This is a genomic window from Pantoea sp. 22096, from assembly GCF_052045955.1.
Classification (GTDB): Bacteria; Pseudomonadota; Gammaproteobacteria; order Enterobacterales; family Enterobacteriaceae; genus Pantoea; species Pantoea alfalfae.
In genome coordinates this window covers 801328-858000 of record NZ_JBQEPW010000001.1, presented here as the reverse complement: position 1 = coordinate 858000, position 56673 = coordinate 801328, and the positions used below count along the sequence as shown (strand labels likewise).

Here is a 56673-nt window from a genome sequence, read left to right as displayed (position 1 = left end):
CGCCAAAGCGCGATTCCTGCCCGACAAAGAGCGAAGGATCGCTCATCACCCGCAACAGATCCTGCTGTGGCTGAGGTGAGCTGCCCTGCAGTGTGTCAGGAATGGAGACACAACCGGTTAACGCCAGCACACAGGTCAGCAGCAGACCTGAAAGCCCTTTACCACACATTGACGACATAGACGTTCTCCCGTTAGGTAAAGCGTTAGACTGGATGCATAACAATAAGTTGCGTGTATTTTACCGGCCAGGTAATTTTTTCCAGGCGACTTCATTACGCAGATACGTCGGCTCCGCCGTCTCCGGCAGCAACGTATTCCCCTGCGCCAGCGCAAGCATCGCCAGTGGCAGCATATCCTGTGCGGCAGGCAAAGTAACGTCGCTGGTGTTCAGGGTCAGATCGTGTCCCTGCTGCAGGGCAGGATAGGCCTGCCAGCCGGTGCCGGCGGTCATCCAGTCGCCAGAGAGCGCCTGCATCCGGGTGAGTGCTGCCTCAGGGGACAGCACGCATTCGCTGGCTTCACCCTGCCAGACACCCTGCTCATCACGCTGATATTCGGCCCAGTAAACCTCGCCCATTCGCGCATCGATAGCGGTTAACACCCGGGTTGCACCGTGCAGACGCCAGGCCCCTTCCGCCAGCGTCGCCAGCGTGGAAACGGCGATCATCGGCAGTGATGCGCCCAGTGCCAGGCCCTGAGCAATACCAATACCGATCCGCACGCCGGTAAAACTGCCAGGACCCCGGCCAAAGGCGAGCGCGTCCAGTTCGGTCAGTTCCAATTGCTGCGCCAGCAGCAGTTCCTCGACCAGCGGCAGAATACGCTGCGTATGATCGCGCGGAGCAATCTCGAATCGGGCATCAATCTGTTGCTGATTCAGCAAGGCGGCTGAACAGGCTTCTGTCGCCGTATCCAGCGCTAAAATTCGGGCTGACATGACTACCTCAGAAGAAAGAAAACGGCGCGCATCTTAGCATAAAATTACGCGTCTGGTTCGGGTTGCTGGCGGATAAAGGCGATGGCCTGAGCAATGTCGCGGGTGCGCGGCGTCGGCGGCAGGCTGTTAAGAAACAGTGCGCCATAAGGCCGTGAGACCAGACGCTGATCGCAAATGACCAGCACACCACGATCGTCCGTATCACGGATCAGACGGCCTACACCCTGCTTCAGGGTAATCACCGCATCCGGCAACTGCACATCCGCAAAGGGATCGCCGCCGCGAATCCGGCAATCTTCCATTCGGGCTTTTAGCAGCGGATCTTCCGGTGAGGTGAACGGTAGTTTGTCGATGATCACCAGGGACAGCGCATCACCCCGCACATCCACGCCTTCCCAGAAGCTGCTGGTCGCCACCAGCAGAGCATTACCCTTCTCGATAAACTGCTTCAGTAACTGACCTTTGCTGGTTTCACCCTGCACCAGCACCGGCAGTGTCATCGAGGCGCGAAACTCTGCGGCCAGCTCTCGCATCATCAGATGCGAAGTACAGAGGAAGAAACAGCGGCCTTTATTCGCATCGATCAACGGTTTCATCATTGCGGCCAGCTGGCGCGCGCCACCGGGACGGTTAGGTTCCGGGAGATTGCGTGGTACACAGAGCAAAGCCTGCTTCGCAAAGTCAAACGGACTGTTCAGGATCAGGCTCTTTGCCGCATTGACACCCAGCCGTTCGGCAAAGTGGGCCATTTTCTCATCTACCGCCAGGGTGGCCGAGGTGAAAATCCATGCGGCCTTGCGGTTATCCATCACCTCACGGAAGCGTTCCGCTACCGAGAGCGGCGTGAGCGCCAGGATAAAGTGGCGGGAAGTGCATTCATACCAGTAGCTGTAGCCCGGCTCGTTAATCGCCCGTAACCGTTTTAACCGGGTACGGTAGAGCGCGGCTCGCTCGAAGGCGGCATCCAGCAGGGCTGAACGGCCCAGTGAGAGTTTGATAACGTCGTAACAGAGCTCAAGCGCATCATCCAGCAGCGTAAACATCCGCAGGATGTTGTTATCGCTCAGCAGTTCACGCAGGTTACCGCGATAGCCGGGATCGCCTAATGACAGGCGAAAATCCTGCGCGCACTGCGCCAGGCGGTCAGCGGATTTCTGCAGCTGCTGAGCATCACGCACCTCGGTGCGGTAGGCGGTAATAATATCTTTGGCGAGATCGAGTAACTGACGGCTGGAAAGCTGTTGACCAAAATACTGACTGGCGATGTCAGGCAACTGATGGGCTTCGTCGAAGATCATCACATCCGCTTCGGGAATAAGTTCGCCGAAGCCGCCCTCTTTTACCACCAGGTCGGCAAGAAAGAGATGGTGGTTAACGACGACCACATCGGCGTCCATGGCGCGCTTACGCGCTTTGACCACGAAGCACTCTTTATAGCGCGGGCAGTCGGTGCCGAGGCAGTTATCGTTGGTGCTGGTCACCAGCGGCCAGACCGGACTGTCTTCGGTGACGCCCGCACAGCTGCTGATGTCACCATCTTCCGTCTGTGATGACCAGCTGCGCAGCGTCACCAGGTCAGTCAGCCCCTGCGCGGTGAGATCGCCGCCCGCCATCGACTGCTGTTCCATACGTTCCAGACAGAGATAGTTGGAGCGCCCTTTCAGTAAGGCGGTTTTACCTTTGAACTTCAGCGCCTTGATCATCGTGGGCAGATCGCGGGCATAGAGCTGATCCTGCAGCGCTTTGGATCCAGTGGAGACAATCACTTTTTTACCAGCCCGTAAAGCGGGTGCCAGGTAAGCATAGGTTTTACCGGTACCGGTACCGGCCTCGACCACCAGTTCACCCTGCTGTTTTACGGCTTCAGATACCGCCTGCGCCATCTCACGCTGTGCTTCACGCGGCTTAAAGCCTGCGATCGCCAGCGCCAGCGCGCCATCCACTGCAAAATCGTCTGCCACATACCCTCACTAAGAACGGCAAAAACACTGTAATTATGTCAGTATTGGATTAACAAAGCAAAATCGAAAAATATCAAAAACTTATAATTCTCATGCCGATACCAACACCCTCTTATATCAGCCCGATTTACAGCTGACAGGCACAGAAAAGGCGGCCCGAAGCCGCCTGAAAAAAACCTGTCGCGTTGCCGATATGCCTGATGACATATCAGTCAATTGCACAGGCAGAAGAAGCGCTAAAAACCGTTATTACTGAACAATCATCCGGCCATTCAGATGCTGCAGCGGACGGTTATTGGTGGTTTTCAGGGCCTGCTTAAAGGCGTCGAGCTGCGCCTGAGAGAGCGTAACCGGCTTTTTCAGCACCAGCCAGCGAATACCTTCGCTGCAGGGTGGCGTCGTAAGGGAACCACTGAAACGATAGTAGTGCAGGTCTGCCGGAAAGAGTGCGCGTAAATCTACCTGCCGGTTAATGTTTACCTGTTTGTTTTCCTCTTTCGGCATTGCGTCAATTAAGGGCACCAGTGCCGGATTCTCTTTACCAACCTTAAACATCACCGCGACCACGGCGAGATCGCCATCCTCTTTGCTGTGAACAAAGTGGGCTTCAAGCGGAAAAGTTTCTCCGTTAATCTGGTTTTCACTCGGTGTATGAAAATGATACTGACGCAGTGTGAATTTTTCACCATCCAGCACAAAGTCATCTTCCTCATCAACCGTTACCTGAATGGTGTGACCGTTGTTAATCACCTTCTCAGCGGATGTGTGATAAGCCAGATCAAGTGGCTGTAAATGTCCCTCGATCGGATTTGTAATATTAATGGGTGACTGTGACTTGCCTTCGTGACACATATGGAAGTCGCTGGTCAGTTCACTCCAGTGCGCCGGACCGGCTTTGCCTTCATAGGTCCAGTGCGGCTCCGCGGCACCTGCTGCGCTGATAGACGAAATCGCTATAACCAGACTTAACATTTTTAGTTGTTTCATTTTATCCCTGCTTAATAAGCTAATGTGCGGCTGGAATACTATTCCTCTCAGCTTTGCGTCAGCAAGATGACAAAATGCGGTTAATTAAAACAGGAATGAATAATGAGTCTATAATTTCTATCGATGTTAATTTAATAAATATTACTTGTAGATTTTTTATTTCAAATAACGATTTTTACGATCATTAATATGGACTTCCTGCTTCAGGAAATCGACTCAGCAACAAACCTGAAGAAAAAATGGGTCGGCAGGCTCAGAGAGAAAACAGCACAGAAAGAGGTGAATCGGTGCAGGCTACAGAAGTGAGAAACCGCAAAACTGCACGACTGGCGGTTTTGCGGTGTAAGCCTGAATCAGAAGAAAGGCACCTCGACAACTATCCCTTTGAGACGGTTAAACATCCTTTTCTAACGGATCGTCCTCCTCATCCTCTTCTTCATCTTCCGGATAGATCTCAGCATCATCTGGCAACGGTTCATCATAATCAGGACGTTCAGACATAATTACCTCCGGTGATAAATAGCAGTGCTGCTATTTCAACTGAGCATAGTTAACTGTCACCACCGGCCGCATATTTTCCGCCTGAAGTGTGAGCCAGGCGTAAAATTGCTGTAATAGACTGAAAATGAACTCACCGCATGGCGCTAATGGCGTATGTAGAGCGCGCCCGCCAGCATGATGATAAACAGCACCGCAAAGGTGATCACGCCTGGCTTAGTGCCTTTGGATAAACCCACAAACGCCGCGATAACAATAAACAGCAGCGTCAGTGCGCCAGCCATAACCCAAAAAAGATACTGCGTATTCGCCATGCTCTCATCCTCATCCAGTGGCGCGATTTTACGGCTGATTTATAACATTTTTAAGCCGGCACTGTCCTGAATTCTGTCCCGTTGCCCGCCTGTCAGGGCTGGCAGCAGGAGCGGCAATCGCCCTCCACCCTGAAAGCTGCCAGCCCGACAGTGTGATGCAGTTAGCAAATGCAGAGGAACGCAGCGAGGAAACAAAGGCCCGGCTTATAATGATTAAATCAGCTTACTGTTGGGATGTGGCACCCGTAAGCTGACGTGCTGAGACTGGCTTAACATTGTCGTTCAGGCGATGTTATGCAGATGGCCTTAACCCGACTGCCTGACTCAGGCGGAGGCATGTTATGAACTATTACCGCATCGGCTCTCTGGCTGGCGTGCTGCTGCTTTGCGGCTGCCAGGCTCCCACTTCTGATCAGGCTCGTCTGCAGCCACCCGTTTTTCAGGGTCAAAGCACCCGTACCGTCCCTCAGCTCAGCGACTGTATTTATCGTGGCTGGTCAACCACCAGCGTTATTGCCAGAGATAACACCACCCACACCCAGCCGAACGGCAACGGGATCAGCGTCTTTACCTGGGAAGATTCGATTTTTGCGGATATCTCTCCCCACAGAAAAGGGGCAGAGGTAAAATATTTCACGACCTTCCGGATGGCTCCTCAGGTAATAGCGGACAGACAGGCGATTGTGCAACGCTGCCTGTAAGGCGTAAGGCGTGACAGCGATGTCGGGAGTGTGCCAGGCTAATGCGCACTTAACCAGGGAGAAACCGATGAGTATTACCCGCATTGACCCGGAACATCGTATGTCCGAAGCTGTGATCCACAACGACACCATCTATTACACCAGTGTGCCTGAGAATCTGGATGCCGACACAGAAGCGCAGACCGCCAATGCGCTGGCGGTCATTGACGCGATCCTGACTCGCCTCGGCAGTGATAAAAGTAAGATCCTGGATGCGACGCTGTTTCTGGTGGATAAAGCCGATTTCCCCGCCATGAACCGGGCCTGGGACGCCTGGGTCTCACCGGGTAATGCGCCGGTGCGCTGCACCGTTCAGGCCGGCCTGCTGAATCCAAAGTACAAAATCGAAATTAAAATTATCGCTGCACGTTAACGATGTCGGGTGTTATTCCTCTTCGTTTTCTTCATCTTCGTCGTCGAATAACGCCCGAATCTGTTCGCCCTTGTGATTCTGACGGATTTCCTGCGCCACCTGGGCGATCGCTTCACCGCTCGATAAACCACCCGCCATCAACTCCTGAATACGTTCGACGGCCTGCTGTTGCTGCTCATGTGAGAGAGCCGGTAATCCAATAAACATGTTCTACTCCTGCGTTGGGGCAGACAGTATCCCATGCGGAACTAACAGGTGCCAGTCGGGAAAAAATATGTCAGTCTGACCGCCTCTTTGCTTTCTGATTTGTCTGCCTGATGATTGTTGAAACCCTCACGCTTGATTATACCCCGGATGCGCTGACACAGCGTTTTGCCACCCTTGCCCATCTGCCGTGGGCGATGCTGCTCTCCTCCGCGCAGGCCAGCCACAGCGACAACCGCTTCGACATTCTGACCGCCGATCCCCGCGTCACCCTGGTGACCCGCGGGCCGATCACGACCATCAGCGACACGACCGGCACCACCGAATCGACCGCGGATCCCTTGCTGCTGGTGCAGCAGCAGTGTGATGCGCTGGGCATCAGACCCACAGCCAGTGAGGCTTTGCCGTTTCAGGGCGGTGCGCTGGGCCTGTTTGGTTATGACCTGGGCCGCCGGTTTGAGTCACTGCCCCAAAAAGCCACAGCCGATCTCACCACGCCGGACATGGCGGTGGGGATCTATGACTGGGCCTTGATTGCCGATCATCATCAGCAAACCCTGACGCTGGTGGCGTTGAAGAACGCTGAAGCGCGCGCCGCCTGGCTGGCGCAGTGGCCCGCGCGTGAAATCGTGCCCTTTTCACTGACCAGCCGCTGGCGCTCCAATCTGAGCTATGCCGATTACGCCGCACGCTTTGCCGCGGTTCAGGCCTATATTCAGGCCGGTGACTGTTATCAGGTTAACCTGGCGCAGCGTTTTCAGGCCGGTTATCAGGGTGATGAGTGGCAGGCGTTTACTCTGCTTAACGCGGCTAACCGGGCGCCGTTCAGCGCGTTTCTGCGCCTGCCGGAAAGTGCGATTCTCAGCCTGTCGCCGGAGCGCTTTCTGTCGCTGAATCAAAACCAGATTGAAACCCGACCGATTAAAGGTACCCGGCCACGCTGTGCCGATCCGATTGCCGATGCGCAACAGGCTGAGGCACTGCGCCATGCGGAGAAAGATCGGGCTGAAAACCTGATGATTGTCGATTTGCTGCGCAACGATATTGGCCGCGTGGCGCAGCCCGGCTCGGTCACGGTGCCTGAACTGTTTGTGGTTGAACCCTTCCCCGCCGTCCATCATCTGGTGAGCACGGTGCGCGCACAGTTGCCTGACACCCTGCAGGCCACCGATGTGCTGCGCGCCTGTTTTCCGGGCGGCTCGATAACCGGTGCGCCCAAAATTCGGGCGATGGAGATTATTGATGAGCTGGAGCCGCAGCGGCGCAATGCCTGGTGCGGCAGTATCGGCTATCTCAGCCTGTGTGGCCGGATGGACACCAGTATCACGATCCGCACGCTGATCGCCGAAGGCCAACAGCTTTACTGTGCCGCGGGTGGCGGCCTGGTAGCAGACAGCGATGCTGAAGCGGAATATCAGGAAACGCTCGATAAAGTCAGCCGGATTTTACCGGCACTGGAACAGACAGGAGGTTCAGTTGGCACTGACGCTTGAGGTTTTTCGCAGCCGTTTTCTGCTGCAGCAGCCGGCCCGCAGCACGCAGCGTCTCTCCGGACGTCATGCCGCGGTGCTGGTGCCGATTATAGCCCGCCATGAACCGGGTCTGTTGCTGACGCAGCGCTCGCACGCCCTGCGCAAACACGCCGGACAGGTCGCCTTTCCCGGCGGGATGCAGGATGACACCGACGCCTCGCTGATCGCCACCGCCCTGCGTGAAGCGCAGGAAGAGGTCGGTATCGATCCACATCAGGTCGAGATATTAGGCGCGCTGCCCGCTGTCACCAGCAGCACCGGCTTTCAGGTGACACCCGTGCTGGGCATTATTCCGGCCGACCTGCGCTTAACGATTAATCCGGATGAGGTGAGCAGTGCCTTCGAGATGCCACTGGCCGAGGCTTTGCAGCTCAGCCGCTACAGCGCGCTGGAGGTGCATCGGGCGGGTGTACGCCATCCGGTCTGGCTGTCGCGCTATCAGGATTATCTGGTGTGGGGCATGACAGCAGGAATTATCCGTTCACTGAGTACGCAGATCGCCTTCTGAGACCTTTCTTCCTCTTTTTTATTCCCTTCCAGCCCATCAGCGAACTGCCGGGCTGCGCTATAATTTTTTCTATCTGTTTTGATAAGTTTATTTCATGCGAAAAGCTGCTCTTTTCCGGTGCATGACCATTACTATGGGCGCCATAAACTGCCCCGGCAGACTGAGAATAAATGTGAGGAGTGTCACCTGTGATTAGTGTTTTCGACATGTTCAAAGTGGGCATTGGCCCCTCGAGTTCGCATACTGTCGGCCCGATGAAAGCGGGTAAACAATTTGTGGATTTGCTGTGCGAACAGGAAAAGCTGCAGGAGGTCACCCGGATCGCCGTGGATGTTTACGGTTCTCTGTCTCTGACCGGTAAAGGCCACCACACGGATATCGCCATTATTATGGGTCTGGCGGGCGAATCGCCGGACACGGTGGATATCGATGCGATCCCCGCTTTCATTAAAGATGTCGAACAGCGTGAGCGACTGCTGCTGGCGAAAGGCGCGCATGAAGTCGATTTCCCGCGTGAAGGCGGCATGGTGTTCCGCAGTGAGAACCTCTCACTGCATGAAAATGGCCTGCGCCTGCTGGCATTCGCGGGCGACCTGCTGATCCTGTCGAAAACCTACTACTCTGTGGGCGGCGGATTTATTGTGGATGAAGAGCACTTCGGTCAGTCGGCACTGGATGAAGTCTCTGTGCCCTGGCCGTTCCACTCCGCCAAAGATCTGCTGGCGCACTGCCGCGAAACCGGTCTGTCGCTGTCGGGTCTGGTGATGAAAAATGAGCTGGCACTGCATAGCCGCGACGAGATTCATGCCTATTTCACCCACATCTGGCAGACCATGCAGGCCTGTATTGATCGCGGTCTGAATACTGAAGGCGTGTTGCCCGGACCGCTGCGCGTACCCCGTCGAGCCGCCTCCCTGCGTCGCCTGCTGACCTCCTCCACCAAGCACTCCAGCGATCCGATGATTGTTATCGACTGGATCAATATGTATGCCCTGGCGGTCAACGAAGAGAACGCCGCGGGTGGCCGTGTGGTGACCGCGCCGACGAACGGTGCCTGCGGTATCGTGCCTGCAGTGCTGGCTTACTACGATCACTTTATCGAGCCGGTGACGCCCGATATTTTCCTGCGCTATTTCCTCGCCTCTGGCGCTATAGGCGTGCTGTACAAAATGAACGCCTCTATTTCAGGCGCGGAAGTGGGCTGCCAGGGTGAAGTGGGTGTCGCCTGTTCGATGGCGGCCGCTGGTCTGGCAGAGCTGCTGGGCGGTAGCCCGGAGCAGGTGTGCGTCGCCGCTGAAATCGGCATGGAGCATAACCTTGGACTGACCTGTGACCCCGTGGCCGGTCAGGTTCAGGTTCCCTGCATTGAACGTAATGCTATCGCCTCGGTAAAAGCCATTAACGCGGCGCGTATGGCACTCCGTCGCACCAGTGAACCCCGCGTCTCGCTGGATAAGGTTATTGAGACCATGTATGAGACCGGCAAGGATATGAACGCGAAATACCGTGAAACTTCCCGTGGCGGTCTGGCGATTAAAGTTCAGTGTGACTAAGCGAAACGTTTAATCGTTTAAATAACATGCAAACGTAATAAAATCCGCATCCTGCGCTATCTCAGCGCAGGTTTAAACGGTAGAGTGTTTTCCGCGCAGCCGTCCGGTCTGCGCAGCTTTCCAGACCCGCTTTTCTGCATTCCGGCCTCAATATTGATCTGGCCGTGCCGATACTAACCCCGTATTTTTTGCTTTTTTCTGGCTTTTTGGGAAGGTGGATACTGATGTTTATGGCCCAGCAATTTGTTGGACAATTCAGGCGCAAGCGTTTGCTGATCGCCCTGTCAATCGCCACCGTAATGCTGATATTAACGCTGGCCTTTCGCTATATCGAAGAGAAGTCACGTATTGAACAGCAGGCGATGGCTTTTGCCGACAAAGCGATTATGCGGTTTGACAGGATGTTTTCACCGCTGGAGGTTTCAGCCAATAATACGCTGGGGCTGGTAGGCGTTCCCTGTCAGGACGTGCGTTTTCCGCTCGTCGAAAAAATTTCATCACTGCAGACGGTTCGTGCCATTCTACTGGTCGAAAACGACATGCTTTACTGCTCCAGTATTTACGGCTCGCGCAATATCCCTTTCAGCCAGACTTATCCTGACCTTGCCTTCAACAGCCAGCGTATGACCCTGTCAACCGACCAGTATCTGCTGAAAGGCTCGCCGGTCTTACTGCTATGGACGCCAAAAAGTCTGGATAACCGGTCGGGAATATTGCAGGTCATCAACATTGAAATGATGAGCAATTATCTGCTGGAACCCCAACTGCCCTGGGTGGAACGCGCCGTGTTTAACGTCAATGGTGAGAGCCTGGAATATGGCAATCCGCTGATACAGCCAACGGTGCCGGCAGATGACGAAGTGAGCTACGAGCAGGGCTCGCTGCGCTACCCGTTTACCCTTACCCTCTATGGCCCTTCGCCGACACGGCTGGCGCTGGCGACACTTCCCTCACAGCTGCCGCTGGCGCTGCTGCTGAGCCTGCTGATGGGCTATATTATCTGGCTTGCGACGGCAAATCGCATGAGCCTCAGCTGGCAAATCAGTTATGGCATTACGGCCCGTGAGTTTATGGTCTATTGTCAGCCGCTGATCAACAGCAAAAGCGGCGGGTGTGACGGGATAGAATTACTGCTGCGCTGGCATAACGCCCGACAGGGCTGGATCGCACCGGATGTCTTTATTCCGCTGGCCGAGCGCCAGAACCTGATCAAGCCGCTGACGCGCTTTGTGCTGAACGAGGTAGTAAGGCAGCTGCCTCAGTTGCCCAATGATCCCGCCTTTCATATCGCCATCAATGTGGCCGCCAGTCATTTCCGCGACCGCGCCATTCTGGAAGATTTGCAGAACCTGTGGTGGCCTGCCAGTCCGGTGCCGCAACTGGTGGTGGAACTCACTGAACGGGATGCCCTGCCGGTCGTCGATCAGTCGGTGATTGCACAACTGCACGACATTGGCGTCCGGCTGGCGATTGATGACTTTGGCACCGGTCACAGCTCGCTCTCCTACCTGAAAGATTTACAGCCAGACGTGCTCAAAATCGACAAGATTTTCACAGCGGCCATCGGTACGGATGCCATTAACGCCACGGTAACGGATATGGTGATTTCGCTGGCCCAGCGCCTGAATATCAGTCTGGTCGCCGAAGGGGTAGAGACGGCTGAACAGGCAGCTTATCTGCGCGAACGCGGTGTGGATCATCTGCAGGGCTACTATTTTGCCCGCCCGATGCCGCTGGAAGATTTTCCAGCCTGGCTGACGCTGCATCAGGCTGATACGCACCGTTAACTGCCGCGTCAGCGCCGTTCCGCCCTTATACGACTTCCCCACAAAAAAACAGCCGCGGCGTTTCAGCAGCGGCTGTCAGAGAGATTCAGCGCGGCCGGTAATACCGGCAGCGCCTCAGCAACAACGGGAAGCGTTAACCCTCTTCCTCTTCGTCATGCGGTTTATCTTTGGTGACACGCACCAGATCGATACGGTAATCCGTCGCTTCGATAATCTGGAAGTGCAGCGGCGTAATATCAATCACCTCGCCAGGAAGCGGTAACTGCCCTTTCTGTTCAATCAGCAGGCCCGCCAGCGAGGCGTGATCTTCTGTCGGATCGACCAGCTCATGGAAGTCGAGTAACTGCTGCAGCGAGTGCAGATCGGTTCCGCCTTTCACTAACCAGCCATCGCCATCTGCAACAATATCAGGCGTTTCGTCTTCATCCGGGAATTCACCCGCAATCGCTTCCAGCACGTCCAGCGGCGTAATCAAACCCTGCACCACGCCAAACTCATTGGTGACGATCACGAAGCTGCCTTTAGCACGACGCAGCACGCCAAGCAGGTTGATCGGATCCAGCGTCTCCGGCACCACAATGGTCGGTGTATTCGCCGCGAAGGTCGCCACATCAACACCCTGCTCCAGCGCCACCAGCAGCTCTTTGGCGCGCACCACGCCAACAATTTCATCCAGTTCACCCCGGCAGACCGGGAACAGGCTGTGAGGCGTATCCAGCAGCTGACCGCGAATCTCATCCACCGGACGATTCGCATCGACCCAGGAGATATCACCGCGCGGCGTCATAATGCTGCGAATCGAGCGGGAAGCCAGGGTCAGCACACCATTAATCATGTAACGCTCTTCATCTTTAAACGCTTCCTGCGGCATCGCTTCCGTCAGCGCAGACTCTTCACTGGTGCTGGTGTTACCGCTGCTATTGCCATTGCTGGACGCCAGCGCACGATTACGGCCGCCCATCAGGCGCAGAATGGCCTCTGCGGTACGCTCACGCATTGGACGATTTGACTGATGGCGAATAAAGTTACGACGTGCAATCTGGTTGAACAGCTCAATCAGAATTGAGAAGCCAATCGCCGCATAGAGGTAGCCTTTAGGAATATGGAAACCAAAGCCTTCTGCCACCAGCGACAGACCGATCATTAACAGGAAGCTCAGACAGAGCACCACTACGGTCGGATGCGCGTTAACAAAGTTGGTTAACGGTTTAGACGCCAGCAGCATCACCCCCATGGCAATCACCACGGCGGTCATCATCACCGGCAGGTGATTCACCATACCTACGGCGGTAATCACCGCATCCAGCGAGAAGACCGCGTCCAGCACCACAATCTGCAGTACCACTGCCCAGAAACTGGCGTATCCGCGATTTGCGGAACCATCAAGCTGACGGTTCTCCAGCCTCTCGTGTAGCTCCATGGTCGCTTTAAACAACAGAAAGAAACCACCGAACAGCAGGATTAAATCTCGTCCGGAAAAGCTGAAACCGCCTACGCTGAAGAGAGGCGTTGTCAGCGTGACGATCCAGGAGATCAGCGACAGCAAACCCAGCCGCATCACCAGCGCCAGCGACAGGCCGATCAGGCGTGCTTTATCACGCTGCTTTGGCGGCAGTTTGTCGGCCAGGATGGCAATAAACACCAGGTTATCGATACCCAGTACGATTTCCAGCACGATAAGCGTCAGTAAACCCGCCCAGATTGAGGGGTCGAATAAAAATTCCATTATTTATGACTCCAGAACAGGGAACAGATCGAGCCGGTGCCTGTCAGCGCAGCGAAGCGTGACATCCGGGTAGTCGGGAAAGCGGTGAAAACGCCGTGAGGCGAAGGGTGACGCGCCAGCAGGCGCAAAGAACAGATTAAGCGACGTCGGTGACGATCCATAAAGGTGGGCTGAAGCCCGTTACTCCTGAGCAATAAACAGAACGTTAATGTATCAGGTCGGCAAATTGCGTCAAAAAATTTTCTTATTTTTACAATCTCTGTAAGGGATGATCGGGCGCATAAAAAAGGTAAAGCGCCACTTCACGGGGTGAATAGCTGACGGACATCACATAATTTATTTTTTCGATCACTAAAATAAATCGCGACTTTACCGCCTTGATGAAGTTAACCCCTGTTTTTTCGACGCTATATCAGAAAGTCGAATGACCGGGTTAAACGGATAATCAAAACATGTCTCAATACAGTTCATTTACTCAGATGAGCATCTCTAGCGAACGGAGGTAGCACGTGACCATTGCGATTGTAATTGGTACACACGGCTGGGCAGCGGAACAACTGCTGAAAACAGCAGAAATGCTCTTAGGCGAGCAGGAGAATATCGGCTGGATAGATTTTGTCCCCGGTGAAAATGCAGAAACGCTGATTGAAAAATATCAGGCACGACTGGCAGAACTGGATACCAGTAAAGGGGTTCTTTTTCTGGTCGATACCTGGGGCGGCAGCCCGTTCAATGCGGCCAGCCGCATTGTTGTCGACAAGCCACACTATGAGGTTATTGCCGGGGTCAATATTCCGATGCTGGTTGAAACGCTGATGGCGCGCGATGACGATCCCGGATTTGACGAACTGGTCGCCGTGGCGGTGGAGACCGGTCGTGAAGGGGTCAAAGCCCTGAAAGCCAAAGAAGAAGCACCGACACCGGCTGCTGAGAAACCGGCCGCGGCGGCGCAACCAGCTAAGCCGATGGCCCCCGGGGATCACATGAAGATCGGGCTGGCGCGCATTGATGATCGTCTGATTCATGGGCAGGTCGCGACGCGCTGGACTAAAGAGACAAACGTTCAGCGTATTATTGTGGTCAGCGATAAAGTGGCCAACGATCATGTGCGCAAAACCCTGTTGACGCAGGTCGCGCCGCCCGGCGTGACGGCTCATGTGGTGGATGTCGACAAAATGGTCCGGGTATGGAACAACCCGAAGTATGGTCAGGATCGCGTCATGCTGCTGTTTACCAACCCTACCGATGTCCTGCGCGTAGTTGAACAGGGTGTCGATATTAAAACGGTCAACATCGGTGGTATGGCGTTCCGCCAGGGGAAAACCCAGGTCAATAATGCGGTCTCGGTTGATGAGAAAGATATTGCCGCATTCCGCAAACTCAATGAACGTAATATTGAACTGGAAGTGCGTAAAGTTTCCAGCGATCAAAAACTGAAAATGATGGATCTGATTGCGAAAGTAAACGCGTAACAGAAGCACTTCTGCGCCTGCGTTTCCGGGCTCCTGATTAACCTGCTGAGGACAAGAAGTATGATGGAAATAACCTCGCTACAAATTATTTTGATTTTTATTGTCGCCTGTATTGCCGGTATGGGGTCAATTCTGGATGAGTTCCAGTTTCACCGTCCGCTTGTCGCCTGTACGCTGATTGGTATCGTACTGGGTGATATGAAAACCGGTATTATCATCGGCGGTACGCTGGAGATGATTGCGCTGGGCTGGATGAACATCGGTGCAGCGGTTGCTCCTGATGCCGCCCTCGCCTCTATCATCTCGACAATCCTGGTCATCGCTGGTGGTCAGAGTGTGGGTGCCGGTATCGCGCTGGCGATTCCGCTGGCTGCTGCCGGACAGGTGCTGACCATTATCGTGCGTACGCTGACCGTGGCCTTCCAGCACGCGGCTGATAAAGCCGCCGAGAAAGGCAATCTTACGGCCATCTCCTGGATTCATGTCTCTGCCCTGCTGTTACAGGCAATGCGTATCGCCATCCCGGCGCTGATTGTGGCGATTTCTGTCGGCACCAGTGCCGTTCATGCGTTGCTGAGTTCTATTCCTGAAGTGGTCACCAATGGCCTGAATATCGCCGGTGGCATGATTGTGGTGGTCGGTTACGCGATGGTCATCAACATGATGCGCGCAGGCTATCTGATGCCGTTCTTCTACCTCGGCTTTGTAACCGCAGCGTTCACCAACTTTAACCTGGTGGCGCTGGGCGTGATTGGCGTGGTTATGGCAGTGCTCTATATTCAGCTCAGCCCGAAATACAACCGTGTGGCGGGAGCACCCACAGGTGCTGCAACCGCAAACGATCTTGATAACGAACTCGATTAAGGAACAGGTGATCACATGGTTGATATGACGAAAGTTGAAAAGAAACTGACCCCCGGTGATGTCCGCGCCGTCTTTCTGCGCTCTAACCTTTTCCAGGGTTCATGGAACTTTGAGCGTATGCAGGCGCTGGGCTTCTGCTTCTCAATGGTGCCGGTCATCCGCCGTCTCTATCCTGAGAATAACGATGAGCGCAGGCAGGCGATAAAACGTCATCTGGAGTTTTTCAATACCCATCCCTATGTCGCCGCACCGGTACTGGGCGTCACCATGGCGATGGAAGAGCAGCGTGCCAACGGCGCACCTATCGACGACGGTGCGATTAACGGCCTGAAAGTCGGGCTGATGGGACCGCTGGCCGGTGTTGGCGACCCGATCTTCTGGGGTACGGTACGTCCGGTGTTTGCCGCACTGGGTGCCGGTATCGCCATGAGCGGCAGTCTGCTGGGTCCCCTGCTGTTCTTTATACTGTTTAACCTGGCTCGTCTGCTGACCCGCTACTACGGCGTGGCGTATGGCTATCGCAAAGGGATCGACATCGTTAGCGACATGGGCGGCGGTTTTCTGCAGAAGCTCACGGAGGGCGCCTCGATTCTGGGGCTGTTTGTCATGGGGGCGCTGGTCAACAAGTGGACGCACGTCAACATCCCGCTGGTGGTGTCGCGCATTACTGACTCTACCGGCAAAACCACTGTTACCACGGTACAGTCGATCCTCGATCAGCTGATGCCAGGCATTGTGCCACTGCTGCTGACCTTTGGGTGTATGTGGCTGTTACGCCGTAAAGTGAATGCGCTATGGATTATCGTCGGCTTCTTTGCCATCGGTATCTTTGGTTACTGGATCGGCCTGCTCGGTCTGTAATTTCATCCTGCCGGGAGCCTCTGCTCCCGGCTTTTAAGCGTGGTGAGCTGAGCCACAACCGGCTGAGCTCACCCTGTTTGAGGTAGAAGTGATGTCTTTAACTGACGCGTTGATTGCGTGTTGTGTCGCCGTCCTGATGGGATTTGCCGTTTACCATGAGGCTATTCTGCCACGTCGGCACGGGCCGACCCGCCTACGGGTAACACTGCGCAGGCAGCATAAACTCGACAGTCTGATTTTCATCGGCCTGCTGCTGATTTTGCTGTGGAACAATGTCAGTCATCATGGCCCGCAGCTCACCACCTCACTGCTGATGGTGCTGAGTTTTATGGCGTTCTGGCTCTTCTGGCTGCGCAAACCCACGCTGCTGATGAAGAATGAGGGATTGTTTTACGCCGGCGTCTGGATCGATTACCGGCGGATTCAGGGCATGAATCTTTCTGAGGATGGCATTCTGGTCATTCAGCTGGAACAGCGCCGTCTGCTGATTGCCGTGCAGCAGCTCGACGACCTGGAGCGCATCTACAATACGCTGGTCGACGCGCGCTAGTCGCGCTGCCACATTGTCAGGGTAAAATCCGCATCGCAACCGAACAGCTCACTCTGCTGCAGCGTTTGCCAGACGTCTTCACGTGCCCGCCAGGCAAAAGGCGTCATCTGCAGCAGGGTTGTGGCGGCTGCGCCGGTTAATGCCATCGGGTAGCGCAGGGCATGCTGCGCTACCTGCCGGAAGCCGGGATAATCTTTCTGCTCTGGCACATGCAGCTGCACTTCGCGGTAAATCAGCGCTTTGAACTGTTGCAGATGGTGCGGGCCTGGGGTAACCGTCAGCACCAGGCCACCCGGCTTCAGCACACGGGCCAGTTCCGCTTCGTTGCAGGGTGCGTAGATGCGTACAATCGCATCCAGTGAGTGATCGGCAAAGGGTAAGCGCTGGCTGGAGGCGACGCAGAAGCGCACCGCAGGGTAACGCTTTGCTGCCAGCCGGATGGCCATTCGGGCGACATCCAGCCCATAAATCTGGGCCTCTTCGCCTGCCGCCTCTGCCAGTGCTGCGGTGTAGTACCCTTCACCGCAGCCGATATCCAGGATTTTACACTCTGGCTGATTCAGCACCGGCGCAAGCAGGTTGACTACCTGCTCACGCAGCGGCTGATAATAGCCTGCCTCAAGAAATTCCCGTCGTGCCTGCATCATCTCTGCACTGTCACCCGGTTCACGTGACCGTTTATGCTGAACGGGCAGCAGATTGACATACCCTTCTTTTGCCTGATCGAACTGATGGCGGTTTTCGCAGCACCAGCTGCGGTCGGTAAAGGTCAATGGAGAGTGACAAAGAGGGCAAGTCAGGGACATCAGGTGCTCCGGCATCAGATAACGCGGCGCAGTGTAACCTTAACGTTTCCGCATCGGAAGCATAAAGAAAGCCCCGGCTGTAGAGCCAGGGCTTTAAGATTCCGTGTCAGGGTGCAATGCACCGAGGCGGAGTCGAATCAGATAGCAGTGACGTTAACAGCTGCCGGGCCTTTCTGGCCGTCCTGAATTTCGAACTCAACGCTCTGGCCTTCAGCCAGGGTTTTAAAACCGTTGCCCTGAATAGCAGAGAAGTGTACGAACACATCTTTGCTGCCGTCAGCAGGAGTGATAAAACCAAAACCTTTAGACTCGTTGAACCACTTAACCTGACCTTTAATCTTTGCCATTTTGCAAATTCCTTTAGATGTTTATTTAGCCCGAAAGCTGTCTTACAGAAAAACCAGAGACATTACTGCATGAGGCACTAATTAAGGTTCGGCAAGGAAGCGGTATTCAACGTCAACGTCTTTACTCGTACTTCTTTACTGAAGATGCCATGCATAAACAGAACTGTACCTCGTTTAACCCACGAATTGTTATCACATATCCCAAAAATAATGGCAAGCCATTTTTAAAGCCCTGACGCGCCTGCGCACATATTTGCCAGAAGGCTCACATTGCCTGTTCCGCGGGGTCTACAAATGTGTCTGAGAATAAAGTCCATGCGCGGCCAGCGCGCGCTCCTGCCTGTGTTGCCAGGCATAACCCGATGGATACCATAAGAAATTAATATTTCACAAATATGGCAATGGCGAAATGAATAAGCGAAGCGGTAACGGTTGTAGATATCCAAAATCTGACGTCAATCCTGTACAGCGCCTTTTATTTAGTACAAATAACGCTTTTTTTGCACCAAAAGCAGGAGCCAGCCATTAGCCTTGCTCCAAATAAAAGCAGGGATGCGGATTTTACTTATTAAGAATTTAACTTTTGATTTGAAAAATTGATGTCTGATAAAAACCTCCGTCTTTTATTTACACCGGAGGCTTTAGGATTATTCCTGGCTGAAATTATTCAGACTGCGACCTTCGCCTATTCGCCAGGGGGCGAAGCGGCCATTATGTTCGTCTGCCCGCTGTAGCGCATTCGCCAGTTCCTGTGGTGGCGCATCCAGCGACTCATCGGCCAGTTCAAACACGCCCCAGTGAATAGGCAGCGTCAATGGCCTGCCTGCTGCCTGCCATAACGCCACCGCCTGATCGGGATCCATGTGCTGGCTTGCCATGAACCATTTAGGTGCATACGCGCCAATCGGTAACGCAGTCACGCTGAACGGGCCAAGCCGGGCCGGAATCTCCTGCAGGCGGTCACTGTAGCCACTGTCGCCAGAAAACCAGAAACGCAGTGAGGCAGAGCGTACGACCCAACCGCACCAGAGTGAACGGTTGCGATCGCATGGGGTTCGCATACTCCAGTGACGGGCTGGCACCGCATCAAAACAGAGATTACCGAGCGTTACCTGCTGCCACCAATCGAGCTGGTGCACCTGATTTACGCCCTGCGCTCTGCACCATTTCGCCAGTCCCAGCGGCACAATAAAGGTCGCCTGCGGAAAATGCCGGATAATCGCTTTAACCGTCGGTTTATCCAGATGGTCGTAATGGTTGTGTGAAATCAGCACGACATCAAGCCGTGGCAGATCAGCGATGCTGATGGGTGCGGGTGTTTTACGCTGTGGCCCCGCAAACGCCAGCGGCGAGGCGCGTGAGCCGAGTGCCGGATCGATCAGGATATATTGTCCCTTAAGCCGTAACAGTACGGCAGCATGTCCGAGCCACCAGATACGATCGTCACTGCCGCTGATATCCGCGGGCTGCCACCATTGCCTGGTGAACGCCGCATAACCCTGTTGTGGGGGTATTGGTAGCCCCAGTGCTTTGCGCTCCCTGCGCCAGCGTTTCAGGTCACCCGGCCTGCGCTGTTCCGGTTCAGGATTACGAAATCCCTCGGGCGTGTGGTGCGCTTTGCTGCTGTCATACCACGGATTTTTCCAGGCCATTCCGTCTCTCTGGTGTGATTAACGTTCCGGGATTAACCGGATAAAGTCGCGCTTTTCCCGATCGTCTTCGGTTTTTTTACTTTCTGCCCCAGGCTGCATCTCAATCAGACGGCGCAGCAGCTGATTCTGTTTCTTCTGCTCTTCAAGTAAGGATTCCAGTAAACGGATCTGCTCACCCGCGCGCACGCTGGCCCGGTTTACAAAGAACCAGGCGATAAACGCCACAATCAAAATAATGACCAGCAGGCCATAGCTGACCAGGGGGCCCGAATTTGCGGCTAACTCATTCATAACTGCCTCGTAAAACTCAGTGGAAATTAAACAACCGCTCATTCTACCTGTAGCCATCGCAAAAGATAATGGGAGATACATCAATGCAGAATTTGCCGTTTCAGTTATCTCTGATCGATCCCGTCAGAAAAGCGAGGCATGCTGGTATCATCATAACCGGCAGCACCAGGTGGCGCGCTGAGTTATCTTTCACAAGGAGACACAATGAAACTGTTTATTCGCACAATAGGCCTGCTGGCGGTGATCTGGCTGGCAATGCTGCTTACCGGCTATGGCGTGTTAACCGGCAGTACTAAAAATGCCGCCGGACTTGGCCTGCAGTGCAGCTATCTTACCGCTCGCGGCGTCATCAACGCGCAGTATCTGCATACCGACAGTGGCGTGGTGGGCGTGACGGATTGTCCGTTGCTGAAGAAAAGCGGAGAAGTGATCGATAACTAGTGATAAAGCGGGCCGGATGGCCCGCTTTGTTCAGAATGGGTAGTCGTGATAGCCCATTTCTGCTGAGAGCGTGCGGGCCGCCCGATGCAACATCGCCACATAATCCTGCCGGGCATCTTCTGAAAAACGAATGGTGGGAAATGAGATACTGAGTCCCGCAATCACTACGCCAAACCGATCAAACACTGGCACGGCAAGGCAGCGTAGCCCCTCTTCCTGCTCTTCATTATCTTCGCCATAACCCTGCACTCTGACCTGATCCAGCGTCGTGATCAACGCCTCCGCGCTCAGCAGCGTATTGGCCGTGCTGCGTTTGAACTCCACATCCCGCAGAATTTCCTCAACATCGCTGCGATCGCGCCAGGCGAGCAGGACTTTACCAATTGCGGTGGTATGCAGCGGGTTGCGGCGGCCAATGCGCGAATACATGCGTAGATTGTAAAGCGAGTCGATTTTATGGATGTAGACAATACTGTCCTCTTCCAGCGCCCCAAGGTGAATCGTCTCTTTGGTCAGACGCGACAGCTCGCGCATCTGCACATCCGCGCTGCGGATTAAATCGACGTTCTGTAGCGCTTTGGCACCCAGTTCAAACAGCTTCAGCGTCAGTGAATACTTCTCGCTTTCACCTTCCTGCGTGACATAGCCCAGCGACTTCATGGTCTGCAGAAAACGGTAGACGGTGCTTTTTGACATCATCACGCGCTGCGCAAGCTCGGTAATACCGTGATCGCGCTCTTCACCCAGCGCCTGCAAAATGCCAAATACTTTAAGCACTGAAGAGACGGAATCGGGCTGTTTATCATTTTCAGCAGAGGACATCGCGCACCTTGTTAAATCTGTTTCAAAAAAAATGGAACGGACTGTCAGTATAGAGTGACGCACAGGTCGGCAGCAATGCTTTAACCATTGAGTCATATTTTAAGACAGTTTTTTATTCGTCCGGACGCTGCTTTTCCGCGCTTATTTCATTAGCATGATGATATTCACCCTCTTTAGTAATTAACTTATGACACGCTCTCCTCCTCAGGATGGATTACCCACGCGTCAGCGCTATATGGCCATCGTTACCATTGTGCTGGGCCTGACCATGGCGGTGTTAGACGGCGCGATTGCCAATGTCGCGTTACCGACCATATCGCGTGAGCTGAATGCCAGCCCGGCGCAGTCGATCTGGATTGTGAATGCTTATCAGATTGCGATTATCGTCTCGCTGCTGTCGCTCTCGTTTCTGGGCGATATGCTGGGCTACCGCCGCGTCTACCAGGCAGGCCTGGCACTGTTTATTGCGACATCATTGTTCTGCGCCTTTTCGACCACGCTAACCATGCTGACCTTTGCCCGTGTGCTGCAGGGCCTGGGCGGCGCGGCGCTGATGAGTGTGAATACCGCGCTGATACGCATTATCTATCCACAGCGGTATCTGGGACGCGGTATGGCGATCAACTCGCTGGTGGTGGCGGTGTCAACTGCGGCAGGGCCGACGGTAGCGGCAGCAATACTCTCGGTCGCCAGCTGGAAATGGCTGTTTCTGATTAATGTTCCGCTGGGTGCCATTGCGCTCTGGCTGGCGCTGCGAACGCTGCCTGATAACCCGCAGAAAGCCACAACACAAAAATTCGATGTGCCCAGCGCGATCATGAATGCCCTGTTCTTTGGTCTGATCATCTCCGCGCTGAGCGGCTTTGCTCAGGGACAGAGTCATCTGCTGGTGCTCTCCGAGGTCATTGCGCTGCTGGTCATTGGCTGGTTCTTTATTCGTCGTCAGCTCAACATGGCGGTGCCGCTGCTGCCGGTTGATCTGCTGCGTATCCCGATTTTCAGCCTGTCGATGGGGACGTCGGTCTGTTCGTTCTGCGCCCAGATGCTGGCGATGGTTTCACTGCCCTTCTTTCTGCAGAACGTCCTGCAGCGTAATGAGGTGGCAACCGGTCTGTTGCTGACGCCCTGGCCGCTGGCAACGATGGTATTTGCGCCGATTGCCGGCCGCCTGATTGAACGGGTGCATGCCGGGCTGTTGGGTGGAATTGGACTGGCGATGTTCGCGCTGGGACTGTTCCTGCTCGCGTGGCTGCCGGTAAATCCGGATGATGGCGATATTATCTGGCGCATGATGCTGTGCGGTGCCGGTTTCGGGCTGTTCCAGTCACCCAACAACCACACGATTGTCACCTCCGCGCCACGTAATCGCAGTGGCGGTGCCAGCGGCATGCTGGGTACTGCGCGCCTGCTGGGACAGAGTATGGGTGCCGCGCTGGTCGCACTGATGTTTAATCTGTTTAATGAACGTGGGACGCACGTTTCGCTGCTGCTGGCGGGCAGCTTTGCCGCCGTGGCCGCACTGGTCAGTGTGTCGCGGATGACGCAGACCCGCGCCTGATGGCAGAAACAGAAAAGGCGACCCACCTGGCAGAGGGTGAGCCGATTCGCTGTCAGGCCGGGCCTTCACAGGGAACCCGGTCAGATCGGAAAGACTTCTGTCATCCATGACGGTCGTCCCGCACCATTGCGCACCTCATCCCTGAGGTGCGACCGTAAACGGTCCAACGGTTGCGTTGTTTAAAAACGCTCCCGGCGTTTTTGTCCTGGCGCGGGACGCTTTCCTCCTCTGCCCGGGTTCCCTGCATGTTGAGCTAAGATATTGCTGTCAGAGGCAGTCTGATTATGGTTTCTAAACAGAAAAGGCGACCCGCGGGTCGCCTTTTTTGCTCTGCTTAACGCTACTTCAGATACTGACCGCTGCGCAGTGCTTCAATACGCTTATCTAACGGCGGATGCGACATAAACAGCTCGCTGAATGATTTACCTTTACCGTTGATACAGAATGCCAGCATGCTGCTCGGCTCCTGTGGTTCGTAGCTGGTTTTCAGGCGCTGCAACGCCGCAATCATCTTCTCACGACCGACCAGCTTCGCTGAACCGGCATCGGCGTGGAACTCACGATGACGCGAGAACCACATGGTGATGATGCTGGCAAGAATACCAAATACCAGCTCCAGCACCATCGACACCGCAAAGTAGACCAACGGATTGCCGTTGCTGCTCTCTTCGCCATCACGGTTGCCGGACATAAAGCCCGCCGCAATCTGTGCCAGAATACGTGAAACGAAAATCACGAAGGTGTTCACCACACCCTGGATCAGCGTCATGGTGATCATGTCACCGTTGGCGATGTGCGACACTTCGTGCGCCAGCACCGCTTCCGCCTCATCACGGCTCATGTTCTGCAACAGACCGGTTGAGACAGCCACCAGTGAGGCGTTACGACGCGCACCAGTCGCAAAGGCATTGATATCAGGTGCGTGATAGATCGCGACCTGTGGCATCGCAATGCCCGCCTGTTGGGCCTGACGGCCAATGGTATCCACCAGCCAGCGCTCGGTTTCATTGCGTGGCTGTTCAATCACTTCACCGCCAACCGAACGCAGCGCCATCCACTTCGACATCAGCAGTGAAACAAACGCACCGCCGAAGCCAAACAGGCCTGCCATGATCATCAGGCCCTGAACACTGCTTGACTGGATCCCTGTCAGGCTGAGAATCAGCCCGAATACCAACATCACAGCCAGGTTGGTCATCAGGAAAAGAGCAATACGCATCATTTTTGTTAATCTTCCTCAGTAGTTCACGCGCCTATACGCGGATACATATCCTATGAGCATTGGGCGGCTTTTCAAGCGACCTTAACGTTTAAGTGCCTAAAAAGACATAACTTTACATTCTGACACGCCTGATGAGTAGCCCAGCCTTCAGGCACCTTCACCAGCGCTAATCATTGCTTACTGGAAACTTTTCTGAGTACAAAAAAAAGCACCGCTGAGCGGTGCTTTTTCTGGCAACAGCGGATTATTTCGCCGCTGGCGCCTCTGGCTGGGATTTCTCCAGTTGCGCAAGATCGTTCGCGATCTTCACCGTCTCGTCGAGATAGGGATCCGGCTCTTTATAATCTTTCGGCAGCTCATCCAGGTTTTTCAGCGGTTTTTTGCCTTCGGCCTGATAGCGCGCGTTGATTCGTTCCAGTCGTGACGCATCATCTTCGTGGTTCTCTTTCTCGCGCTGAGCAAGATTGAGTGACACGATGTTGCGCTTATCTTTCAGAGCATTGTAACGGGCAATGTCCTTCATGATGTACTGGAACTCGCGATCCTGAGCGATACGGTCCGCATGCTGCTTCGTCAGCTGCGCAACCAGCGGTTTAACATCACCGGTTTTGGTATAGGTTGCCGCTTTGATGCTGTCCCACGGCAGCGCGTTATCTTCAAATTTCTCACCGGTTTCAGCCGCTTCAACGCCGGTTGGCATCAGCAGATCCGGCGTGACGCCTTTACGCTGTGTACTGCCGCCGTTAATGCGATAGAACTTCTGGATCGTATAAGAAACGGAGCCTAACGCTGGCCATTCCGGACGCAGCATCTGATCGTAAATGCGGTTCAGCGAGCGATACTGCTGAACGGTGCCTTTACCAAAGGTTGGCTCGCCGACAATCACTGCACGACCATAGTCCTGCATCGCAGCAGCAAAGATCTCAGAGGCGGAGGCGCTGAAGCGATCGACCAGCACCACCAGCGGACCTTTGTAGTAGACCACGCCGTCGTTATCACTGTCTTCACGCACCCGACCATTATTGTCGCGAACCTGCACCACCGGACCACTCGGGATAAACAGGCCGGAAAGCGAGACCGCTTCGGTTAGCGCACCGCCGCCGTTGGTACGGAGATCGATCACGACGCTATCGACGTTCTGTTTCTGCAGTTTCTGCAGCTGTACTTTCACGTCGTCGGTGAGGCCGACATAGAAACCAGGAATATCGAGCACGCCCACTTTCTGCTTGCCGACATTTTTGATGGTCAGTTTAACCGCGCGATCTTCAAGACGGATTTTCTCACGCGTCAGCGTCACAGTACGGGTTTTAGTACCCTTACCGGCGGGCAGAACTTCCAGGCGCACTTTGCTGCCCTTGGGTCCTTTAATTTTTGCCACGACATCATCCAGACGCCAGCCAATCACATCTTCCATCGGCTTGCCTGGCTGACCAACACCGACGATGCGATCGCCAACGGTAATGGCTTTGCTCTTCGCGGCCGGGCCGCCTGCGACCATCGAGTTGATCACGGTGTAGTCATCATCCATCTGCAGTACCGCACCGATGCCTTCCAGTGACAGGCTCATCTCGGTGTTGAACTGCTCAGTGTTACGCGGCGACAGATAGCTGGTGTGCGGATCGATTTCGCGGGCGAACGCGTTCATCACCAGCTGGAAAACATCTTCACCGTTGCTCTGGGCCAGACGACGGATAGCAAAGTTGTAACGCTTGGTCAGAACGTCGCGGATCTCGTTATCGTCTTTGCCCGCCAGCTTCAGACTCAGCTGGTCATATTTGACCTTGGCATCCCAGAGCGCATTGAGTTCAGCCTGATCTTTCGGCCAGGGCGCTTTGGCGCGGTCAATGTCGATTGTGTCATTGCCGCTGAAATTCATCGGACGCGCCAGCACCGTCAGCGCATACTGATAGCGCTCAAAACGGCGTTTCTGCGCCAGATTATAAATATCGTAAAAGAGATCCAGCTTGCCACTGCGCAGCTCATCGCCGACGGTGGTTTTTTTGCTGGCAAACTGCGCCACATCTGACGCCAGCAGCACATTGTGGCTGTAGTCGAGCATGTTCAGGTAGCGATCAAAAATTTTCGCTGAAAAGTTCTGATCCAGATCGAACTGGCGGTAGTGGGAACGGGTAAAGCGCGAGGTGACGCGCTCACTGACCGTCGGATCCTGCGGGTCTTCGTGAAGCTGGGGAATCTGATCGGCGCGGGTAATATTCTCTGCGCCGAAGGTTGGGCCTGCTAAGAGCAGGCCCGCAATAAGTCCAACTTTAAAAAGGGTGTTCATGCCGGGGTTAGCCTCCGTTTCAGAACTGCAAGTGTTCTGCGCGCACAATCATTGCCATGCCGGAAGCGAGCTGGACCCGAACGCCGTCTTTTGATACTTCAAGAACGGTAGCGTCCATCGCACTTTTGCCTGCTTTAACTTTAATACTCTGGCCGGGTTGCAAAGTTGAGGTATCAGTGATGGGTTGGGCTTCCTGCTCCGGACGTGGGTCTGGCTTGCGATGCTGTGAGGCGGTCGCACGCGGTGCAGTCGTCTGCGGACGTGGTTTACGCGCAGCATCGCCTTCTGCAGGCTTACGTGGCGCAGGCTTGCGTGGACGACGCGGTGCCGCGCCCTCTTCGCTTTCACCCGCTTCACGACGTGCAGCACGCTGCTGGTCACGCTGCGCCTGGACGCGTGCTTTCGCTTCTTCCAGTTGCTTACGTGCATGCTCAACGTGTTGCTCATCCAGCACGCCACAGGCGTTACCGTCGAGATCGACACGAATCGCACCGGCTTTGATGCCGTACAGATAACGCCAGCTTGACGTATAGAGACGCAGCGCGGAACGCAGCTGTGTTTTGCTCAGACCCATTTCGCCCTGAACACGCTCGACCAGATCCTGAAAGATACCGATTTTGAGCGGACGCGCTTCACCTTCAGCGCTAAAGCAGTGCGGAAAGCGCTCCGCCAGAAAAGTGATGACTTCTTTACTGCTATTCAACTTAGGTTGATTTTCCATGAAATTTCCTGATTACAACGGGTTTGCCGACCAGCGCAGGCATGAACAGGCGACATTATAATGACAACATCGCTAAATGCCATGTGATCCAGTCGATTAGCTGCGCGTCAGCTGCAGATATTTTTCTAAGTCGCTGTTCGCAAGCACTTCACAAAGCCCATCAGTCAGTTTGACCAGCCCCGATTCGTCGTCGCTGTCAAAGCGATTGTACTCCACGCTATCGATGTCCAGCACCCCAACCACAGTGCCATTCACTTTCAGAGGAATCACAATCTCAGCATTACTGGCAGCGTCACAGGCGATATGGCCCGGGAAAGCATGCACATCATCGACTCGTTGCACTTTTTCTTCTGCCAGCGCCGTGCCACACACACCTTTACCGACCGGAATGCGCACACAGGCGATTTTCCCCTGGAACGGGCCAAGCACCAGCGTATCGGCTTCCGTAAGCAGATAGAAACCTGCCCAGTTCACGCCATCGAGACGTTCGTACAGCAGCGCGCTAAAGTTTCCCATTGCGGCGAGGAACGCCGTTTCTCCCGCCAGCAAGGCGCGCATATCGCGATTCAAATCGGCGTAAAAGGCAGTTTTGTTCATTATTTAACCGTTACCAATGACATCTGAACGGGGCAATAGAGACCGTTCGTTAAAAATAAGTTTTAAATATACAGAGCCACAAGGTGAATCATAGCGTTAGTTGCTATACCCTTAGCATTCTGTGGATCGAAGCGTGATGCCCGAGACAGGCACACAGACAATGTCTTAATGACCAATATCTGTTCCCTCTGAAGAGCGAAAATTGCATCACCCTATGAAAATTCACGCTATCAGCCAGACATTGCCTCACGCACGTTATCAGCGTTGCCCGCAATGCGATACCCTTTTTTCCTTACCGGATGTGAAAACGCATCAGTCGGCACACTGCCCGCGCTGCAACGCTGAGATTCTCAGTGGACGCGACTGGCCAATGACCCGACTGATGGCCATGGCCGCCACCATGATCGTGTTAATGCCCTTCGCTTTTTCCCTGCCGCTGGTGGATATCCGGCTGCTGGGTATGCGCATTAATGCCAGCGTGCTGGAAGGGGTGATTCAGATGACTCAGCAGGGTGATGTGCTGACCGCTTCGATGGTGGCGTTCTGCACCATCGGTGCGCCGGTAACGCTGGTCGCCGGCATCTGTTATCTCGGTATTGGTCATCGTCTGGGCATGAACCTGCGGCCCGTATTGATCATGCTGGAGAAGCTCAAAGAGTGGGTAATGCTCGATATTTACCTGGTCGGCATCGCCGTGGCATCCATCAAGGTGCAGGACTATGCTTCGCTGGAGATTGGCTATGGGCTGGCGGCCTACATTGCCCTGACGGTGCTGAGCGTGCTGACCATGATCCATCTGAATATGGAACAGCTGTGGGAGCATTTCTACCCGCAAAGCCCCGGCAATATGGCCCGTGACGACATGCAGGTCTGCCTCAACTGTCATAACACCGGCATCGCTGATGAACGGGGCCGCTGCCCGCGCTGCCATACGCCGCTCGACTTCCGTCGCCGCCACAGCCTGCAGAAATCCTGGGCTGCGCTGATCGCGTCGATTGTGTTCTTGATCCCTGCGAATCTGCTGCCTATTTCCGTGGTTTACCTGAACGGTTCACGGCGCGAGGACACCATCTTCTCCGGCATCCTGGGGCTGGGTGAAGGCAATATTCCGGTGGCAGCGATTGTGTTTATCGCCAGTATTCTGGTGCCCTTTACCAAGGTACTGGTCATGCTGACGCTGCTGCTTAGCATTCATTTCCGCTGTGAACAGGGACTGAGAACCCGCATCCGGTTGCTGCGGTTTGTGACCTGGGTTGGCCGCTGGTCCATGCTCGATCTGTTTGTCATTTCGTTAACCATGTCGCTGGTCAACCGTGATCAGCTGCTGGCTTTTACCATGGGACCGGCTGCGCTGTTTTTTGGCGCGGCCGTCATCCTGACCATTATGTCTGTTGAGTGGCTGGACAGCCGCCTGCTCTGGGATGCACATGCAACAGGAAACGCCGACTACACCGACTAACGCAACGCTGCGTAATAAGCGCAAAATTTCGCCCTTCTGGCTGCTGCCGGTCATTGCGATGCTGATCGCCTGCTGGCTGCTCTGGACTAATTATCAGGAGCGCGGCACCACCATCACCATCAATTTTCAGACGGCGGATGGTATCGTGCCGGGTCGTACCCCGATCCGTTATCAGGGCGTAGAAGTGGGCACCGTGCAGGGCATTAATCTCAGCGACGACTATCGTAGAATCCAGATTAAAGCCAGCATCAAGAGCGACATGCGCGACGCGCTGCGTGAGGATACTCAGTTCTGGCTGGTGACGCCCAAAGCCTCACTGGCGGGCGTCTCGGGTCTGGATGCGCTGGTCGGCGGTAACTATATCGGGATGATGCCGGGTAAAGGTAAACCCAGCGAGGCGTTTACCGCGCTGGATACGCAACCGAAATACCGGGTCAATACCGGCGAATTGATGATCCATCTGCATGCGCCCGATCTTGGCTCTCTCAACACTGGCTCGCTGGTCTACTACCGTAAAATTCCGGTTGGTCGGGTCTATGACTACAGTATTGATAATAAGGCCGATGGCGTGGCAATTGATGTGCTGATTGAGCGTCGCTTTATTAATCTGGTGAAGACCAACAGCCGCTTCTGGAACGTGTCGGGCGTCAATGCGGACGTCAGCCTGAGCGGCGCTAAAGTGCAGCTGGAGAGTCTGGCGGCGCTGGTCAATGGCGCGATTGCGTTTGACTCACCGCAGGGGGCGGAAACCGCCAAAGCGGAGCAGAACTACCGGCTCTATCCCGATCTGGCGCACAGCCAGCGCGGCGTGCAAATCACGCTTGACCTGCCTGATGGTAAAAATCTCAAGGCCGGCAGCACCCCGCTGATGTACCAGGGCCTGGAGGTGGGTACGCTGACTAAACTGAACCTGCTGGATGGCGGCAAGGTGACCGGCGAGCTGACGATTGATCCTTCTGTGGTTGGACTGATGCGCAGCGGTACCCGCATCGAAATGCACAGCCCGAAAATCAGCCTGACCGATACCAGCCTCAGCGCGCTGCTGACCGGTAATACGCTGGAACTGGTGCCGGGTGAAGGCGAGCCGCAGCAGCACTTCACCGTGCTGGCGTCGAATGAGACACTGCTGCAGAAACCCAACGTACTCACGGTCAAACTCAGCGCACCAGAGAGCTACGGCATCGATCAGGGCCAGCCGCTGATGCTGCACGGTATGCAGATTGGTCAGGTCATGTCACGTTCGCTGGATGAAAATGGCGTCAATTTCGTCGTCGCGGTCAATCCTGAAAATCGCAATCTGGTGCATGGCGACAGCAAATTTATCGTCAACAGTCGCCTCGATGTGAAGTTCGGTCTTGATGGCATGCAGGTATTAGGTGCCAGCGCCCGCGAGTGGGTAGATGGCGGCATCCGGCTGGAGCCGGGCAAAAAAGGCGAGCCAAAAAGCGCCTATCCGCTGTTTGCCGATGCTGAAAAAGCGGACGAAGGCATTACCGGCGATGGCCCGTCCACGACGCTGATGCTGACCGCCAACAGCCTGCCTGACGTACAGGCCGGTTCGGTCGTGCTTTACCGTAAATTCCAGGTGGGCGAGATTGTCAAAGTGACGCCGCGCGCTGACGCTTTTGATATTGCGGTGCATATTCAGCCGGAGTATCGCAAGCTGCTGACCAGCGAAAGCGTGTTCTGGGCTGAGGGTGGCGCACGCGTCAGCCTTAACGGCAGCGGTCTGACGGTGCAGGCATCGCCCCTTAACCGTGCGCTGAAAGGCGCAATCAGCTTCGACAATATGAGTGGTGCGCAGTCGGTCAAAGGGGCTAAACGCATGCTCTACTCCTCTGAAACCGCCGCCCGCGCGGTGGGCAGTCAGATTACGCTGCACACCTATGACGCCAGCAAGCTCTCTGCCGGGATGCCGATTCGTTATCTGGGTATCAACGTCGGTCAGGTGGAGTCACTGTCGTTAAGCAAAGATAACAATCAGGTCGTGGCGAAAGCCGTACTCTACCCTGAATATGTGAATGATTTTGCCCGCCTCGGCAGCCGTTTCTCAGTGGTTTCACCGGAGATTTCCGCTACGGGTGTAAATCATCTGGAGACCCTGTTACAGCCGTACGTCAACGTTGATCCGGGCAAAGGCGGTGCTGCACGCACCTTTGAATTGCAGGAAAGCACCATTACCGATTCGCGCTACCTGAATGGCCTGAACATTTATGTTGATGCCACTGAGGCCGGTTCACTGTCGCTGGGTACGCCGGTGCTGTTCCGGGGTGTGGAAGTGGGTACCGTCACCGGCACGTCACTGGGTAATATGGCCGACCGCGTGCAGATCGCCCTTCGCATCAGTAAGAAGTACCAGCATCTGGTGCGGAACAATTCGGTGTTCTGGCTGGCGTCCGGATACAACCTCGACTTCGGTCTGGTGGGCGGCGTGGTGAAAACCGGGACCTTCCAGCAGTTTATTCGCGGCGGTATTCAGTTTGCGACGCCACCAACGGTGCCGCTGGCGCCACAGGCGAACCCGGATAAACATTTCCTGCTGCAGGATGAAGCGCCGAAAGAGTGGCGTACCTGGGGAACGGCGATTCCGTCTCCGCGTTAATTTACTCTGAACGAGCCGCTTCTTTCAGACGGCTCAAAACGTAAAGCGATGGGAGTATACGCCTGTAGCAAAGCATCACGGGCCATGGACAAAAACGCCGGGAGCGTTTTTGAACAACGCAACGCGTTGGCCCGTTTACGGGCGCACCTCAGGGATGAGGTGCGTAATCGCCCGCGCTGAGCATGCCTGGGATGGCGTCTTTAGCGTCTTTGCGAAAGGCGTATGCTCCCTGAGCCTTCACGTTATTCTCACTCTCAAACGGGCAGCCTGGCTGCCCGTTTTCTTTCCTCATGTTACACTGCCGCCTTTGCCTTAACTGGAATGTGCCCGTGTCAGATGCGTCTTCGTTTTTCCCCGCCGATTTTCTCTCATTAATGCGTCAGAGCCTGCCCGATGAGGCGAGCTTCGCGCAGTTTATCGCCTACAGTCAGCAACCGCTGCGCCGCAGTATTCGCGTCAATACCCTGAAGATCAGCGTAGCTGCCTTCCTGAGCCAGACCGCCGGGTATGACTGGAAGCTGACGCCGGTGCCGTGGTGCGAAGAGGGATTCTGGATCAGCCGGGAAGATGAGAGCCTGCCGCTGGGTAGCGTCGCTGAGCATCTCAGCGGCCTGTTCTACATTCAGGAAGCCAGCTCCATGCTGCCGGTAACTGCACTGTTTGATACCCAGCCAGAGGTCAACGCCGTGATGGATATGGCGGCGGCACCGGGTTCCAAAACCACCCAGATTGCGGCGCGAATGGGCAATCAGGGCGTAATCCTGGCAAACGAATTCTCCTCCAGCCGGGTCAAAGTGCTGCACGCTAACATCAGCCGCTGCGGCGTCAGCAACAGTGCCCTGACGCACTTTGACGCGCGGGTCTTCGGGCCCGCCCTGCCGGAGCAGTTCGACGCCATCCTCCTCGACGCACCCTGCTCCGGCGAAGGCGTGATTCGTAAAGATGCGGATGCACTGAAAAACTGGTCGCTGGCGAGTACCGAAGAGATCGCCGCGACCCAGCGTGATCTGCTCGACAGTGCCTTTCACGCACTCAAACCTGGCGGCACGCTGGTTTATTCAACCTGCACCCTGAATCAGATTGAGAATCAGCAGGTGATTAGCTGGCTGCTGCAGCGCTATCCGGACGCGGTTGAGGTCGTGCCGCTCGACAGGCTTTTTGAGGGTGGTGATCAGGCCGCGACGCCCGAAGGCTATCTGCATGTCTTTCCGCAGATGTTCGACAGCGAAGGCTTTTTCGTGGCGCGTCTGCGTAAAATCGCGTCAGTCGAGCCCTTACCCCTGCCGGGCTACAAAGTGGGTAAGCTGCCCTTCTCCCCTCTCAACCGTAAGCTGGAAAGTGAGATCGTACAGGCCGCCGCCACTGTCTCTATCAAATGGGATGACGCACTGGAGCTGTGGCAGCGTGATAAAGAGATCTGGCTCTTCCCGAAAGCTGTCACCCCGCTGCTGGGCAAAGTGCGCTTTTCGCGCATTGGCCTGAAGCTGGCAGAAACCTTTGCTAAAGGCTATCGCTGGCAGCATGAAGCCGTGATTGCACTGGCGCAACCCGATGCGACGCAGGCCTTTGAGCTCACGGCGGCAGAAGCTGAAGAGTGGTATCGCGGCCGGGATATCTATCCGGAAACGGCACCCGTTAACAATGAGATGATTGTGACCTATCAGCAGCAGCCGCTGGGGCTGGCGAAGAAAGTTGGCACCCGCATCAAGAACAGCTATCCGCGCGAACTGGTGCGCGACGGTCGCCTGTTCCGCTAACTCACTTGAGTTGCAGCATCGTCAGATGATTGCCAAACACGGCGCCGGTATCGATGTAATGCAGATTGGCAATCGTCAGCGGCTGTTTCAGCGGGGTATGACCGAAGTAAAAGGCATCTGCGCCATGGATGCCCGCCTGCTCACCTGACTCCAGGTCCTCCAGCCGCTGACGGCTCCAGACCACCTTTTGCCAGTCGAGTGACTTATTCAATGCGTATTCCCGGGCCGGATAATCTGCATGGGCAATCACAATAGTGCGCTCACCCAATTGCAGATGCAGTATCAGCGGCCGTTCACCACAGCGCCGCAACGCATGACGTGCCGCGATTAACGCTGCGCCCCGCAGCCGGAAGAACCAGTCGCCGCCGTTCATCCGCCAGAGCGCCATTTCCTGTCCCTGCAACGCCGCCAGCGCCATCTCCTCATGATTGCCGCGCACGCAGCGAAACCAGGGCTCGTCCAGCAGGGCCAGACAACCCAGACTGTCGGGCCCGCGATCGATAATGTCGCCTACCGAAATCAGTAAATCCTGCTGAGAGTCAAACTGTTGCTGCTGCAACAGCGCATCGAGTTCGCGGCGGCATCCATGGATATCGCCCACCACCCAGATCCGTCGCCATGCTGCGCCATTCAGGACGTCGTAATACATGGGTGCATGCGCCTCTCTGCTGAAAACATTATCAGAGTATAGTCAGGGCTGGCCACGAATCGGCGTGATGAACGAGGAAACAGAACCAGTAAGGCTGTGGGGCGAAGAGAAACAGAGGGTGGAAGAAAAGTGCGTCCCTCCCGGCGCTTATCTCCGGCACTCAGTTAAGGTGGTAGCTCTGTCAGGGACGAGATTCATCATAACGGCATCGGGCCACGCAGGCTATTCTGCCTCTGACGTAATCGTCGTCATTTGAGATCAGCTGCGCATTTTGGCCGGATATTTCTGTAGTTTCTCTGCCGGACGCACCGGACGGCGCACCAGTTCACCGCCGCAGTTGGGGCAAACATGCGCGAAATGCTCATCGCAGTCAGCGCAGAAGGTGCATTCAAACGAGCAGATGCGTGCCGCCAGAGACGATGGCGGCAGATCGACGTCACAGTGTTCACAGTTCGGGCGCAGTTCCAGCATGGTATGACTCCTGAAGAAGCGGGTGACTCAGCATCGCTGCTGCTGGCCCGCCTGTCGAGCCAGTGACCGGACAGAAGTGAGCCAGATCCGGACATTATGCATAAAGCCATGCAAAGCCTGGCGAACAAGGTCCTGCCCTGTCGCGGCTATTTATGGCGCTGATCTTCGGAAACCTCCCCGGGATGATCGTCGGACAATGCCTCTTCATCAGTCGCGCCCTCGTCTCCACCGTACTCCTCCTCCGGTGCCTGACCGCCCATTGACGCCTGAATCACCTCCTCTTCCAGCGTCGGGATCAGCGCAGCACCCAGTGGCGAGGTCGCCAGACTGTCAGGCATGACCACGTGCGGCAGCGGGACTTCGGTTGTCGGAAGCGGACCTGGCGCACGGACAAAACTCAGCCCGCCAATCACCAGCGCACAGAGCGCAAAGAAGAGATAGAGCATATTGCTGCCCAGCGGCTGCATCAGCGCACCGACCACCAGCGGGCCGATACTGGCACCAATACCAAACGCCATCAGCAGACAGGCGGTTAACGACACGCGGCGCTCGGCGGCCACCTGATCGTTGGCCAGCGCCACCTGCAATGGATAGAGCGCGAACTGCATCATGCTGGCGGCAAAGGCGATGCCGATCATCCAGTCAAACGTCAGATGCGGCAGCAGGATAAGTGGCACGCAGATGACGGCAAACAGCATCGCAATAATAAACAGCAGTCGCTGACGATCGTAGCGGTCAGAAAGCCAGCTCAGTGGAAACTGCGACACCAGCCCGGCAAAGATCGTAAGACTCATAAAATAGCCGGTCTGACCGGTGGTGAAGCCTTTGCTGCTGCCATAAACGGGTGCCAGACCGTAGAAGGCACCAATTACCATGCCGGTTACCAGTGTGGTGCCGAGCAGTTTGGGGATGGTGCGGATAAAATAGCCCAGTTCCATGGGTGCGGGCGTCATCGGCCTGACATGGGTGCGGGTGGTCAGCGCTATCGGCACCAGACAGAGCGCGAAGCAGAGTGCGACAATCAGCAGCGTACTCACACCAAATCCGGTCTGCAGGCTCAGTATCACCTGCCCGCCACTCAGCCCAAGGTAGGTAGCGACCATATATAAGCCGAAAATCATGCCACGCTGCGACGATTCCGCCTGATCGTTGAGCCAGCTCTCCAGCACCATGTACTGGCACATCATGCAGAGTCCGATAATCAGACGCAGAAAGACCCAAAGCGGAATAAAGTCAGTCAGGCCGTGACCCACCACGGAGGCGGTAATGATCCCGGCGCAGGCGACGTAGGCACGGATATGGCCGACGCGGGCGATCAGGTTGTGCCCCACCTTGCCGCCAATGACCAGCCCGATATAGTTTGCCGCGATAATTGCACCAATCAGCGCGCCGTTAACCTGCTCGCTGGCCAGCCGTAATGAGACATAGGTGGTCAGTAAACCGGAACCAAGCAGCATCAGCAGCGTGGTGGTGTAGAGCGGCAGAAACGTACTGAATATTTTTCCCATATGACTCCCTGTCTATACCCTTCAGGCATCAGGCCAGCAAAGCCCTAAAGATAGACGATATCGGCAGGCGACGGCGTGTAACGGCTCGTCGATGGCAAAAAAAAACCCGCCAGCACAGTGCTGACGGGCCTGGTTTACACGCTCGGGAAGCTGATATTGCTGCCCGGCGCTTCACGGTTGAGATGGATGAAGTTCAGGTGTCGCTCATACTGATCCAGTATGTCGATGATCACCTGCTCTTTGCTGTAATCCATCAGGTCGTTACCCTGGCTGCCCTCCATCAGGAACGTTTCCAGTCGATAGTAGGTCGACTTACCGCTACGGGCGCGGTAGGTAAAGCCCGGAATCGAATATTGCTGCGGCCAGACCTGATAAATGAAGTCCTGCTCTTCGCCCAGATGAACACGCAGATCCAGATAGCCAATCGGGTTCGCCTCATCTGCCTCGACGCTTTCCAGTGTGACGCGGGCATCACGCAGTTCCAGCTCTTTTGCCACTTCCTGCATCGCCGGGAAAATGGTCTTTTCCATCATCTGCTGGGTGTAACGCGAACCCGGGTAGTTCATCAGGCGTGACAGACGCTTCTTCCAGGTCAGACGGTCGGTCGCATGCGCCAGATAGGGCGCAGTATCGCGCGTGGCGCTGGCACGGCGGTGATCCTCAATCTTCAGTGATTTAAACAGACCCGCCATCACAAAGAAGATCACAAAGCTGAACGGCAGTCCCATGATCACCGTGGTGTTCTGCAGGGCAGTGATACCGTTGGTCATCAGCATGCTCAGCGTCAGCACCCCAATCGCCACGGACCAGAAGATGCGCAGCCAGTTTGGCGCATCGCTGTTAATGTCTTTCAGCCGCGAGGTGAAGTTACCCAGCACCAGCGAACCGGAATCCGCAGAGGTCACGTAGAACAGCATGCCAGTGATGGTGGCAACCGATGCGCTGAGTTTAAACGCCGGATACTGCGCCAGCAGGCTGTAGAAGCCACGCTCTGCATGGTTCATTACTTCCTGCGCAAATTCCGTATTACCGTGAATGATCTGATACAGCGCGGCGTTACCGAACACGGACAGCCACAGCAGTGTAAAGGTGAACGGAATAATCAGCGTGCCCAGCACGAACTCACGAATGGTACGACCGCGTGAGATACGCGCCAGGAACAGGCCGACAAACGGCGACCACGCCACCCACCACGCCCAGAAGAAGAGCGTCCAGCTGTTCATCCATTGGGTTGGACGATCAAAGGCAAAGGTATTGAGCGTCATGCCCATGAAGCGGTTGATGTAATCGCCAACGTTCAGCACCAGAGCATTCAGCAGGAACTCGGTGTTGCCGAAGAACAGCACAAACAGAATCAGGCCAAGCGCCATGATCACGTTGAGTTCGGAGAGGAAACGGATCCCTTTATCAACACCCGACGTCACAGAGATGGTAGCGATCACCACAGAGAGGACAATCAGCGCGGTCTGCGCGGTCAGGCCTTCCGGGATATCAAACAGCACTTTCAGGCCGTAGTTCAGCTGTACGACCCCTATCCCTAACGTGGTAGCGATACCAAAGATGGTGCCGACCACGGCTGCGATATCTACCGTGTGACCAATGGGGCCATAGATGCGTTTACCGAATATGGGATAGAGCGCCGAACGAATAGTCAGCGGCAGGTTATAACGGTAGCTGAAGTAGCCCAGCGCGATGCCCATCAGTGCGTACATCGACCAGCCGGTCAGTCCGTAGTGGAACAGCGTCCAGACCATCGCCTGGCGGGCGGCTTCCAGCGTCTGCCCTGCTCCTTCCGGCGGCTGCATATACTGCGTCACCGGTTCGGCGACCGAGAAGAACATCAGGTCGATGCCGATCCCGGCAGCAAACAGCATGGCGGACCAGCTGAGCACGCTGAATTCGGGTTTAGAGTGCTCCGGCCCAAGCTTAATAGAGCCAAAGCGTGAGCAGGCCATATAGAGCACAAAGACGATGTAGAGGGTGGCAGCCAGCATGTAGTACCAGCCGAAGGTGGCGGAAACCCAGTTGACCGCCTTGAGGATCCAGCTCGCGGCCAGTTCACTGTAGAGAATCGTCACAAGTGAAAACGTCAGAATCAATCCGGCAGAGGTATAAAATACAACGGGATTGAGTCTGTCTTTTTCACCGGAAGGTGGATTATTCATCGATTACCTCTGGTTAATGTCCTGAAAATTCGCAATGGATACGTCTTGCCGCCCACGGTGTTCAGGCCGTGCGGCTCTGTTTCGTTCTGTCACTTCCTGTTAATCGCTATGACAATCCAGCCTATTTTAGCACTCATTGCCGTTTCGCTTACGCTACATTTAAAAAACAGCATCCTAACAAATTTTCTTTTTATATTGAACGTGCAATCAAAAAAAGATTAAATAGGGGCTCGATTTGAGGGTGGAGCTGGAGCTATGCCAAAGGTAGGGATGCAGCCGATACGACGTCGGCAACTGATTGATGCGACCCTGAGCACGATTAATGAGATGGGGATTAATGATGCCACGATTGCCCAGATCGCCCGGCGGGCGGGGGTCTCAACCGGCATCATCAGTCACTACTTCAAGGACAAGAACGGTTTACTGGAAGCTACGATGCGTGATGTGACGCGTCAGCTACGCGAGGCAGTACTGTCGCGGCTAAAACCGCTGGCCGATGCCTCTGCAGAACAGCGGCTGTGTGCCATTGTTGATGGAAATTTTGATGAAACCCAGGTGCACACCGCGGTGATGAAAGCCTGGCTCGACTTCTGGTCGAGTAGCATGCATCAGCCCCAGCTTAACCGGCTTGAGCGGGTCAGCAGCCGTCGGCTCTACTCAACGCTGGTGGTCGAATTCCGGCGTGAACTGCCGCTGGAAAAAGCACGCATGGCCGCACACGGTCTGGCTGCCCTGATCGACGGTCTGTGGCTGCGCGCCGCGCTAAGCGGTAAGCCATTCGATCCCGCTATCGCGCTCACACTGACCACCCAATTCATCCGTCAGCAACTGGCTGGCGAGCACGAATAACGGAAGGAGAAAACATGTCCCGATTCACCGAGCAGAAACTCTACATCGATGGCGCTTATGTTGCCGCAGCGTCTGGCGAAACGTTCCAGACAATCAACCCGGTCAACGGCGAAGTCCTGGCAGAGGTTCATGCCGCCGGCCAGGAAGATGTCGATCGCGCCGTTGCTGCCGCCAGAAAAGGCCAGAAGGTCTGGGCGGCAATGACCGCCATGGAGCGCTCACGCATCCTGCGTCGCGCCGTCGACATCCTGCGCGAGCGTAATGATGAGCTGGCAGAGCTGGAAATGCTGGACACCGGTAAACCTTACAGCGAAACCTCAGCGGTCGATATCGTCACCGGTGCAGACGTGCTGGAGTACTACGCGGGTCTGGTTCCGGCGCTGGAGGGTCAGCAGATCCCACTGCGTGAAACCTCCTTTGTTTATACCCGCCGCGAACCGCTGGGCGTGGTCGCCGGTATCGGTGCCTGGAACTACCCGATTCAGATCGCCCTGTGGAAATCCGCACCCGCGCTGGCAGCGGGTAACGCGATGATTTTCAAACCCAGCGAAATGACTCCGCTTACTGCCCTGAAGCTGGCAGAAATCTACACCGAAGCGGGCCTGCCGGATGGCGTGTTTAACGTGCTGCCGGGCATCGGTTCGGTGACCGGTCAGTTGCTCACCGAGCATCCGGGCATCGACAAAGTCTCCTTTACCGGCGGCGTTGTCAGCGGCAAAAAAGTGATGGCTAATGCAGCGGGGTCAACGCTGAAAGAGGTCACTATGGAGCTGGGCGGTAAATCACCGCTGATCATCTTTGATGATGCCGATCTCGATCTGGCCGCTGACATCGCCATGATGGCGAACTTCTACAGCTCCGGTCAGGTCTGCACCAACGGCACCCGCGTCTTTATCCCTGCAAAACTGCAGGCGGCGTTCGAGACCAAAATCAGCGAACGCGTTGCCCGTATTAAAGCAGGCGATCTGCGTGATCCGGCTACCAACTTTGGTCCGCTGGTCAGCTTCAGCCATCGCGACAACGTGATGCGCTACATCGAATCCGGCATTGCTGAAGGCGCACGCGTGCTGTGTGGCGGCAAACGTCTGACTGGTGGTGATTTCGACCAGGGTGCCTGGGTGGCCCCCACCGTGTTCACCAACTGCCGTGATGAGATGAAGATTGTCCGTGAAGAGATCTTCGGGCCGGTGATGTCGATCCTGAGCTATGAAAGTGAAGAAGAAGTGATCCGCCGCGCCAACGATACCGAGTTTGGTCTGGCCGCCGGACTGGTGACGCAGGACCTGAATAAAGCGCACCGCGTGATTCATCAGATCGAAGCCGGTATCTGCTGGATCAACACCTGGGGCGAGTCCGCCGCAGAGATGCCGGTGGGCGGCTACAAGCACTCCGGTATTGGCCGCGAGAATGGTCTGATGACGCTGCAGAGCTACACCCAGGTGAAGTCCGTGCAGGTTGAGCTGACGCGTTTTCAGTCAGTCTTTTAATCACTTAACCTGAGGAACGACGAATGGAATTTGATTACATTATTATTGGAGCCGGATCCGCAGGTAATGTTCTGGCGACCCGTCTTACCGAGGAAAGCAACGTGAGCGTCCTGTTGCTCGAAGCGGGCGGCCCGGATTACCGTTTTGATTTTCGTACACAGATGCCTGCGGCCCTTGCCTTCCCGCTGCAGGGAAAACGCTATAACTGGGCCTATGAGACTGAGCCAGAGCCTTACATGAACAACCGCCGCATGGAGTGTGGTCGCGGCAAAGGCCTGGGTGGTTCATCCCTGATTAACGGCATGTGTTACATCCGCGGCAACGCGATGGATCTGGACAACTGGGCCAGCGAGCCGGGACTGGAGAACTGGAGTTATCTGGACTGCCTGCCCTACTACCGTAAAGCGGAAACCCGTGATATCGGCCCGAACGATTTCCACGGCGGCGATGGCCCGGTTTGCGTGGCAACGCCGAAAGCGGGCAACAACGTGCTGTTTGAAGCGATGATTGAGGCGGGTGTACAGGCGGGTTATCCACGCACCGACGATCTGAATGGCTACCAGCAGGAAGGTTTTGGTCCGATGGATCGTACCGTGACGCCAAAGGGTCGTCGTTCCAGCACTGCCCGTGGCTATCTCGATATGGCCAAAGGTCGCCCCAACCTGAAGATCATTACGCATGCCACCACCGATCGCATCATCTTCGACGGCAAGCGTGCGGTTGGCGTGGAGTATCTGCAGGGCGACAGCAACACCATTAATAAAGTGACGGCTCGTCGTGAAGTGCTGCTGTGCGCGGGTGCTATCGCCTCGCCACAGATCCTGCAGCGTTCTGGCGTGGGTTCGCCTGAGCTGCTGAAGCAATTCGACATTCCGCTGGTGCACGACTTGCCGGGCGTGGGTGAAAACCTGCAGGACCATCTGGAGATGTATCTGCAGTATGAGTGTAAAGAGCCGGTTTCTATCTATCCGGCCCTGAAGTGGTGGAACCAGCCAAAAATCGGTGCAGAGTGGATGTTTAACGGCACCGGTATCGGTGCCAGCAACCAGTTTGAAGCAGGCGGCTTTATCCGCAGCCGCGAAGAGTTCAGCTGGCCGAATATTCAGTATCACTTCCTGCCGGTAGCAATTAACTACAACGGTTCTAACGCTGTTGATGCCCACGGCTTCCAGTGTCACGTCGGCTCTATGCGTTCGCCAAGCCGTGGTCATGTGCGCCTGAAGTCACGCGATCCGCGTCGTCATCCGGCTATTCTGTTCAACTACATGTCACATGAGCAGGACTGGCATGAGTTCCGCGATGCTATCCGCATTACGCGTCAGATAATCAATCAGCCAGCGCTGGATAAATATCGTGGCCGTGAAATCAGTCCGGGTCTGGATTGCCAGACGGATGAGCAACTGGACGAGTTCGTGCGCAACCACGGCGAAACCGCCTATCATCCGTGCGGCACCTGTAAGATGGGTAACGACCCGATGGCCGTCGTGGATGGCGAAGGTCGTGTACATGGGCTGGAAGGTTTACGTGTCGTTGATGCGTCGATTATGCCGCTGATTATCACCGGTAACCTGAATGCCACCACTATCATGATTGGCGAGAAGATTGCCGATAAGATTCGTGGCCGCAATCCGCTGCCACGCAGCACCGCCACTTACTATGTCGCGGGTGATGCGCCGGTTCGCACCGTGCCGCAGCGCGCTGAGTGATTCGTGACGGTGTCACGTAACAAAAACCGGGCATTCTGTTGCCCGGTTTTTTTTGCACTGTTTTACGAACTCGCGCTTCCCTACATACGTTTTAAAAAAAACTGATTTTTGAACCATCAAACCTCAACAGGAATCAAAAATAGCAGCATCTGCTGTTGATTTCATGATGTGCAGAATGGTATAAATCCGGCGTGTATTTCACCGGAGGCATTATCCGTCCACTGACGAGAAGCAACAATGTGGATGCGTTGTAAATTTTATGAGCAGAATGTTCATGTCACATCTTACCCCCACCTTCCTTTCTGGCTGGAACGTCGCCGATCAGCACTGGCGTAACGCCCTGTAGTCCCCTCACCACTTCGACACTGTTCTGAGTCTGCCCTGTGTACTGTGGCAGGTCGTCTTTTATCGTTGCTGGAGAGCACCCATGCGCGCCTGGGTTTTACTATCACTCGCTATTGTTACTGAAATTATTGGTACCCTTTTCATGAAATGGTCCAGCCTCAATGGCAGCCATTCAGGCTATCTCATGATGCTGGGCATGATCGCTTGTTCCTATATTCTGCTGAGTTTCGCCATCAAACGTATCGCCCTGGGTGTGGCTTATGCCCTATGGGAAGGGATTGGCATCATGCTGATTACGTTATTCAGCGTACAACTATTTGGCGAAGCGCTGTCAGCGCTGAAAATCTGCGGTCTGGTAACGCTGATCGTCGGGATTGTGCTGATCAAGACTGGCACCCAATCATCAGCGGAGGTTAATCATGGTCATCGCTGATTTTATTCATGCCGTCTGGCTGGCACTTGCTATCGTGCTGGAGATTGCCGCCAACATATTCCTTAAATATTCTGATGGGTTTAAGAAACCGCTGTACGGTCTGCTATCACTCTGCTGTGTGCTGCTCGCTTTCAGCGCACTCGCTCAGGCGGTCAAAGGCATCGATCTGTCGATCGCCTATGCAGTCTGGGGCGGTTTTGGGATTATTGCCACTGTCGCGGCTGGATGGGTGTTGTTTGGCCAGCGACTAAACCGCAAAGGCTGGGCCGGTCTGACTCTTCTGCTGGCTGGCATGATCCTGTTAAAGCTGGCCTGATCGCTTATCTCAATCAGTAATTCTGGTTAAGGGTGTGCGCTTGTACACTCTTACCTTTGCGTGCCTTCCAGCCCTTGTGCAGTTGATTTCTTCCTAATCTCTATGCTCGGAATCCTCTTACTTTTGTAAAGGCCCGTTTACATATCTTTTGCCTTAAGGCTTAGTGAGCGCCAAAAGCCGGGTAAAAACGAGGAAAAGTTATGTCTGCAACACGAGGTTGGTCAACGGAGCTGGAAGGGTTACGCGGCATTGCCTCTCTCTGGGTACTGGTTGGCCATATCAGCTTACTGGTTCATTGCCATATCACACTAATTTCATCACCGGGCATCGGGGTCGACCTTTTTATTCTGTTATCGGGTTATCTGATGGCGAAAAACTACGTCGAGCGCCAGCAGAAAGAGCCATGGCAGAGCGCGGAGACGATTAAGAAGTTTTGGATCCGCCGCTTCTTCCGTATCGCCCCGCTCTACTATCTGCTGTTAATCATTGCCCTGATTTATGGCCCGTGGTTTGGTGAAATGCGTGACACCATTGCGCATTTTTATTCCGGCACCGCCACGGAGTCGTCGCGTTACAACGACCAGTCGCTGGCAAATATCCTGACTCACTTCAGCTTCCTGTTCGGCATGTTGCCCGAGTATGGGTTTAACACCGTGCTACCTGACTGGAGTATTGGGCTGGAGATGCAGTTCTATCTGCTGTTCCCGTTCATCATGCTGGCCACGCTGCGCTTTGGTTATGCCGCCTCCCTGATTGGCATCATGGCGCTCTGCTGCGCAGGTCGGTATGTGCTGGCCGATTATTATGAGGCGTTTGAGATGCCTTCGATGATCCTGATTAAGCTAAACATGTTTTTGGCAGGAATGCTGCTGGCCGAAGCAATTCGCCGTAAATCGCTGCTCTATGTCGGCTATGCGCTGCTCGGCCCGGTCGTCACCGTGGCGATTGGCATGGACGCGATTAAGCTGCAGGTGATAATGGAGGCGCTGATGATCGTCGGTATGACGGCGATTCTGTGGCAATACCCGCAGGGCAGCATGATGGCTCAGCTGATTGCCCTGCCGCGGAAACTTCTGAACAACCGACTCAGCACGTGGCTGGGCGACGTCTCGTTCTCGGTCTACCTGCTGCACCTGCTGATCGTGATCCCGCTGATCGCCCTGCTGCTCACTCATACTGACTTTGAGTTTAAGAGCGACATGATGCGTTTCCTGATTGTCTGCATATCTGCCATCCCGGTGACCTATGCGCTGGCCTCTTTACTCTATAAGTATGTTGAGAAGCCCGGCATTCAGATGGGTAAGCGCGTACTGAAGCCTAAGCTGGCCAATCAGACCAGCTAAGTTTCAGTCCACTCATTTCTTAAAAGCCCCTGTCTGGGGCTTTTTTATTGCCTCTGACACCGTTGATCAGCCCTGTACAGGCAATGATTAAGCGCCCTCGCCAGCACGCCTGCTGAGGTGAACTACACTTTCCCGGTTAGCAATCTGAAGCAAAGGAGAGAACATGAGCATTCAGCATCTGCTGCTATCCAGTGACGGTGGCGCGGTGATCATTGAAGCAGAACAACTCGAAAGTGAGCTGGTTATCCCGCCCCATCTGCAGACCCTGAGCGGCGGTGAAGCTGACAGCGATACCGGCCATCGAGTGGCGGTAACAAAGCACTACTGCAAGGGACGCTATTATGCGGTTGCCCTTGATCGCCACGCGGCCAGCAATGAAATCGATGACGTAATTGACCTGCTGCATCCTGCCCCGCTTGATTAGCCTTTATCGGCCACGGTGCGTTTAAGGTCAGGTTCCGCTGAGAGTCCGGCGAAAGAACGGCCTGTTAAGGCATTATCGCCACGCGGCATTACTATTTTCAGAAGAGGAAAAGCATCATGGAAAAGAAGAAGTGGTTTGTTTCCTACGTCATTAAGCCAAAAGGTGAAAATCATGTTACGACGCATGCCTTTATTGAAGGTGATGATGTTGAGGAGGCGCTTGAGACCTTTATGTTCGAAACCAAAAAAAGCCTGTCGCTGGAAACTGAAGAACTGACGCTGCTGTCGGTAAGTCTGGTGTAACCTCTGATTAACCTCGCGATAGCGGGGTTTATCCCTTTCGAGAGGGAAAGGTTATCTATTTATATTATTTATAATTTCCCTGGTGCCGCACTCAGTTACTTAGTGGGATAAGGCCAGGCGTGATCCATGCCCGTCGATGACATCAGACCGGTCACAGCCAGATACGCCAGTATCAGGACAAACAGTACAATTGCAGCAATTTCAATGGATTTAAGTAAGTGATGCTTCGCCATAAATAACCCTCCTTCGGTTGTGTGTAATCATGCCTTCCCCTCATAAACTATAATGTTACCGGTAAAGTGCAAGCGAAAATCACACAATGAAACATAAAGCCGTGCTTATTAATGTTTGTGGCGAATACGCGTTAAGGCCTTCACGTGGCAGGACCAGGCGCTGCAGACATAAAAAAGCCCGCAATGCGCGGGCCTTAGTAACGCTCAGTTGGGTTCTAACTGGCAGGCTGACCGGTAAAGTCGATAACCATCCTGCCGCGAATTTTGCCGTGAATCATCTCATCGAAGATGGCATTGACCTCACCAATCTTCCTTTTGGTCACTTTCGGCACCACCTTGCCTTCTGCCGCAAACTGGAAAGCTTCCGCCAGATCGTTGCGCGTTCCGACCAGCGATCCCACCACCTGGATGCCATCAAGCACCAGTCGCGGGATATTCAGGCTCATTGCTTCCGGCGGCAGTCCGACTGCTACGACCCGACCTCCGGCTCTGACCGCGTCCACCGCTGAATTAAAGGCCGCTTTGGCGACGGCTGTGACCACAGCAGCATGTGCCCCACCGGTCTTCTCCTGAATAAAGCGTGCCGCATCTTCGCTGGCAGAGTTAACGACCAGATCGGCTCCCATCTCTTTCGCCAGCGCCAGCTGTCCATCACTGACATCAATCGCAATCACTTTGGCGTTAAAGACGTTTTTCGCATACTGCAGAGCGAGATTACCCAGCCCACCAAGGCCATAAATCGCCAGCCACTGTCCCGGTTTGACCTCTGATACTTTTACCGCTTTGTAGGTAGTGACACCGGCACAGGTAACGCTACTGGCGGCAAAGGGATCAAGTCCGTCGGGAACTTTGACCGAGTAGTCAGCAACGACGATACACTCTTCAGCCATGCCGCCATCGGCGGTAAAACCGGCATTGATGACGTCCCTGCAGAGCGTTTCATTACCGGAGTTACAGTATTCACAGTGTCCGCAGCCCTTGAAGAACCAGGCGACGCTGGCGCGATCGCCCGGCTTGAGCGAGGTGACATCCGGCGCGACTTCCTCAACGATACCGATCCCTTCGTGACCCAGCGTTACACCGGTCTTATCACCAAAATCACCGTTCTTCACATGTAAATCGGTATGGCATACACCACAGCATTCCATCCTGAGCCGCGCTTCGCCGGTTTTGAGAGGACGTAGCGTCTTCTCAACCACTTCAACCTGGTGTTCACTATTAGCAATTGCCGCTTTCATAAACGTTCCTCCATTTGATTGGAGGTTAAGAATAAGCCAAACCGCGGTGATGACAAGATGACAGGTAAGCTTTGGGTGCTTGCTGCGGGAGTTGTTGTGGCTTTTGCGAGTGGGGTCGGTTTTTTAGGTGAAGCCGCGGGATTGTGTTTAGCGGCAACGCTTCGTCAGGCTTGAGTTTTCTGTCGGGGACAAATAAAGCGCGCTTACGGAACGATTTTAGTCAGGTAAAGATTGCCCGTTAAAAGGGGCAATAAAGCCCCTTGTCGCTTCAGATGATTTCGTACTATTTGCTCAAACGCGTCTTAAGAGTGCCAGCGGTGGATGCCAGTGTCAGCGGGTGGCGGCCCCATATGCTGAGCGGCACTATCCGGCGCTGGTGGTGGTCCCATATGCTGAGAAGCATTGTTTACTGGCGAAGCAGGTCCGGCGTGCTGACTCCAGCTGGCGTCATTATGATGGTTTTCATGATGACGATGCCAGTCAGAAGATGGGCCACGATGATGACCACCATCAGCCATAACACAACCTGACGTTGCGGCACTCGCTAACGCTACAATTACACATGGGATAACTTTTTTTAAGAACATAACAGATCCTGATTGAATATCACCGGGGCAGGTTACGACTGAGTTTTTATACGTTGGGTAAACATGGTGAGGGGTTTGGGGAGGATGTTGGAAGAGGTTGATTGAGGTCAATTTTAGGTAGGATTGTGTTCCTTAAAGGCTATTCTCTGCTGTTGGGCTGCTAGTTAAGCGAGAGTGTCACCAGAAACTTACTGAACCTAAGATGAGGTTTGGTACTATTTCTTTTCTGACTTCCTCTGATGTTTAGCTATACATGAACAAACGCTAAATCCCTTTTTTCTCTGGTTGATGGGACACTCTAGCCCCATCAACTTACAAATCTTAAAGATTTGCGCCTGCTACGCAACGTGACCAGCATCGGAACCGTGTCGGCCCTCAATCTTGATAGCCCTTTATGCCGTGTTGTTACCTGAAAACACAATCAACTGGCTGAGCACCGATGCGGATAAAACCCGCTCATGGAATGCGCCGTCAGTGGGCGAACAAGTTCTTGTTCTGTGTCTGGGCGATGAAATTGATACCGGCTTTATGCTGTCAGATATTTTATCTGACAACACCCCGGCCTATGCTTTGCACTGGTCATTTCATGACGGCGCGGTGATCGAGTACGAGCCGGGAACTGGCCTACTGGCCGAAACCGGCAAACAAACGGCCACCATCAAGACGGCGTTAAAAATCCTGTTCGACCTGGCTGAAGTGGAATACAAAACGCTGCGAAAATTGCGCAGCTGGAAGTCACCCAAGGCTGCACGCTGACCGATCTTGAGCACATATGGCAGTGAGTGCAAGCGGCCGTGTTCAAGCGTAAGCATAACGTTGATGCGGATAATTATGTATTACATCCACTTCGCGCCCGCCCATCCTGAGGATGCAATCCGCTGGCGTTCCTGGCGAAGAAAAATGGCGACAAAGTGGCGGGTAAAATTCCAGCAGAATAGAAATTCAGGTAACAGAATGGGTTTTAACTGGTTGATTTAGGTATTAAATTTTTTAAATTCCAGCCAAAAAAAGACCGAATACTATTAACTCCCTTTAATAACAATGACTTATGAAGGTTACTGGCTACATTTTGGCGCAAGAAGAACAGTGGGGTGGGTGATAATTTTTAATGTTGAAAAATTTAATATAGCCATTTATCTCCACGTGACGATATTACACTATTGATAGTAATTGTTGCGGTTGCATTTATAATCCATCCTTTATTTTGATGAGCAGTTATTGATGATGGATAAGGATGATGATAAGAGTTTCCAAAACCGTATGAAACAACTGCGTTTGATGGTTTTTTAGAACATGAAGGAGGTATCTCAGATCCTTTTCCGCCATGATGTGAAATGGCTAAAGCACCTAAATCATTTTTATCATTTGTAGATATATATTCATAGTCTATATCTCCAGGTAATAAAGTCTTTATTCCATGGGAATTAATTACACAATAATAACCAGAGTTATTTGCATCTTTACCAGCGTATGAAGATTTTTTATAATTTATTTTTCCCACAAAAGTAAGTTGGGCACTAGTAACTATATTCAAATTACTACCAAGATTTTTTTTAAATGTAGTGGCAACAGGACCACTTTTCTGGCTGGGAGCATACCAAGTTAAGCTTTGGAGTTTAGAACAATAGTTCATCGCCATGAAATAATGATCATAATCCCAGTGAGATAAAAGTACAAACCCAGAATTAGGGACATTATTTTGCTCATTGAAAACTTTAGGGAAGGTCTTCATGTTGAACGGAAGAGGTACTCCGACATCATAATATCCGATAATCTCTGAGGCGACATCTTTTGAGACATGAAAAGCAGCACAGCATCCTTGACCTACGTCAACTTTCCTAATGAAAATATCGCAGTTTAAATTATTAAATTGTGTTGAGTTTTTTTTAATATATTTTCTGGGAGTAAAAGAACATAGTAATTTTAATGTGTCTTCCACGCTTGAGTTGTTTTTCCCAAATGCCATCCGCTTAGTAACTCGTTCAAAACCTTTGATATTTGTTCTAAAATATGGTCCTGAAAATGAATTGTTACTGGGTAAAATCCAAGCTGGCGGCTCACCGGGTTCTTTTTTAAGGAATATTTTAAACCACTGTCCTTCTCTAATATTCCTTGTGTCGATATTGAATTTTTCAAAAAATCTTTTGTGAGTAGTCATGACTCTAACAAAATAAAGATCTTGATAGTCATTTTCATCTGCCCCGGCATCCTCTAAACGTTGCTCGGATGCAGAATCAAATATTATATTTAACCGGCTATACCTATTATTTTGCTCCGCCGGTTCAATAGAGTCAACGAATGCATATGCTGTTAGTTCGCCTTCGTACCATTTAGCCACAACATAATCCTTATATGAGAAATCAAAATAGTAAATTCAGAAATTATAGGTCAATGAGAAAAACACCTTCCCAGCCACGCTAACTTCATTCGAAGCACATATAAAATTAAAACTAGGAGTTGTTACACTAATTTTCTTATTAGGCAAAATTGCTACGTCATATATATCATATTTACCATCAATTCCAAGCAACCAGCGTCCATTGCTAATGCTCGTGATATCAGTATCAATAAGCCAGGAACCGGTATTACTACTTACGAATATAGGCGAAGATGGTTTAGCCTGTAAAAAGGATAGTTCTACTTGCCACTCCCCGCCTTCTTCAAGCGCTCCAGCTATTAAATTTTTCTTTTTAATTATATTTATATCGGATGACATCTTTGATTGGCCACTAATTTTTCCCTTACCAGTTGCTAACCATTGTAGGGGGACCCCTGTATCTAGTGCACAAGTTACTACTAAATCACCTGGAAAATAATTTCTACGTATCCAAGTACTAACTGTACCGGATGAAATCCCAAATAGTTCGCACAATTGCTTTTGCAGGGTAAATCCATAAGCGTCCATGATTCGGTGCAAAACGGCTTTGCCACCGTTTGAAGTTATCTCATCGTAAAGACCCTTACCATTTGGTAAAGCTGAAAGAGAATTAAATTTTGCATTTGCAAGCTTTCCAGTTGTAAGCCAGCGAAGGTCGTTACCCGTGTCTAAAGCACATTTAACAAATGCACTGCCTGGAACGCTGTCGCGCTGCACCCAGTTGCTGACATTAGCCGCTGGAACTCCCAGGCACTTTGCTAAAGCCTTCTGTGTAGTAACACCATATGCAGAGCACAGGCGCTCAACAATCTCTAAGGCTGAACCTTCGCTAAAATCCATACACCACCAAATAAATAAACAAATGTTGTTTACTAAAAGTCATTTGTTGATCTAGGATGTAGCACACCACATGATACACCGTAGAACAAAACGACCCTTAGGAGATACTGCGTTATGCACACTGAAAATGCAAACAGTCAAAACGCATTTGACTTAGTGCAATCTCAAGATTTTATTGCCAATGTCACAGCGATTCTGATGCCAGCCATCAGCGAAGCAGTAAACGACGCTGTAAACAAAGCCGTCACGCTTGCCACATCCCCAACAATGTCTAAACAGGATTTTGCTGCAGCCAACCGCATCAGCCTGTCAGTGCTGGAAAAATGGATTGCTAACGGTGTAGTGCTGCTCGCTCCTACCCCCTCTTTCACCTATACGCAGAACCGCACCAATCGTAAGACCGGCGAAGTGGTTGAAACCACCATGACCAAACATGGCAATCCGCTTATCAATGTTGCTGCATGGCGTGAAAAGAACCGCCAGCAGGCAATCAAATGCCGCTACATCAAACCATAACTTGATTTTGCAAGTTAAGAAGGATCTGAACATGTTTGATTTCAAGGTTTCTACCCATACCCATTACGACGATGCCTGTCGCAAATTCGCGTTAGCTCACAATATGGAAGATGTCGCGAAGGTGTCCGGGATGCGTGCGCAAACACTGCGTAATAAGCTGAATCCGGACCAGCCGCATCAGCTTACCGTCTTAGAAGTTTTAACTCTCACCGATGTCACTGAGGATGCAACGTTAGTTGATGGCCTGCTGGCGCAGATCCACTGCCTCCTCTGCGTGCCGGTAAACGAAGTCGCAGATGAAAAATTTCCTCTATATGTCATGAAAGCCACCGCAGAGGTCGGCCAGTTAGCCGCTGGCGCAACCTCTACAGAAACTATGACAGCCAACTGTAAACGTGGCCTTCTGCAAAACGTTAATAGCGGTATTCGCTGCTTAGCACTGGCTGCAATGGCAGTACAGGCGCGTATTCAGGCTAACCCAGCACTGTCCTCAACTGTTGACGCTATCAGCGGGCTGGGTGCTTCGATTGGCATCAATTGAGGGCGCTAGATGATTTCATTTGCAGCACACCTCAAGCGTCAGAATCCGTCAATGTCATACGGGAATGGCTGGATTATGGGCGAGAACGGCAGGCGCTGGCATCCGGTATTAAGCCAGCAGGTACAGGCAAAAGAGAAAAGAGGTAAATCATGGCTATTGAGGGCGATTCAATGCTGGTCGAACTTACTGCCGGCCAGAGGGTTTCGGCGCTGAATCACGTTGCCTTACTTCGCGCGCAATTGATGGGTGGTAACTGTGAAAATGATATGGCTCGTTTTTTCTCTGAAATGCGCGATGTGACAGACAGTAATTACCGGGATAACAAGCGCGCGCTGAGCGCAATTCTTTTCCTGGCTAACATCGGTAAAGACAGGCACGACGCTGAATTTAGTGAACTGACTACTGATGAAAGAAAGGCGCTTATTTGTGCAATGAATCATTTAAAAGCAGTCGTGAGTTTATTTCCAAAGCGAATGACCCTTTCTAATTAACTAACCCGATGCAAAAAAATGGCGTAAACCCGCCGGGCATTCTTTTGCCCAAATTCAGGAGAAAGAGAAATGCGAAATATCCAGACCCGTAATTTTAAAGCTGATGACGATGCGCTTAGCGCCATGCTGAATAAGGCCAAAACTGAGCAGCGTTCTGATGATGCGCTTTCAGTTTCAATCCGCCTGGCCGCACTGGCAATTCATGCCCGCCAAAAAGAAATGTCTGCAGTAGAAATTATCAAACTGTTGGATAAAGAGGCCGAGCGCTTTGAGAACCAGGCGCAGGAGCTGCATTGATGGCTGATTCAATCGATATGGCGCAGCAGCGCGCCGACGAACTGCTGGCGCGTAACATCGCCAGCGTGGTTAACCGCCCGGTGAGCGTGGCGGCTTCATTCTGCGAAGACTGTGATGCCCCAATCCCGGAGCAGCGCCGCCGCGCGGTACGTGGTGTAACTCGCTGTGTCAGCTGTCAGGACGTGGCCGAACTTCGCACTAAAGTATCAAAAGGCGGTGCGGTATGAGCACGATTCTGAAGTGGGCGGGCAACAAGTCCCGGGTAATGCCGGAACTGCTGGCGCACCTGCCTGAAGGTGAGCGCCTGGTCGAACCCTTCGCCGGTTCCTGTGCTGTTATGATGAATACCGATTTCCGGGCCTATCTGGTTGCGGATATAAACCCTGACCTTATTAATCTTTACCGCCAGATAAAGGAGCATACCCGCCCGTTTATCGTTGTTGCGGCCAGCCTGTTTAATCAGAACACAACCGGTGAAAGCTATTACGCTGTTCGTGAGGCATTCAACCATAATCCGGCATTGCCTCTTCTGGAGCGCGCCGCTTATTTCCTGTACCTGAACCGCAATGGCTATCGTGGTCTTTGCCGCTACAACAAGCGGGGCGAATTTAATATCCCGTTTGGTAACTACGCAGCGCCATATTTTCCGCTGGCCGAAATAGAAGCCTTCGCAGAAAAAGCCCAGCGTGCGACGTTCATCTGTGCCGACTTCCGCGAAACGCTGCGCCTGACTAAAGCTGGCGATGTGGTGTATTGCGATCCGCCTTATGACGGGACTTTCGCGGACTATCACTCTGCAGGTTTTGGCAAAGATGAGCATCACGATCTGGTCAGCATGTTGCTCGACGTCTCGGAGCGTTGCCCGGTTGTAGTTTCAAACAGCGACACCCTCTATACCCGCAGCATTCTTCGCGATTTCAGTATTACCAGCATTAGCGTAGCTCGTTCGGTTGGCGTTGCCGCAGGTGAAGGAAAGCGCGCATCAGAAATCATTGCGGTACGGCAGCCTAAAGTCGCCCTCATTTTTACTGGCTTCGATATGGCAGCTGGGCCGGACCGCTCTGTGATAGTGGAGGTACAGCAATGATCGATATGCGTTGCTTCGACCCAGGTGTTATGAACCTTGTTACCGTTTCTGGAGGTAAAGACAGCCTTGCTCAGTGGCTGCTGGCTATTGAGGCAGGAGTGACATTTGAGGCGGCTGTCGCCGATACAGGACATGAACACCCTGAAACCGTCAAATATCTGGAATACCTTGAAACTAAACTCGGTCCATTGCGCCGCGTCAGGGCTGACTTCACACAGCGTATAGCTGACAAGAGAACGTTCGTAAAAGATAAGTGGCCAGTTACCCTGGTCAGAGATTTAGGATTCACAGAGGAAGAGGCTGCAAAGATAGTGCGTCGTGCACTGAATGCCCTTAAACCTACCGGCATTCCCTTTCTTGATATGTGTATCTGGAAAGGCACATTCCCTTCCACTCAGCGTAAGTTCTGCTCTTTCGAGCTTAAACAGATCCCGATGCAGGAGCAGGTTGTAGACCCGCTGGTTGCAGAGGGTAAGCACGTCATTACATGGCAGGGAGTTCGCGCCCAGGAATCCGCAAAACGGGCAGAGCTGCCTGAGTGGGAAGCAGGGTTTGACCTCGGGCCGGGCCTGTCGATTTACCGGCCGATCCTTAAATGGACGCATGATGAAGTTTTTGCGCTGGCCAGGCGTCACGGCATCAAGCCAAACCCTCTTTATCAGCAGGGGTGCAGCCGTGTCGGTTGTATGCCATGCGTTAACGTAAACAAAGCTGAACTCGGGGAAATCTTTACCCGCTGGCCTGAAGAAATAAGCCGGGTTGCTGAGTGGGAGCGGATTGTAGCGCTGTGCTCGCGTCGGGGGAACGCAGCATTTTTCCATTCAGGAATGGATCCCGTTAAGGCAGAAACAGACGGCAGTAAGGTAACTTTAACTTCACACGGCATTGAAACCTATCGCGACTGGGCGCTGACAACGCGCGGTGGCCGTCAGTTCGACATGTTCGCAGCTATGGATAACAAGTCCGCCTGCAGCAGCGTCTATCTGGGGGTTTGCGAGTGATTCAGGAATACGCCTACCCGTGGAACGCTCCACGGGAAGCCATCGCCAGCCCTTATCCCACTTATGAGGAAATGCACAGCCGCAGTCAGATGATTGCGGCTTTAGTGCGTGCGCAGGAGCTACTCGAAAAGCAGCCGACGCTGATTCAGTTTGATGTGAAGCGTCGAGTCAGCGAGTTGGAAAAAACACAGGGTATTGATCGTGCCAATGCGTACTTAACGAAAACTTTTGTTGAGCGCACATTGCCACGCGTTGAAATCGTTAACGCTCAATATCGCCTCGGTGAAATGAGTCACGGCACGTTTAACCTGCTGGAAGGCAATGCTACTAAACAGGCAGGCGCAGCCAGTGCGGGCGGCACACTTTGGGAGCTGATGCGCCGCTTTAACCGTCTGCCGGATATGGCGCGCGCCGACGTCGAACTACTGGCTGGGGATGTTGCTAATTTCATCCTCGCCGAGTTGTTGCAGGCACACGCGCAGGCTAGCGACGAGTCAGATTACAAATACACTCACCGTCTTTACATGACCGCCGCCACCATAACCCGCGAGCTGAGCCAGACGCCTCCACTGTGGGAAAAGGTCACGTCACGCCTTTTTGACCCGGAGGAAGTTACTCCAGCAATCCTGCGTATGCAGACTGATAAATGGTGGAAAGGCAGGCTGCGTCGAGTCGCCGCATCCTGGCGTGAACATCTCCAAATCGCACTGGCAAACGTCAGCAAAAAGCATACACCCTATGCCAGCAGCATGACCGTTTCAGAGTGGCGCGAACAGAAGCGCCGCACCCGTGAATTTCTTAAGGGAATGGAGCTTGAAGACGAGGAAGGCAACCGCATCAGCCTGCTCGAGAAGTACGACGGCAGCGTAGCTAACCCGGCGATCCGTCGCTGCGAGCTGATGACCCGCATTCGCGGTTTCGAAAACATCTGCACCGAAATGGGCTTTATCGGTGAGTTTTACACCCTCACCGCCCCGGCTCGCTATCACGCCACAATCAAAACCGGGCATCGAAATCGCAAATGGAACGGTGCCAGCCCGGCCGAGACACAGCGTTATCTCTGCAGCGTCTGGCAGAAAATCCGCGCCAAGCTGCACCGAGAAGAAATCCGCATCTTCGGGATCCGCGTTGCTGAGCCTCATCATGATGCGACCCCGCACTGGCACATGCTCATGTTTATGCGCCCGGAGCAGGCTGAGCGCGTGCGCGAGATCATGCGCGACTACGCCTGGCAGGAAGACGGCAGCGAACTGACAACCGAAAAGGCCCGTAAGGCCCGTTTTCACGCCGAGGCTATTGACCCGGAGAAAGGCAGCGCGACGGGTTACGTTGCTAAATACATTTCCAAAAATATCGATGGCTACGCGCTGGACGGCGAGACTGACGACGAAAGCGGCAAAGACCTTAAGGAAACCGCCTCGGCCGTTTCTGCCTGGGCGGCACGCTGGCATATCCGTCAATTCCAGTTTGTGGGCGGCGCGCCGGTCACGGTTTACCGCGAACTGCGCCGCATGGCTGACAGCGAAACCGCACACGGACTTAGCGTCGAGTTTGCGGCAGCGCATGATGCAGCCGACGCAGGCGACTGGGCCGGATACGTTAACGCGCAGGGCGGGCCGTTCGTGCGCCGTGACGAGCTGGCCGTGCGCACCTGGTATCAGGCAAGCGAAGACGTGAATGAGTACGGAGAGGAAACCGTGCGTATCAAGGGTGTTTACGCAACTGAAGTTGGCGACGATACGCCAATTTTAACCCGTCTGATGCAATGGAAGATTGTCCCGAAACGTGCCGTTGATTTAGGTTTTGAATTTAAGGACGCGTCCGCGTCCTCTCGGAGTTCTGTCAATAACTGTACGGAGCCAACAGGCTCTGAAGCAGCTATCGATTTCACAAAGCCCCCTACTCGCGCCGAGCAAAGAAGGATTATTAAGCGATTAAGAGAAAAGCCAGCGCAGGAACAACCTGAGCCGGACAAATACCCACCTGAAGTGAGTCAATGCACAGAACGGGAGGCGTTGAAAAAGAGTTTCTTCGAGATCTC

The 56673-nt window shown here is 53.8% G+C and carries 58 protein-coding genes (2 of these 58 cut by a window edge); 34 read left to right on the top strand and 24 right to left on the bottom strand.

Annotation, left to right across the window (positions count from 1 at the left end; translation table 11 throughout):
* The 5 genes from ACTJKZ_RS03920 to ACTJKZ_RS03900 form a co-directional block, all read right to left on the bottom strand.
* On the bottom strand, positions 1 to 178 hold the start of the coding sequence (locus ACTJKZ_RS03920) for a Slp family lipoprotein (RefSeq protein ID WP_061062628.1). 419 nt of this gene lie to the left of the window's left edge; 178 of the gene's 597 nt are visible here — the first part of the coding sequence; the start codon lies at positions 176 to 178; the stop codon falls past the left edge of the window.
* A gap of 60 nt (positions 179 to 238) precedes the next feature.
* Positions 239 to 937, bottom strand: a complete 699-nt coding sequence (gene tsaB, locus ACTJKZ_RS03915) for a tRNA (adenosine(37)-N6)-threonylcarbamoyltransferase complex dimerization subunit type 1 TsaB (RefSeq protein ID WP_161734048.1) — start codon at positions 935 to 937, stop codon at positions 239 to 241.
* Positions 938 to 981: 44 nt separating this feature from the next.
* A complete protein-coding gene (locus tag ACTJKZ_RS03910; RefSeq protein ID WP_161734050.1) occupies positions 982 to 2898 on the bottom strand; it encodes an ATP-dependent DNA helicase in 1917 nt (638 codons plus the stop codon).
* Positions 2899 to 3147: 249 nt separating this feature from the next.
* Positions 3148 to 3885: a carbonic anhydrase gene (locus ACTJKZ_RS03905; RefSeq protein WP_285088389.1), complete on the bottom strand. Its 738-nt coding sequence runs from the start codon at positions 3883 to 3885 to the stop codon at positions 3148 to 3150.
* Between the two features lie 644 nt (positions 3886 to 4529).
* Positions 4530 to 4697, bottom strand: coding sequence for a hypothetical protein (locus tag ACTJKZ_RS03900; protein WP_202604891.1), 168 nt, complete (start codon positions 4695 to 4697; stop codon positions 4530 to 4532).
* 341 nt (positions 4698 to 5038) lie between these two features.
* Here ACTJKZ_RS03900 and ACTJKZ_RS03895 point away from each other — a divergent pair, with 341 nt between their 5' ends.
* A complete protein-coding gene (locus tag ACTJKZ_RS03895; protein ID WP_440829271.1) occupies positions 5039 to 5398 on the top strand; it encodes a hypothetical protein in 360 nt (119 codons plus the stop codon).
* Positions 5399 to 5465: 67 nt separating this feature from the next.
* Positions 5466 to 5810, top strand: coding sequence for a RidA family protein (locus ACTJKZ_RS03890; protein WP_440829270.1), 345 nt, complete (start codon positions 5466 to 5468; stop codon positions 5808 to 5810).
* Positions 5811 to 5822: 12 nt separating this feature from the next.
* Here the strand turns inward: ACTJKZ_RS03890 and ACTJKZ_RS03885 are convergent, their stop codons facing one another.
* Complete coding sequence (locus tag ACTJKZ_RS03885; RefSeq protein WP_253418842.1) at positions 5823 to 6017, bottom strand: YoaH family protein; 195 nt, start codon at positions 6015 to 6017, stop codon at positions 5823 to 5825.
* Between the two features lie 110 nt (positions 6018 to 6127).
* Here ACTJKZ_RS03885 and pabB point away from each other — a divergent pair, with 110 nt between their 5' ends.
* The 4 genes from pabB to ACTJKZ_RS03865 all read left to right on the top strand — a co-directional run bounded on the left by pabB (position 6128) and on the right by ACTJKZ_RS03865 (position 11394).
* Complete coding sequence (gene pabB, locus ACTJKZ_RS03880; protein WP_440829269.1) at positions 6128 to 7507, top strand: aminodeoxychorismate synthase component 1; 1380 nt, start codon at positions 6128 to 6130, stop codon at positions 7505 to 7507.
* Positions 7491 to 8054, top strand: coding sequence for a CoA pyrophosphatase (locus tag ACTJKZ_RS03875; RefSeq protein WP_161733051.1), 564 nt, complete (start codon positions 7491 to 7493; stop codon positions 8052 to 8054). Before pabB ends, ACTJKZ_RS03875 begins: the two co-directional genes overlap by 17 nt.
* A 188-nt stretch (positions 8055 to 8242) precedes the next feature.
* The gene (locus ACTJKZ_RS03870; RefSeq protein ID WP_161733053.1) at positions 8243 to 9607 is read left to right on the top strand and encodes an L-serine ammonia-lyase; all 1365 of its coding nucleotides are present in this window, start codon (positions 8243 to 8245) and stop codon (positions 9605 to 9607) included.
* Positions 9608 to 9831: 224 nt separating this feature from the next.
* Positions 9832 to 11394 carry an EAL domain-containing protein gene (locus ACTJKZ_RS03865; protein WP_440829268.1) on the top strand — a complete coding sequence of 521 codons (1563 nt, stop codon included), beginning with the start codon at positions 9832 to 9834 and terminating at the stop codon, positions 11392 to 11394.
* Between the two features lie 133 nt (positions 11395 to 11527).
* Here ACTJKZ_RS03865 and ACTJKZ_RS03860 read toward each other — a convergent pair whose 3' ends face one another.
* Positions 11528 to 13120, bottom strand: coding sequence for a TerC family protein (locus tag ACTJKZ_RS03860; RefSeq protein ID WP_161733057.1), 1593 nt, complete (start codon positions 13118 to 13120; stop codon positions 11528 to 11530).
* Between the two features lie 509 nt (positions 13121 to 13629).
* Between ACTJKZ_RS03860 and manX the strand changes: the two genes are divergently transcribed.
* From manX to ACTJKZ_RS03840, 4 genes are all read left to right on the top strand, one after another.
* Positions 13630 to 14592: a PTS mannose transporter subunit IIAB gene (gene manX / locus ACTJKZ_RS03855; protein ID WP_440829267.1), complete on the top strand. Its 963-nt coding sequence runs from the start codon at positions 13630 to 13632 to the stop codon at positions 14590 to 14592.
* A 63-nt stretch (positions 14593 to 14655) separates the two neighbouring features.
* Positions 14656 to 15456, top strand: coding sequence for a PTS mannose/fructose/sorbose transporter subunit IIC (locus tag ACTJKZ_RS03850; RefSeq protein ID WP_033733019.1), 801 nt, complete (start codon positions 14656 to 14658; stop codon positions 15454 to 15456).
* A 15-nt stretch (positions 15457 to 15471) separates the two neighbouring features.
* Positions 15472 to 16317, top strand: a complete 846-nt coding sequence (locus tag ACTJKZ_RS03845) for a PTS mannose transporter subunit IID (protein WP_161733061.1) — start codon at positions 15472 to 15474, stop codon at positions 16315 to 16317.
* 91 nt (positions 16318 to 16408) lie between these two features.
* The gene (locus ACTJKZ_RS03840; protein WP_161733183.1) at positions 16409 to 16867 is read left to right on the top strand and encodes a DUF986 family protein; all 459 of its coding nucleotides are present in this window, start codon (positions 16409 to 16411) and stop codon (positions 16865 to 16867) included.
* Here ACTJKZ_RS03840 and rlmA read toward each other — a convergent pair.
* The 4 genes from rlmA to ACTJKZ_RS03820 form a co-directional block, all read right to left on the bottom strand.
* Entirely contained in the window at positions 16864 to 17673 is an 810-nt protein-coding gene (gene rlmA, locus ACTJKZ_RS03835; RefSeq protein ID WP_161733063.1) for a 23S rRNA (guanine(745)-N(1))-methyltransferase, read from the bottom strand. The genes ACTJKZ_RS03840 and rlmA overlap by 4 nt on opposite strands.
* Positions 17674 to 17810: 137 nt before the next feature.
* Positions 17811 to 18020, bottom strand: coding sequence for a transcription antiterminator/RNA stability regulator CspE (gene cspE, locus ACTJKZ_RS03830; protein WP_003852684.1), 210 nt, complete (start codon positions 18018 to 18020; stop codon positions 17811 to 17813).
* A 647-nt stretch (positions 18021 to 18667) separates the two neighbouring features.
* Positions 18668 to 19672, bottom strand: coding sequence for an MBL fold metallo-hydrolase (locus tag ACTJKZ_RS03825; RefSeq protein ID WP_253418851.1), 1005 nt, complete (start codon positions 19670 to 19672; stop codon positions 18668 to 18670).
* 18 nt (positions 19673 to 19690) lie between these two features.
* The gene (locus tag ACTJKZ_RS03820; RefSeq protein ID WP_150014979.1) at positions 19691 to 19963 is read right to left on the bottom strand and encodes a YebO family protein; all 273 of its coding nucleotides are present in this window, start codon (positions 19961 to 19963) and stop codon (positions 19691 to 19693) included.
* Positions 19964 to 20167: 204 nt separating this feature from the next.
* On the opposite strand from ACTJKZ_RS03820, the gene ACTJKZ_RS03815 reads away from it, so the two are divergent.
* The gene (locus ACTJKZ_RS03815) at positions 20168 to 20404 is read left to right on the top strand and encodes a YobH family protein (protein WP_253418854.1); all 237 of its coding nucleotides are present in this window, start codon (positions 20168 to 20170) and stop codon (positions 20402 to 20404) included.
* Positions 20405 to 20434: 30 nt separating this feature from the next.
* On the opposite strand, the gene kdgR is transcribed toward ACTJKZ_RS03815, so the two are convergent.
* Entirely contained in the window at positions 20435 to 21226 is a 792-nt protein-coding gene (gene kdgR, locus ACTJKZ_RS03810) for a DNA-binding transcriptional regulator KdgR (RefSeq protein ID WP_222925382.1), read from the bottom strand.
* Positions 21227 to 21413: 187 nt separating this feature from the next.
* Here kdgR and ACTJKZ_RS03805 point away from each other — a divergent pair, with 187 nt between their 5' ends.
* On the top strand, positions 21414 to 22784 hold the full coding sequence (locus ACTJKZ_RS03805; RefSeq protein WP_440829266.1) for an MFS transporter: 1371 nt from the start codon (positions 21414 to 21416) through the stop codon (positions 22782 to 22784).
* A gap of 340 nt (positions 22785 to 23124) precedes the next feature.
* Here the strand turns inward: ACTJKZ_RS03805 and htpX are convergent, their stop codons facing one another.
* The 4 genes from htpX to ACTJKZ_RS03785 form a co-directional block, all read right to left on the bottom strand.
* Positions 23125 to 24006, bottom strand: a complete 882-nt coding sequence (htpX, locus tag ACTJKZ_RS03800; RefSeq protein ID WP_161733073.1) for a protease HtpX — start codon at positions 24004 to 24006, stop codon at positions 23125 to 23127.
* A 244-nt stretch (positions 24007 to 24250) separates the two neighbouring features.
* Positions 24251 to 26290, bottom strand: a complete 2040-nt coding sequence (gene prc, locus ACTJKZ_RS03795; RefSeq protein WP_161733075.1) for a carboxy terminal-processing peptidase — start codon at positions 26288 to 26290, stop codon at positions 24251 to 24253.
* 19 nt (positions 26291 to 26309) lie between these two features.
* Positions 26310 to 27011 carry an RNA chaperone ProQ gene (gene proQ, locus ACTJKZ_RS03790; RefSeq protein ID WP_440829265.1) on the bottom strand — a complete coding sequence of 234 codons (702 nt, stop codon included), beginning with the start codon at positions 27009 to 27011 and terminating at the stop codon, positions 26310 to 26312.
* A gap of 96 nt (positions 27012 to 27107) precedes the next feature.
* Positions 27108 to 27608 carry a GAF domain-containing protein gene (locus tag ACTJKZ_RS03785; protein WP_161733077.1) on the bottom strand — a complete coding sequence of 167 codons (501 nt, stop codon included), beginning with the start codon at positions 27606 to 27608 and terminating at the stop codon, positions 27108 to 27110.
* A 214-nt stretch (positions 27609 to 27822) separates the two neighbouring features.
* Between ACTJKZ_RS03785 and yebS the strand changes: the two genes are divergently transcribed.
* The 3 genes from yebS (at position 27823) to rsmF (ending at position 33426) form a co-directional block, all read left to right on the top strand.
* Complete coding sequence (gene yebS, locus ACTJKZ_RS03780; RefSeq protein WP_161733079.1) at positions 27823 to 29067, top strand: membrane integrity lipid transport subunit YebS; 1245 nt, start codon at positions 27823 to 27825, stop codon at positions 29065 to 29067.
* Positions 29036 to 31669, top strand: a complete 2634-nt coding sequence (locus tag ACTJKZ_RS03775; protein ID WP_161733081.1) for a PqiB family protein — start codon at positions 29036 to 29038, stop codon at positions 31667 to 31669. The genes yebS and ACTJKZ_RS03775 overlap by 32 nt, the downstream gene beginning before the upstream one ends.
* A 329-nt stretch (positions 31670 to 31998) precedes the next feature.
* The gene (rsmF, locus tag ACTJKZ_RS03770; RefSeq protein WP_440829264.1) at positions 31999 to 33426 is read left to right on the top strand and encodes a 16S rRNA (cytosine(1407)-C(5))-methyltransferase RsmF; all 1428 of its coding nucleotides are present in this window, start codon (positions 31999 to 32001) and stop codon (positions 33424 to 33426) included.
* 1 nt (position 33427) lies between these two features.
* On the opposite strand, the gene ACTJKZ_RS03765 is transcribed toward rsmF, so the two are convergent.
* The 4 genes from ACTJKZ_RS03765 to ACTJKZ_RS03750 all read right to left on the bottom strand — a co-directional run bounded on the left by ACTJKZ_RS03765 (position 33428) and on the right by ACTJKZ_RS03750 (position 38219).
* On the bottom strand, positions 33428 to 34075 hold the full coding sequence (locus ACTJKZ_RS03765; RefSeq protein ID WP_161733085.1) for a metallophosphoesterase: 648 nt from the start codon (positions 34073 to 34075) through the stop codon (positions 33428 to 33430).
* Positions 34076 to 34333: 258 nt separating this feature from the next.
* Entirely contained in the window at positions 34334 to 34546 is a 213-nt protein-coding gene (locus tag ACTJKZ_RS03760) for a DUF1272 domain-containing protein (RefSeq protein WP_161733087.1), read from the bottom strand.
* A 146-nt stretch (positions 34547 to 34692) separates the two neighbouring features.
* Positions 34693 to 36054: an MFS transporter gene (locus tag ACTJKZ_RS03755; RefSeq protein ID WP_222925380.1), complete on the bottom strand. Its 1362-nt coding sequence runs from the start codon at positions 36052 to 36054 to the stop codon at positions 34693 to 34695.
* 134 nt (positions 36055 to 36188) lie between these two features.
* Positions 36189 to 38219: a choline transporter gene (locus ACTJKZ_RS03750; RefSeq protein WP_161733091.1), complete on the bottom strand. Its 2031-nt coding sequence runs from the start codon at positions 38217 to 38219 to the stop codon at positions 36189 to 36191.
* A 255-nt stretch (positions 38220 to 38474) separates the two neighbouring features.
* Here ACTJKZ_RS03750 and betI point away from each other — a divergent pair, with 255 nt between their 5' ends.
* From betI to ACTJKZ_RS03710, 8 genes are all read left to right on the top strand, one after another.
* Positions 38475 to 39068, top strand: coding sequence for a transcriptional regulator BetI (betI, locus tag ACTJKZ_RS03745; RefSeq protein ID WP_161733093.1), 594 nt, complete (start codon positions 38475 to 38477; stop codon positions 39066 to 39068).
* 14 nt (positions 39069 to 39082) lie between these two features.
* Complete coding sequence (betB, locus tag ACTJKZ_RS03740) at positions 39083 to 40555, top strand: betaine-aldehyde dehydrogenase (protein WP_161733095.1); 1473 nt, start codon at positions 39083 to 39085, stop codon at positions 40553 to 40555.
* Positions 40556 to 40578: 23 nt separating this feature from the next.
* Positions 40579 to 42261 (top strand): choline dehydrogenase, encoded by a 1683-nt coding sequence (gene betA / locus ACTJKZ_RS03735; RefSeq protein WP_161733097.1) that lies wholly within the window; start codon positions 40579 to 40581, stop codon positions 42259 to 42261.
* 427 nt (positions 42262 to 42688) lie between these two features.
* Positions 42689 to 43039 carry a multidrug/spermidine efflux SMR transporter subunit MdtJ gene (gene mdtJ, locus ACTJKZ_RS03730; protein WP_150015024.1) on the top strand — a complete coding sequence of 117 codons (351 nt, stop codon included), beginning with the start codon at positions 42689 to 42691 and terminating at the stop codon, positions 43037 to 43039.
* Positions 43026 to 43355 carry a multidrug/spermidine efflux SMR transporter subunit MdtI gene (gene mdtI / locus ACTJKZ_RS03725; protein ID WP_161733099.1) on the top strand — a complete coding sequence of 110 codons (330 nt, stop codon included), beginning with the start codon at positions 43026 to 43028 and terminating at the stop codon, positions 43353 to 43355. The genes mdtJ and mdtI overlap by 14 nt, the downstream gene beginning before the upstream one ends.
* Positions 43356 to 43555: 200 nt before the next feature.
* On the top strand, positions 43556 to 44698 hold the full coding sequence (locus tag ACTJKZ_RS03720; protein WP_440829263.1) for an acyltransferase family protein: 1143 nt from the start codon (positions 43556 to 43558) through the stop codon (positions 44696 to 44698).
* A gap of 163 nt (positions 44699 to 44861) precedes the next feature.
* Complete coding sequence (locus ACTJKZ_RS03715) at positions 44862 to 45122, top strand: hypothetical protein (RefSeq protein WP_013358126.1); 261 nt, start codon at positions 44862 to 44864, stop codon at positions 45120 to 45122.
* A gap of 116 nt (positions 45123 to 45238) precedes the next feature.
* Positions 45239 to 45424: a hypothetical protein gene (locus ACTJKZ_RS03710; protein ID WP_150015032.1), complete on the top strand. Its 186-nt coding sequence runs from the start codon at positions 45239 to 45241 to the stop codon at positions 45422 to 45424.
* A 95-nt stretch (positions 45425 to 45519) separates the two neighbouring features.
* Here the strand turns inward: ACTJKZ_RS03710 and ACTJKZ_RS03705 are convergent, their stop codons facing one another.
* Entirely contained in the window at positions 45520 to 45657 is a 138-nt protein-coding gene (locus ACTJKZ_RS03705; protein ID WP_167493426.1) for a hypothetical protein, read from the bottom strand.
* Positions 45658 to 45872: 215 nt separating this feature from the next.
* A complete protein-coding gene (adhP, locus tag ACTJKZ_RS03700; RefSeq protein ID WP_161733103.1) occupies positions 45873 to 46895 on the bottom strand; it encodes an alcohol dehydrogenase AdhP in 1023 nt (340 codons plus the stop codon).
* A 337-nt stretch (positions 46896 to 47232) separates the two neighbouring features.
* On the opposite strand from adhP, the gene ACTJKZ_RS03695 reads away from it, so the two are divergent.
* On the top strand, positions 47233 to 47415 hold the full coding sequence (locus ACTJKZ_RS03695; protein ID WP_440829262.1) for a hypothetical protein: 183 nt from the start codon (positions 47233 to 47235) through the stop codon (positions 47413 to 47415).
* Positions 47416 to 47863: 448 nt separating this feature from the next.
* Positions 47864 to 48238 carry a phage baseplate assembly protein V gene (locus tag ACTJKZ_RS03690; protein WP_253418868.1) on the top strand — a complete coding sequence of 125 codons (375 nt, stop codon included), beginning with the start codon at positions 47864 to 47866 and terminating at the stop codon, positions 48236 to 48238.
* A gap of 364 nt (positions 48239 to 48602) precedes the next feature.
* On the opposite strand, the gene ACTJKZ_RS03685 is transcribed toward ACTJKZ_RS03690, so the two are convergent.
* Positions 48603 to 49820 (bottom strand): hypothetical protein, encoded by a 1218-nt coding sequence (locus ACTJKZ_RS03685; RefSeq protein ID WP_440829261.1) that lies wholly within the window; start codon positions 49818 to 49820, stop codon positions 48603 to 48605.
* A 36-nt stretch (positions 49821 to 49856) separates the two neighbouring features.
* A complete protein-coding gene (locus tag ACTJKZ_RS03680) occupies positions 49857 to 50699 on the bottom strand; it encodes a phage repressor protein CI (RefSeq protein ID WP_440829260.1) in 843 nt (280 codons plus the stop codon).
* Between the two features lie 114 nt (positions 50700 to 50813).
* On the opposite strand from ACTJKZ_RS03680, the gene ACTJKZ_RS03675 reads away from it, so the two are divergent.
* The 9 genes from ACTJKZ_RS03675 to ACTJKZ_RS03635 form a co-directional block, all read left to right on the top strand.
* Positions 50814 to 51215 (top strand): hypothetical protein, encoded by a 402-nt coding sequence (locus tag ACTJKZ_RS03675; protein ID WP_440829259.1) that lies wholly within the window; start codon positions 50814 to 50816, stop codon positions 51213 to 51215.
* Positions 51216 to 51246: 31 nt separating this feature from the next.
* Positions 51247 to 51756, top strand: a complete 510-nt coding sequence (locus ACTJKZ_RS03670) for a phage regulatory CII family protein (RefSeq protein ID WP_440829258.1) — start codon at positions 51247 to 51249, stop codon at positions 51754 to 51756.
* A gap of 9 nt (positions 51757 to 51765) precedes the next feature.
* Complete coding sequence (locus ACTJKZ_RS03665; RefSeq protein ID WP_440829257.1) at positions 51766 to 51969, top strand: phage filamentation protein Fil family protein; 204 nt, start codon at positions 51766 to 51768, stop codon at positions 51967 to 51969.
* On the top strand, positions 51906 to 52247 hold the full coding sequence (locus tag ACTJKZ_RS03660; RefSeq protein WP_440829256.1) for a DUF5347 family protein: 342 nt from the start codon (positions 51906 to 51908) through the stop codon (positions 52245 to 52247). The genes ACTJKZ_RS03665 and ACTJKZ_RS03660 overlap by 64 nt, the downstream gene beginning before the upstream one ends.
* A gap of 69 nt (positions 52248 to 52316) precedes the next feature.
* Entirely contained in the window at positions 52317 to 52544 is a 228-nt protein-coding gene (locus ACTJKZ_RS03655) for a DUF2732 family protein (protein ID WP_440829255.1), read from the top strand.
* On the top strand, positions 52544 to 52771 hold the full coding sequence (locus ACTJKZ_RS03650; RefSeq protein WP_307745785.1) for a TraR/DksA family transcriptional regulator: 228 nt from the start codon (positions 52544 to 52546) through the stop codon (positions 52769 to 52771). The genes ACTJKZ_RS03655 and ACTJKZ_RS03650 overlap by 1 nt, the downstream gene beginning before the upstream one ends.
* A complete protein-coding gene (locus ACTJKZ_RS03645) occupies positions 52768 to 53631 on the top strand; it encodes a DNA adenine methylase (protein ID WP_440829254.1) in 864 nt (287 codons plus the stop codon). Before ACTJKZ_RS03650 ends, ACTJKZ_RS03645 begins: the two co-directional genes overlap by 4 nt.
* On the top strand, positions 53628 to 54632 hold the full coding sequence (locus tag ACTJKZ_RS03640) for a phosphoadenosine phosphosulfate reductase domain-containing protein (RefSeq protein ID WP_440829253.1): 1005 nt from the start codon (positions 53628 to 53630) through the stop codon (positions 54630 to 54632). Before ACTJKZ_RS03645 ends, ACTJKZ_RS03640 begins: the two co-directional genes overlap by 4 nt.
* A protein-coding gene (locus ACTJKZ_RS03635) for a replication endonuclease (RefSeq protein ID WP_440829252.1) crosses the window boundary here: on the top strand, positions 54629 to 56673 show its 5' portion. Its footprint extends 184 nt past the window's final position; the window shows 2045 of its 2229 coding nt (coding positions 1-2045); it begins with the start codon at positions 54629 to 54631; its stop codon lies beyond the right edge, outside the window. Before ACTJKZ_RS03640 ends, ACTJKZ_RS03635 begins: the two co-directional genes overlap by 4 nt.

Bases quoted from the DNA above. Each gene is read 5' to 3' on its own strand.
- tsaB (WP_161734048.1), bottom strand. From the start codon at position 937: ATGTCAGCCCGAATTTTAGCGCTGGATACGGCGACAGAAGCCTGTTCA.
- ACTJKZ_RS03905 (WP_285088389.1), bottom strand. From the start codon at position 3,885: ATGAAACAACTAAAAATGTTAAGTCTGGTTATAGCGATTTCGTCTATC.
- ACTJKZ_RS03900 (WP_202604891.1), bottom strand. From the start codon at position 4,697: ATGGCGAATACGCAGTATCTTTTTTGGGTTATGGCTGGCGCACTGACG.
- ACTJKZ_RS03895 (WP_440829271.1), top strand. From the start codon at position 5,039: ATGAACTATTACCGCATCGGCTCTCTGGCTGGCGTGCTGCTGCTTTGC.
- ACTJKZ_RS03890 (WP_440829270.1), top strand. From the start codon at position 5,466: ATGAGTATTACCCGCATTGACCCGGAACATCGTATGTCCGAAGCTGTG.
- ACTJKZ_RS03885 (WP_253418842.1), bottom strand. From the start codon at position 6,017: ATGTTTATTGGATTACCGGCTCTCTCACATGAGCAGCAACAGCAGGCC.
- pabB (WP_440829269.1), top strand. From the start codon at position 6,128: ATGATTGTTGAAACCCTCACGCTTGATTATACCCCGGATGCGCTGACA.
- ACTJKZ_RS03865 (WP_440829268.1), top strand. From the start codon at position 9,832: ATGTTTATGGCCCAGCAATTTGTTGGACAATTCAGGCGCAAGCGTTTG.
- ACTJKZ_RS03860 (WP_161733057.1), bottom strand. From the start codon at position 13,120: ATGGAATTTTTATTCGACCCCTCAATCTGGGCGGGTTTACTGACGCTT.
- ACTJKZ_RS03850 (WP_033733019.1), top strand. From the start codon at position 14,656: ATGGAAATAACCTCGCTACAAATTATTTTGATTTTTATTGTCGCCTGT.
- ACTJKZ_RS03845 (WP_161733061.1), top strand. From the start codon at position 15,472: ATGGTTGATATGACGAAAGTTGAAAAGAAACTGACCCCCGGTGATGTC.
- ACTJKZ_RS03840 (WP_161733183.1), top strand. From the start codon at position 16,409: ATGTCTTTAACTGACGCGTTGATTGCGTGTTGTGTCGCCGTCCTGATG.
- rlmA (WP_161733063.1), bottom strand. From the start codon at position 17,673: ATGTCCCTGACTTGCCCTCTTTGTCACTCTCCATTGACCTTTACCGAC.
- cspE (WP_003852684.1), bottom strand. From the start codon at position 18,020: ATGGCAAAGATTAAAGGTCAGGTTAAGTGGTTCAACGAGTCTAAAGGT.
- ACTJKZ_RS03825 (WP_253418851.1), bottom strand. From the start codon at position 19,672: ATGGCCTGGAAAAATCCGTGGTATGACAGCAGCAAAGCGCACCACACG.
- ACTJKZ_RS03820 (WP_150014979.1), bottom strand. From the start codon at position 19,963: ATGAATGAGTTAGCCGCAAATTCGGGCCCCCTGGTCAGCTATGGCCTG.
- ACTJKZ_RS03815 (WP_253418854.1), top strand. From the start codon at position 20,168: ATGAAACTGTTTATTCGCACAATAGGCCTGCTGGCGGTGATCTGGCTG.
- kdgR (WP_222925382.1), bottom strand. From the start codon at position 21,226: ATGTCCTCTGCTGAAAATGATAAACAGCCCGATTCCGTCTCTTCAGTG.
- ACTJKZ_RS03805 (WP_440829266.1), top strand. From the start codon at position 21,414: ATGACACGCTCTCCTCCTCAGGATGGATTACCCACGCGTCAGCGCTAT.
- htpX (WP_161733073.1), bottom strand. From the start codon at position 24,006: ATGATGCGTATTGCTCTTTTCCTGATGACCAACCTGGCTGTGATGTTG.
- prc (WP_161733075.1), bottom strand. From the start codon at position 26,290: ATGAACACCCTTTTTAAAGTTGGACTTATTGCGGGCCTGCTCTTAGCA.
- proQ (WP_440829265.1), bottom strand. From the start codon at position 27,011: ATGGAAAATCAACCTAAGTTGAATAGCAGTAAAGAAGTCATCACTTTT.
- ACTJKZ_RS03785 (WP_161733077.1), bottom strand. From the start codon at position 27,608: ATGAACAAAACTGCCTTTTACGCCGATTTGAATCGCGATATGCGCGCC.
- yebS (WP_161733079.1), top strand. From the start codon at position 27,823: ATGAAAATTCACGCTATCAGCCAGACATTGCCTCACGCACGTTATCAG.
- ACTJKZ_RS03775 (WP_161733081.1), top strand. From the start codon at position 29,036: ATGCAACAGGAAACGCCGACTACACCGACTAACGCAACGCTGCGTAAT.
- ACTJKZ_RS03765 (WP_161733085.1), bottom strand. From the start codon at position 34,075: ATGTATTACGACGTCCTGAATGGCGCAGCATGGCGACGGATCTGGGTG.
- ACTJKZ_RS03760 (WP_161733087.1), bottom strand. From the start codon at position 34,546: ATGCTGGAACTGCGCCCGAACTGTGAACACTGTGACGTCGATCTGCCG.
- ACTJKZ_RS03755 (WP_222925380.1), bottom strand. From the start codon at position 36,054: ATGGGAAAAATATTCAGTACGTTTCTGCCGCTCTACACCACCACGCTG.
- ACTJKZ_RS03750 (WP_161733091.1), bottom strand. From the start codon at position 38,219: ATGAATAATCCACCTTCCGGTGAAAAAGACAGACTCAATCCCGTTGTA.
- betI (WP_161733093.1), top strand. From the start codon at position 38,475: ATGCCAAAGGTAGGGATGCAGCCGATACGACGTCGGCAACTGATTGAT.
- betB (WP_161733095.1), top strand. From the start codon at position 39,083: ATGTCCCGATTCACCGAGCAGAAACTCTACATCGATGGCGCTTATGTT.
- betA (WP_161733097.1), top strand. From the start codon at position 40,579: ATGGAATTTGATTACATTATTATTGGAGCCGGATCCGCAGGTAATGTT.
- mdtJ (WP_150015024.1), top strand. From the start codon at position 42,689: ATGCGCGCCTGGGTTTTACTATCACTCGCTATTGTTACTGAAATTATT.
- mdtI (WP_161733099.1), top strand. From the start codon at position 43,026: ATGGTCATCGCTGATTTTATTCATGCCGTCTGGCTGGCACTTGCTATC.
- ACTJKZ_RS03720 (WP_440829263.1), top strand. From the start codon at position 43,556: ATGTCTGCAACACGAGGTTGGTCAACGGAGCTGGAAGGGTTACGCGGC.
- ACTJKZ_RS03715 (WP_013358126.1), top strand. From the start codon at position 44,862: ATGAGCATTCAGCATCTGCTGCTATCCAGTGACGGTGGCGCGGTGATC.
- ACTJKZ_RS03710 (WP_150015032.1), top strand. From the start codon at position 45,239: ATGGAAAAGAAGAAGTGGTTTGTTTCCTACGTCATTAAGCCAAAAGGT.
- ACTJKZ_RS03705 (WP_167493426.1), bottom strand. From the start codon at position 45,657: ATGGCGAAGCATCACTTACTTAAATCCATTGAAATTGCTGCAATTGTA.
- adhP (WP_161733103.1), bottom strand. From the start codon at position 46,895: ATGAAAGCGGCAATTGCTAATAGTGAACACCAGGTTGAAGTGGTTGAG.
- ACTJKZ_RS03680 (WP_440829260.1), bottom strand. From the start codon at position 50,699: ATGGATTTTAGCGAAGGTTCAGCCTTAGAGATTGTTGAGCGCCTGTGC.
- ACTJKZ_RS03675 (WP_440829259.1), top strand. From the start codon at position 50,814: ATGCACACTGAAAATGCAAACAGTCAAAACGCATTTGACTTAGTGCAA.
- ACTJKZ_RS03670 (WP_440829258.1), top strand. From the start codon at position 51,247: ATGTTTGATTTCAAGGTTTCTACCCATACCCATTACGACGATGCCTGT.
- ACTJKZ_RS03665 (WP_440829257.1), top strand. From the start codon at position 51,766: ATGATTTCATTTGCAGCACACCTCAAGCGTCAGAATCCGTCAATGTCA.
- ACTJKZ_RS03660 (WP_440829256.1), top strand. From the start codon at position 51,906: ATGGCTATTGAGGGCGATTCAATGCTGGTCGAACTTACTGCCGGCCAG.
- ACTJKZ_RS03655 (WP_440829255.1), top strand. From the start codon at position 52,317: ATGCGAAATATCCAGACCCGTAATTTTAAAGCTGATGACGATGCGCTT.
- ACTJKZ_RS03650 (WP_307745785.1), top strand. From the start codon at position 52,544: ATGGCTGATTCAATCGATATGGCGCAGCAGCGCGCCGACGAACTGCTG.
- ACTJKZ_RS03645 (WP_440829254.1), top strand. From the start codon at position 52,768: ATGAGCACGATTCTGAAGTGGGCGGGCAACAAGTCCCGGGTAATGCCG.
- ACTJKZ_RS03640 (WP_440829253.1), top strand. From the start codon at position 53,628: ATGATCGATATGCGTTGCTTCGACCCAGGTGTTATGAACCTTGTTACC.